Below are 57,671 nucleotides of genomic sequence, written 5' to 3'. Positions count from 1 at the left end.
GTTCACCTTAGACGAAACGGAAAATTTCGGCGACATTATTTTAAAAGTCAACGTGCCGGATACCACACTCCAGTACTTGGTCCAGGTGACCAATGAAAAAATGGACTTTGTTTACCGCAGCGTTGCAATCAGAGGACCGTCAGACATTCCCTTTCGCCAGATGCCCGGTGGCAAGTATACCGTACGAATCGTTTACGACGAGAACTTCAATGGAAAATGGGATCCCGGCAACGTATATGAACGTAGACAACCCGAGCGGGTCTGGTACATTGGCAAAACGTTTATCATCCGTGCGAACTGGGAACAAGAAGAAACCATCAACGTTCCAAAATAGTCATAGATGGCTATTCCGCTGAGAACCACCCGGAGTACATCACATAGCGCAGCGGAAGTTCATCGAGCAACTTCCGCTGCTCGTCCGATATCGGCTTTATCTTCTTAGCGGGAACACCGGCATATAAATACCCGCTCTCGCACATCGTTCCTTCAAGTACCACGGCACCGGCTGCAACGATCACGTAATCTTCAACCACCGCATGGTCCATGACAATGGCTCCCATGCCGATAAGTACCCGATTTTTCAAGGTACATCCATGTACCATCGCCTGGTGTCCGATATTGACATAATCACCGATTACCGTCGGCGCGGTCAGATAGGTACAATGAATCACTACACCATCCTGAATATTGGTGCACTGGCCTATCCGGATACTATTCACATCGCCGCGAACCACCGCGTTGAACCACACCGAACAACGCTCGCCAAGCACCACATCCCCAACAACAGTAGCGTTCGCCGCTATAAAACAATCCGACCCGATACTTGGGTAAACGCCTTTAACAGGAATAATCAATGCCATATCATACGTATTAAAAAATCGTATCCACCAATACCTCCGACCTCTCAGGGTAATCAGTTGTATAATGCAGCCCCCGGCTTTCCTTCCTCGCCATGGCTGACTTGATTACCAAATACGCTACCTGGATAACATTTCTCAGTTCGCAAAGCTTCACCGAAAGTTTCGTATTTTTATAAAATTGCTCGGTCTCATCATATAGCAACCCTAACCGGCGCATCGCCCGTTCCAACCTAAAATCCGAACGAACGATACCTACATAATCGCTCATCACTTTCTGCGTTTCCCGTAGATTATGGGTCACCAAAATATCCTCATTGGACAACGCCGTGTCCGAATCGTCCCAATCCGGTATATCCGTTGGCACTTCAATAGTTCCCACCTTTTTGATGGCATCCTCATAGATGCGATGAGCAAACACCGTAGCCTCAAGCAAAGAATTAGAAGCCAATCGGTTAGCACCGTGTAATCCCGTAGATGCACACTCACCACACGCATAAAGGCGTTGAATAAAAGAGCGGCCATGACCGTCAACCATAATGCCACCGCATAAATAATGGGCAGCCGGTGTTACAGGGATATAGTCCCTTGACATATCAATGCCGATAGACAGGCACTTTGCATAGATATTCGGGAAATGCTTCAAAATCTCATCCTTGCTTCGATGGGTAATATCCAAAAAAACAAAATCGTCGCCCGATTTTTTCATTTCGGTATCGATTGCCCGCGCGACAATATCACGGGGTGCCAGGGAACCCCTTGCATCATATTCCTCCATGAAACGTTCGCCGTTTTTCCTGCGCAGCACTCCGCCATATCCCCTTACCGCTTCCGAAATCAAAAAAGAAGGATACTCACCCGGATTGTATAATGCTGTGGGATGAAACTGGATAAACTCCATATTCCGCACCTTTCCTTTGGCCCGGTATACCATTGCTATCCCATCTCCGGTAGCAATCACAGGGTTTGTCGTACTCGAATAGATATGGCCCGCCCCGCCAGAAGCCATCACTGTAACCTTACTCAAAATCTTTTCCACCCTGTTGTCAACCGTGTTCAACGCGTACACGCCATAGCACGTGATGTCCGGCGTACTTTTATCCACAAATACGCCAAGATGATGCTGAGTAATCAAATCTACCGCAAAATAATGCGTAAGAACCTCTATATTAGGATTCTCATGAACCTTCTCCAGCAACACCCGTTCGATCTCAAATCCGGTGATGTCCTTGTAATGCAATACCCGGTGTTCGGAGTGTCCGCCTTCCTTCGCCAGGTCATATACGCCACCCGCGGTCTTATCGAAGTGCGTCCCGTAATCAATAATCTCCTGTATCCGCCTGGGTCCTTCTTTCACCACGTTTTCCACAACATTCACATCGCATAAACCATCGCCAGCTATCAGTGTATCAGCGATATGCTTTTCAAACGAGTCAGACTTATCCACAACCACTGCTACGCCCCCCTGTGCGTATTTGGTATTCGACTCGTCTTCGTTCGATTTGGTGATAATCAATACTTTACCATGACTGGCTGCCTTCAATGCGAAACTCAATCCGGCAATACCCGAACCAATAACTAAAAAATCAACAGTATGCATAAAATAACCTAAGCGGCAAAGCCGTATTTGTTATTGGCGGAGACCGAAAATTGTGGACAACATGTAAACAACGCGTTGAATAAAAAATAGAAACTCATCAAGTCTCCGAAAAACCATTATTTTTACACAGCGCCCTCAAGAAAATCCCCATCAACAGCTCACAATATTAACAAATCTCAGCCAATAATTAGTATACATGCTGCTATGGAAAACAATTTCGGGTAAAACAAAACTAACTGAAAACCAGTGCCAAAAGATTAAGACAATGTTAATAACCTGTTAAAAAAAAGATCCAAATCAAAAAACAAAATAAAAACCGCCCAGATTTCTCACAAAACCAACAGCCTAACAAACAATAAGATCATTTATATTAAAAATCAATTATTACTTATTGTCCCTGTGGGAATGATGAAAAGCATATCAAATTGTTTAGCTACCTTTGTATATCATGATTACTTATCTAACTGAACTGGATACAAAAGGCTATATCGACGAACCAATCGATCCGACGCTGGATTTGGTTGAAGAGATAAACAAGCTGAAAAAGGAAAAAAATGCTGTACTCTTAGCGCATTATTACCAGGAGCCGGAGATACAGGATATCGCTGATTACATCGGCGATAGTTTAGGCCTTTCGCAGCAAGCTGCCAAGACGCAGGCCGATGTGATTGTCTTCGCCGGTGTGCACTTTATGGCCGAAACGGCTAAAATACTTTCACCGCAGAAGAAAGTATTGCTTCCAGATCTGAAAGCGGGCTGTTCGCTCTCCGATAGTTGCCCGCCTCATCTTTTTGCCAAATTCAAGGAGCAATATCCTGATCATATCGCCATTACGTACGTGAATTGCACCGCCGAATTGAAGGCGCTCAGTGACATCGTCTGTACGTCGAGCAATGCCGTTCAGATTGTGGACAGTCTTCCGCCCGACCAGAAAATTATCTTCGGGCCGGATAAGAACTTGGGTGATTACGTGCGGCGGAAAACAGGTCGCGATTTGGTCCTGTGGAATGGCGCCTGTATGGTCCATGAGTTGTTTTCGCAGGAGCGTATCCAACACTTGCGTAGGCAATTTCCACACGCCAAATTCATCGCACATCCGGAATGCGAAAAAGAATTACTGGATGCCGCAGATTACATCGGTTCGACATCAGGATTGCTTAAGTATACGCAAGAGAGCGACTCGGATACGTTTATCGTTGCCACGGAAAGCGGCATCATCCACCAAATGGAGAAAGCAAGCCCGGGCAAAACGTTTATACCTGCGCCTCCGAACAACGCCTGTGCATGCAACGACTGTCCCTATATGAAGCTCAACACCCTGGAAAAGGTATATAACTGCATGAAGTTCGATCTTCCCGAAGTTGATTTGCCGGCCGGCATCATTGCCCGCGCAAAACGGCCTATCGAGCGGATGCTGGAGATATCCGAGCGTCTGGGACTTTAAAGTAGACATTAACGAACAAGCGTAAGGATAAAAGCATAAAAAAGTGTGCGGCCATCATTATTTTTTGAATCGATACCCTTTAATCATAATAGGAAGATGTTTGACAACAAGGAAAAGACCAATCTGGAACGACTGGGTGAGTTTGGTTTGATAGCCCATATCACAAAAGCGATAGTTCTTACTGAAAATTCCACCCTCAAGGGAATCGGTGACGATGCTGCAGTATTGGATTTTTCGGGCAAAAAAACGCTGGTGTCCACTGATTTGCTGCTGGAAGGCGTTCATTTCGATTTGCGTTATGTGCCACTTAAGCATTTAGGATACAAAGCTGTACAGGTAAATCTCAGCGATATCTACGCCATGAACGGTATAGCGTCGCAGATTACCTTTTCCATCGGTCTGTCAAGCCGGTTTCCCCTCGAAGCGGTAGAGGAATTGTATGCGGGCGCGCTTTTAGCCTGCAAAAGCTATAACGTCGATTTAGTAGGTGGCGATACGTCCACATCCGTCCAGGGGTTGGTCATTAGCGTCACCAGCATAGGCTACGCCCAGGAGGCGGATATCGTTTATCGCGACGGTGCGCAGGAGGGTGATCTCGTCTGTGTGTCGGGCGATTTAGGCGGCGCCTATGTGGGCTTGCAACTCCTGGAGCGCGAAAAGCGTATCTTTTTGGAAAACCCATCCATACAGCCCGATTTAGAAGGAAAGGATTACATCGTTGAGCGTCAGCTCAAGCCCGAAGCCCGAAAGGACATTGTACAGTTACTTGCCACCATAGGCGTAAAACCAACGGCAATGATAGATATCTCTGATGGGTTAGCTTCCGAAATCCTGCACATCTGCGAATCCTCCGCCAAGGGGTGTAAATTATATGAGGAGAAAATACCGATTGATCCCATGACGTATGACACGGCACGGGAGTTTGGGCTCGACCCCACGGTTTGTGCATTAAGCGGCGGAGAAGACTACGAGTTGCTTTTTACTATCAGCCAGTCCGACTACGACAAGGTAAAAAACCAACCGGATATCAGTGTCATCGGCCACATTACCGAGAAAACGGCCGGTTGCGAATTAATTTCCAAATCCGGACATGTGCATCCCATCACCGCACAGGGATGGAATGCATTCAAGTCTGCCCAGTAAAAATGGCGTTACTGGACGTTGGGTTGTTTCAGGAATCCTCGCAAGACGTAATGCAGGATTCCGCCATGACGGTAATACTCAATTTCAATAGCCGAATCAAACCGAGCCTTTGATTGGAAGGTGATGGTCTCGCCGTTGCTTTTCGTGGCCTTCACTTCGAGCAGTTTATGTGGGCGTAAGTCCGTTGAGATACCGGTGATCTCAAACGTTTCCGTGCCGTCAAGTCCCAATGATTCGGCATTTTCTCCTGCTGGGAATTCCATAGGTATGACACCCATTCCAACGAGGTTGCTGCGGTGGATGCGTTCGAAACTCTCTGCGATAACGGCTTTTACCCCCAGTAAATTGGTGCCTTTGGCCGCCCAGTCGCGCGAAGATCCGCTACCATATTCTTTACCCGCAAGGATAACGAGCGGCGTATTATCCGCCTGGTATTTCATGGCCGCGTCGAATACGGACAATGTCTCCCCGGTAGGGAAGTAGGTCGTATAGCCGCCTTCTTTGGTCGTTATCTTATTGCGGATGCGTACGTTGGCAAATGTACCCCGCATCATTACCTCGTGGTTTCCGCGCCGTGAGCCGTACGAATTGAAATCCTTATGTTCTACTCCTTTGGCAAGCAAATATTGTCCCGCGGCTGATTCGGGCTTGAAGGAACCGGCCGGAGAGATGTGGTCCGTCGTCACGGAGTCGCCGAGGTATAACAATACCTTTGCCTGGCTGATATCCGCTGTGTCGTGGGGCTCACTGCTTATATTCTTGAAGAAAGGAGCCTCCTGCACATAAGTGGAATTTTCGTTCCAGCTGAAGTTTTTCCCCTGTGGGGCCATCAACTGTTTCCAATCATCACCGCCGTCGAAAATGACATCATATACATTTTTGAAGTCTTCCACCCGTACGCAAGCATTGATGGTATCCACAATTTCCTGCTGGGTGGGCCATATGTCACGTAAGTAAACCGGATTACCATTCGGATCATAATCCAGCGGGTCATTAATCAAATCGATATCTACTCGGCCGACGAGGGCATAGGCCACCACGAGCATGGGCGACATCAGGAAATTCATCTTTACCTGCGGGTGTACACGGGCTTCAAAGTTGCGATTTCCGGAAAGCACGGAAGCAACCACCAGATCACCCTTGTCTACCGCTTCCGCAATGTGCGGAGGCAAGGGACCGCTGTTTCCGATACAAGATGTGCATCCATAGCCCACCGTGTGAAAGCGGAGTGCTTCCAAGTCTTCCAGTAGATTAGCACGTTGCAAGTATTCCGTGACTACTTTCGAACCCGGTGCCAAGCTGGTTTTTACCCACGACTTGGTGCGCAGACCTCGCGCTACCGCTTTTCGCGCTACCAATCCCGCACCTACCATGACCGCCGGGTTGGAGGTGTTGGTACAGCTTGTGATGGCGGCGATTACGATACTGCCATCACTGAGGACGTACTCTTGATTTTTAATCGTTATCCGTACCGATCGGATATCTTCTGTCTCCACTTCCACTCCCGAGCCTTTTTGGCGATCTTCGTAGACAAACTGACTTCCTGATCCGCCTTCGGAAAGCCAAGCCTGCTCTTGCCTGCTCTTGACAGGGAGGTAGTTCCGCTGATATTCCTTCTTCAGGAGGTTCGAAAATTGTTGAGAAAGGTCTTTTACCAATATCTTATCCTGAGGGCGTTTTGGTCCGGATACGGTAGGTTCCAATGTATCAAGGTCAAGCTCAAGTACGTGCGAATAGACGATTTCTTCGTTGCCTGTACGCCACAGCAGATTTTCTTTGCAATATTCTTCTACCAAGCTGACTTGTTCTTCCGAACGATTGGTCCGCCGCATGTATTCCAGCGTTTGTCCGTCTATGGGAAAATAAGTGACGGTACAGCCAAATTCGGGCGACATATTGGATATGGTCGCTCTGTCGGTAACACTCAGGTTGTCCAACGCATCACCAAAAACTTCAACGAATTTACCTACCACGCCATAGTCGCGCAGCAATTTGGTGATGGTGAGCACCATGTCGGTAGCCGTGCAGCCGGTAGGTATCTTTCCGGTCAATTTCAGTCCGATCACCTGCGGGCAAGTGAAATAGATGGGTTGCCCGAGCATAGCTGCCTCTGCCTCTATACCACCTACGCCCCACGCGATGACACCGATACCGTTTACCATAGGCGTATGCGAATCGGTACCGACCAGCGTATCCGGAAAAGCCCATCCATCACGTGCGATAACACCCTTCGCCAGGTATTCCAAATTGACCTGGTGACAGATGCCCATGCCCGGTGGGACCACGGTAAAATTATTCAATGCCTGTTGTCCCCATTTAAGCAATTCATAACGTTCGGCGTTGCGTTCGTATTCCAGCGCCACATTATGCTGGTACGCGTAATTTGTGCCGAAATAATCGACCTGTACGGAATGGTCGATGACCAAATCAACCGGGATGGCCGGGTTGATTTTACTTCCATCTCCACCTTTTCGGATGACTTCGGCCCGTATGGAGGCCATATCGACCACGGCAGGTACACCCGTGAAATCCTGCATCAATACGCGGGCAGGTTTAAAAGGTATTTCTTTGTCCGTACCGCCCGGTTCCCAATTGATTAAGGTATCCAAATGTTCATCGGTAACGGCAAAATTGTCGTGGTTGCGCAGGACATTTTCAAGCAGTATACGGATGGAAAATGGTAATTTACTTACATTCTTGCCTTCATCTTCCAATTTTTTCAATGATGCTATCTGATACTTCATGATGTTTAGTTAGCGTTTATATTTAATAATACAGATTTCCTACTGATTGTTTACATTTTGGATAATAATCTTACAGTAAACCGATTAAAGCCATAAAAGCGCTCCACAATAAGTAAATAAACAAGCACGTCAACAGCAGAAAGACACCAAGAATGAGCATAAGGATATCATTGCCTTTGCCCTGATGTTTTCCCTGATAATGATATTGCTGAAGTAAAATAAGATTTTTCCGGTTTGCCTTGAAGACAAAGTCAAATACGTGTCCAATAACCGGTATTGCGCCAAGTGTTAAATCGATAATCACGTTAATGAGCATAAGCATGATCAATTTCCGACTGGCGCCGTGACGCCAAATGACAAGCACGATAAAACAAGCGACAACAAACCCGATGATAGTACCCAGAAATGGGATCATGTTGATAACGGGATCAAGGCCAAAGCGGAAACGCGTTCCACCGATTCGGAACTTGTCGTCCATCAACCAAGCCATACGCGCTACCCATACCAAATCGTTGCGTAGTCGGCCAGCTTTATCTTGATGCGCTCGCATGTTGCTCGATGTGCTAAAATAGCGAAAAATGATCGATTTATAAAACCGTGAGCAACAAAAGATAGGCCATTAATTTCAAATTATTTTGAACTGATTTACAAATAATTATATACCTTTGATTTTTATTATTTTTTAATTTTCAATACAATGGCAGAAGGAGTAGTTAAATTCTTCAATGAAACCAAGGGTTTTGGTTTCATCGTTCCAAATTCCGGTGACAGCGACATTTTCGTTCATTCATCGGGCCTTATCGACAAAATCCGTGAAAAGGACAACGTATCGTACGACGTCGAAAGAGGCAAAAAAGGTTTAAATGCGGTAAATGTTAAAGTAATCTAAGGATTACTTATTAAATATATTTATTGTATTTGGCCGGCTATCACCTGATAGCCGGCTTTTTTTCGGCCTTCGATTTGGCATCTCGATCGCCGATAAGGGTGCCGAACGGTTTCAGTGATTCCACATGGTCGAAGATGACTTTAGTGACCCCGAGGAACGGCACGAACAGGATCATGCCAGCCACGCCCCATACCAAGTTACCCAGTAAAAGCGCCATCAGCGTCGCGAGCGCATTCAGTGCTATTTTGCCGCCCGTGATTTTCGGTGTCAGGATATAACTGTCTATTTGCTGCATGACTATAAAAAACAATGCAACGATTATCGGGGTAACCAGGGTATCGCGGGTGATGAAGGTATATAAAATGACTATTGAGCTACCGGCAACGGAGCCGATGTAAGGGATGATGTTAATAAAAGCGACCATCATCCCGAAAAACAACGCATTTTCGATGCCGATAATGGCAAGTCCAATCGTATTGATGACCGAAAAAATCAGGGCTACCATACACACTCCTGCCAGATAGGCACTGGCCACATCAGTGGTTTTACGGACAACATCATGCGCTTCATCGAGACTGGTTCTACCGGCATACCGGCGCACCAAGTCTAACACGAAATTTTTTATTCGGCGTCTGTAAATCAACAATAACGCCGTGTATGCGAAGATGATTAGCAGGTGGACCAAAAGTGAAAGCAATGATCGGAAAATATCCCCCACAAACTTGCCCGCCAGATTCGTAAGGCCCGTGATCTGGTTTTGCAAATACGCCTTTTGTTGGTCCACCGGCAACTGAAAGTGTTCGGAGATGTAATCGTGCCCCGAATTGAGCATTTCATTTAATTTTGCACCAATCATTGGTAAATCTTTTCCCAATGCAACGACCTGGTTGATCAGCAGGTAGCAAACCCCCAATAACAGTAGCAGCAGCAGCAATACACAGATGATAGCCGAAAATCCACGTGGAATCTTCCACTTTTCAAGGCGGCGGCATAGCGGTACCAGTAGCATGGCCATCATACCTCCGATAGCAACAGGAATGAGAAATGATTTGGCGACATAAAGTATACCGAAGACCAAAACAAGGAAGAACAAGACTTCATTGAATCGGGCGACGGGATTGCTCTTCGGCGGCATTACAGTAACTTATCTATCGACTCGGCAAGCTTTCTGTCCTTTTCAGTGACGGTGTTGCCTGCGTCGTGCGTGGATAGCCAGATTTCCACGCTGTTCCACGTATTCGTCCATGTTGGATGGTGATTTTGTTGCTCGGCCAATAAAGCGACTCGAAGCATAAAAGCAAAAGCTTCCGAAAAATCGCCGAACTCAAACGATCGGTAAAGTGTGTTGTCTTTTTCCTGCCACATCACCGAAATAAACAATCGAGGATTCGTTTTGTTTGGCTATCCGAGTACTTCTTCAAGCACTTCGCGTGACTTGATGTCACCCATATGGTCTACATGCAACCGGTAAAAATCAATGATTTTGTCGAGCAGAAAACGCCTATCCGCCAAAGGGATGCGTAAAGCGGATAACTTTTCAAAAGAGCAATTCAGCAGCGCCGCGAATTGGGCCGTATGGGGGTGCTGCAACACCAGGCGATGCGCGGGCAGGGTGTCACAGAAAATACCGTCTTTTAGATCAAAATAGGTCTGGCCAGCTTTCGGTGGTGCCGGATTAAAACCAAGAAAGCGGGAGAGTTTGATCAGAAAAAGAAGATGAAAATTCGGCGGCATTTTTTCCAGTGTGTCCAACCAAGAGATAGCGTTGAACAGGTAGCCGAACAGCGGTTCGTCCGGAGACTGCTGGCGAAGGCTTTTATAAAGCATTTCATTTAAGAAGAGCACGACGGTGCTCTTGACGATATCGTAAGGAATCGTTTGGAAATGCGGCATTTGCCGGGCTTCGGATATCCGTTGTAAGGATGTATTTTCCCGGTGGTAAACCACCATTTCAAGCAAATGCAAAGGTTGCAGGAGCGTGATGCTGATTTTCGCTTTCGGTTTTCGGGCCCCATTGACAAGGTACGACTGAAGCCCGAATTTTTCCGTGAATACCTGAGCCACCACGCTACTTTCGGAATAATTAGTCGTTTTTAATACGATACCTCTGGTTTTATGCAGCATAGTAGAAATGGGGAAGGGGGTTATATCACAAAATGGCGCCAGAGTTTAGGAAGAAAAATTATCCCCCCTACAACCAATGAAAAAACGGCAGCGATGAGCACGGCTCCTGCGGCAGCGTCTTTGGCTTTTTTGGCCAGCGGATGATAGGCTGGTGATACCAGGTTTACGACGGATTCGATGGCGGTGTTTATCAATTCTGCCACGAATACCAAGGCGATGCATAATGTGATCCAGCACCAGTCCGACGCCGACAGGTGCATGCCGATACCCAAGGCAATGGCCGCGAGGGAGAACGTCAGGTGGATTTTAAAATTTCGTTCCGTACGGTAGGTTGCGGTAATACCATTCCATGCATGGGCGAAGGGTCTCAAGCCATTTTTACTCATTTTCGTTTTGCCGTTCTTTGCGTTCTTCAAGAATACTCTGCCGCTCTATTTTTCGGATAAAGCTATAGAAAACAGTTAGAAATCCGATACCAAAAATAATAACGCCGATGGCCATCATCCATTTATACAGCCGGATTTCCAACCCCATCAGGTAATAGCCCAACGCGCAAAACGTTAAGCCGGCAATCGTATACAGCAACCCACTGCGTAAGTACTTGTTCATAGTTTCGATTTTAAAACGATGACAATTAGACAAAGATAAGGTTTAGCATTTGATGTATTTACACAGAGAATGCCTATCTTTAGCTACTATTTTGTGTGATGGCCACGATGACCTTACGGGATATTGCTAAAGCGTTGGATTTGTCGGTGTCTACAGTATCCAAGGCACTCCGCGACAGTTACGAAATCGGCGAAGACACCAAAAAGCGGGTGGCTGCCTATGCCCGGGCGAATCATTACTTGCCCAATAGGATGGCAAAAAGCTTGAAAGAAGGCAAGAGCGGATCCATCGGGGTCGTAATTTGCTCCATCGACAACAGTTTTGTCTCTCGTATGCTCGATGGGATAGACAGCACCTGTACGCAGGCCGGATATGACATCATCATCATGCAGAATAAGGAGTCCCTAGCCCAGGAGAAGGCCTGCCTAAACCAATTGGAAGCCAGGGGTGTGGAAGGGATACTGATATCTCCGTCGGCAGAAACGGTCAATTTCGAACACCTTGCCGCGCTGAAGGACACGGGTATGCCCATTGTCCTGTTTGATCGGATTAGTGAGCAATTCGAATCTTATCAAGTAGGAATAGACAATCGACGCGGTGCTTTTCAGGCGACGCAACACCTGATAGCAAACGGCTATCGGCGCATAGCGCTGCTTACGCTCAGTCCGGACGTTCCCTTTGCCGCGCAACGCCGTGAGGGATATGCCAACGCCTTAAAGCAACATCACATTCCCTACCGGCCAGCATTTGTGCGCACCGTACAGGCGCATGGACGGGAGGCGTTGAAAGACAGCGTACGTGCGCATATCCGCGCATTGCTGGATTTACCTGAGCCGCCGGAGGCCTTATTTGCCGCAACCGATCAATTATCTACGCAGAGCCTTGCTGCGCTCCATCAGCTGGGTTGCCAAATTCCCGGGGATATGGCGCTGATCGGCTTCAGCAACACCGAGCTGGCCGATATGCTCACGCCGCCGCTTTCCACGGTTTACCAACCGGCATTCCAAATCGGCCAATTGGCCGCCGAAAAACTGATTGAGCTCATTACGGGGAAGGATCGGTCGCCCGATTATGAAACGGTAAGGCTACCCATCAGGCTGGACCTCCGGGATTCGAGCCGGCCGAGGTTTCAAGCAACGGTATAATACGGGCACAGATATCCCGCGCGACGTCTTGCTTAGGTTTAAGTCCAAAAGCCTCCATGCTTCCGTTACGGTCGATGATAGTGATTTTATTGGTATCGTTGGCAAACCCGGCTCCTTCGTCACGGGCGGAGTTCAGCACAATAAAATCGAGGTTTTTCTTTTGCAGTTTTTCTTTGGCGTGGTCAAGCTCGTCATGGGTCTCCAAGGCAAAACCCACCAGCACTTGCCCTTTCTGTTTCCGTTGCCCAAGTGTCGCAAGGATGTCCGTTGTTCTGGTCAGTTCGATGATCATCCCCGCATCGTCCCCCTTCTTGATTTTCCTATCGGCAACGGTCGTGGGTGTATAGTCCGCTACCGCAGCGCTCATTACGGTAATCGCCGATTGGGCAAAGTGGGTCAAACAGGCGTCCAGCATTTCGCCTGCAGAGGTGACGGCGATGTACGTCACGCCGGCAGGAGGCTTTAGGTGGGTTGGGCCGCTTACCAAGGTCACGTCTGCCCCCAACAGGGACAGCCGGGCCGCCAGTGCATAGCCCATTTTGCCACTGGAATGGTTGCCGATATAGCGAACGGGGTCGATGGCCTCGTAGGTCGGGCCCGCAGTGACCAGCGCCTTCTTTCCAGCCAACGGCTGTGTTTCGCCGAAGTAAGCTTCCAGTGTGGCCAGTATGTCTTCGGGCTCGGCGAGCCGCCCTTCGCCTTCCAGTCCGCTCGCCAATTCGCCCTGGCCCGGAGGGATGATCCGGTTGCCGTAAGACCGAAGCCGGGCGATGTTAGCCTGTGTACTGCCGTGCGCCCACATATCCAAGTCCATCGCAGGAGCAATAAAAACGGGGCTTTTGGCAGAAAGGTACACCGCACACAGCAGGTTGTCACACAGGCCTTGCGCAAATTTGGCCAATGTATTGGCACTTGCCGGAGCCACAACAATGGCATCGGCAGCAAGCGCCAAATGCACATGATTGTTCCATGTACCGGTGGCGGCATCGAAATAATCAACCAATACCGGCTTGCCTGAAAGCGTTGCGAGTGTAAGCGGCGTAATGAACTGCGTCGCATCGGGAGTCATGACCACCTGTACGTGGGCTCCGGATTTGACGAATAGGCGAACGAGGAAAGCAGCTTTATATGCGGCAATGCTGCCGCAGACACCCAAAAGGATATGCTTTCCGCGTATACTCACTATTCATCTTCTTTTTCCCTTGCCGGGTTTCTGAAGTACACTTTGTCGTTCAGGAAATCATCGACGGCTACCAAAGTAGGCTTGGGTAAGCGCTCGTAGTGTTTGGAGATTTCGATTTGCTCACGGTTTTCGAACACCTCTTCAAGGTTGTCGTTGGTTGTTGCAAATTCAGCCAGCTTGCTGTTCAGTTCCTCCTTCATGTCTACAGCAATCTGGTTTGCACGCTTGCTGATGATCACGATGGATTCATAAAGGTTGTCTGTCTTTTTATCCAAATCCCTTAAATCCCGGGTGACAGTGGTGTTAGGAACGGTTTTACTTATTTGCGTACTCATATCTTTTTTCTGTGTAAGTTATTTTTGGGGCATGCCCGCGGGAGGCATATTGTTCGTCGTCTCGTCGTCCGCCAACTTCTCCGATGAAGCCGTTGCGGTGGCTGCAGCTACCCGGGCCATATAGCTTCTTGCTTGTTCCATTCCTTTTTCGGCGTCTTGTTTTAGCTCGTCTGCGTCCTTGCGGAACTTGCTTTCCGGATAGGCCGATACGAAGCGGTCATAAAGATCCAACGCCTCACTGAAGCGCTCTTCCTGCCTGTGCGGCCGGCTTTGGTTGGCATACAGGTATTGAGCCTTGATGCTCAGGAACTCCATCTCTTCGGCATATTTTGTATCCGGAAATTCGCGCAGTACATTGTCGAAAGCGATCACTGCAGCCCGGTAATCGTCCTGAAGGCCCATGTCGAGGTAAAGCTTGGCATTGGCAAATGCTTTAGCTTCCAGTTTATCCCGCAGTTGCTGGATAAGATCCGCGGCTTCCTTGGAACGTTCGCTATTTGGATACAGGTTGATGAACAGCTGTAAAGCTTCTATCGCACGGTAAGTATATTCTTGATCGAGCCCCACCTTGGGCGATTCGAGGAAATAGCAGTAGGCACCCATGTAGCGGCATTCCTCGGCACGGCCACTATTCGGGTATGTATCGGTAAACTGCTTGAAATGAAATCGCGCGGATGTATAATCGCGCAGGTAATAATTGGTATATGCCGTATAATAGTAGAGATCCTCAGCCTCAGCCTGACCGCGATATTTCGTCATCAGGTCATCAAATAAGGTGAGGGCCTTGGTATATTTTTTACTATTGTAATATTTTATAGCCTCCTGGTACTTCAGGGCGATGTTATTGCTGGCGCGCAGCTTTTCAAACTTGCTCTTACATCCGGCAGCCATCACGACCAAAAACACCACGGCGGCCCACGCCACTATTCGCCTGTTTATAAACATCCTGCAAAGATAAGTGAATTTAAAATACCTGTCAATTAAATTTTTAGGGGGCAAGATAGGGCGAAAACAGGAAACGGACAAGCGATTTAACAGAGTTTAACAGATCGCCCATCGGTCGGGATAATAATTTTTCGGTTACAGCGCTTACCAATCGCGTTATTTTAATTATTTTGCCGCGATCAAATCCGCAAACATGAACATACGATTACCGCTCCCGCTTAGTCGAGCCTTGTTGATTACACTGAGTTTTTGCACCCTATGCCTTACTGCTGTCTTTGCCCAGACCCAATCGCCCAAGGAGTTTCTTGGATACGAGTTGGGTACACGGTTCACGCCCCATCACCGGGTGGTTGCTTATTTTGAGCACGTCGCCGCAACCCATGGTGATGTTAAGCTTGTCCATTACGGAACCTCACACGAGCAGCGGCCGCTTGTTGCGGCATTTATTTCGTCGTCGGCGAATATGGCCAATCTGGAAACCATCCGCAAAGACAACCTCAAGCGCGTTGGTATCGAATCGGGCGAAGCGACGACCCGCATTCCGATTATCTGGCTAAGTTATAATGTCCACGGCAACGAAGCTGTGTCCTCCGAAACGGCGATGAAGACGCTATGGGAGCTCGTAAGCCCAACGAATGCCAATGCAAAAAAGTGGCTGGACAACACGGTGGTGGTCATAGACCCCTGCCTCAATCCCGATGGGCAGGAGCGCTATGTCAACTGGTACAACCAGAAAGCGCACCGCAGGCTACAACCGGACCCGCAATCCGTGGAGCATATTGAGCCCTGGCCCGGAGGCCGGCCCAACCATTACCTTTTCGATCTTAACCGTGACTGGGCATGGCAGGTACAGCGGGAGACACAGGCCCGTATCAGCCTATACAACCAATGGATGCCACAGGTACATGTCGATTTTCACGAACAGGGCATCAACGCGCCGTACTACTTTGCCCCCGCCGCCGAACCGGTACATGCGTTTGTTTCTGACTTTCAGAAATCTTTTCAAGAAACGGTAGGCCGCAACAACGCGCGGTATTTTGATGAAAACGCATGGCTCTATTTCACCCGCGAGGTATTCGATTTATTTTATCCCAGTTATGGCGACAGCTGGCCGATGTTCAACGGTGCGGTGGGCATGACCTATGAGCAGGGCGGCTCGGGCAGGGCCGGCTTGGGCGTTTTGACTGCACTGGGCGATACGCTTACGCTCACCGAACGGATACTGCATCACTTTACTTCGGGGATGGCCACCATTGAAACCGTTTCGAATAATGCGGAAAAGCTGGTGGATGAATATGCAAATTATTTCCGCGAAGGCCGTTCGAACCCGAAAGGCCAGTACAAGGCTTATGTCATCAAGCCCGGGAACAGCCCGGAGCGGCTTACAGCGCTTAAAGAGCTGCTTGACCGCAACGGCATCCAATACGGCGAGGCATCCAGCCGTTCGGGACTGAAAGGCTTTGACTACTTCACGGGGAAGACCGCTTCGTTTGCGCTTGAGTCCGGCGACCTGGTCGTGAGTGCATACCAACCCAAATCTGTGCTGACGCAGACACTTTTTGAGCCCAACCCTGCACTGTCTGATAGCCTTACCTATGACATCACCAGCTGGGCACTTCCTTATGCATACGGGCTTCAGGCCTATGCGCTGGAGACCCGCATCGAGGTGACTGCTGCTGCACAAAGTGCCCCATTCGAGGCCAATCGTGTGGCGGGAACGCCACTGGCCTATGTTGCCCCCTGGACATCGGTAGCACACGCCCGGTTTGTTTCCGCGTTGCTCGATGAAGGCATCCGCGTCCGTTATGCCGATCGTACCTTCACCGTCGGCGGAAAAACATACCCCGCGGGGTCATTGATTATTGGGCGCGCCGGCAATGAAAAGCGACCGGATTTTTCCAGCCGGGTGGTGCAGCTTGCCAATGATCACGAGATTCGCCTCGACGCGGTGACGACAGGCTATGTCGATACCGGAAAGGATTTCGGTTCGGGCGAAGTGCGGGCTATGCAGGCCCCCAAAGTGGCATTAATTGCAGGCAATGGCACATCATCGCTCAATGCGGGCGAAGTGTGGCATTTTTTTGAGCAGGAACTCGACTATCCCCTTTCCATTTTGGAGCCGCAGCAGCTCGGCTCGGCAGACCTGAGCGCCTACAATACGATCATTCTTCCTTCCGGCAATTACAACATGTGGAGCGATGGGGTTACCAAAAAGCTGGAAGCTTGGATAAGCGCCGGCGGCAAGGTTATCGCGATAGAGGGTGCCGTTGGCTTTTTCTCGGGCAAAGACGGCTTCGGCATCTCCTCGTTTCTGAATGACGATGAGCGGAAGGCAGCAGAAAAAAAACGGGAGCAGGAAGCTGCGGAAGAGCGTATCGCCGACTTCCAGTCGCGTGAGCGAGCAGCAATTGCCAACGCTGTATCAGGGGCCGTGTACGAAGTGAAGATCGATGCTACGTATCCCCTGGGCTTCGGCACCGGCGGAACGTACTATACCCTCAAGAACAGCGGGCGGCGGTACGCATACTTAAAAGATGGCATCAATGCAGGCATCATCCCCGACGAAACCTACTACCGGACAGGATTTGTGGGCGCGAAAGCCAAAGCCGGGATAAGCGCATCATTGGTATTCGGTGTGGAGCACAAGGGACGGGGCCAAGTGGTTTACCTGATCGACAATCCGTTGTTCCGGGGCTTCTGGGAAAGCGGGAAGCTGATCTTCGCAAACGCCCTGTTTATGGTAGGGCAATAATTGAGAAAATATCCGTACCTTTACACTTTTAATAATCATAAAGGTTATGGAACTAAGGGAAAGAGTAGAACAGGCCTTGGACTCCATCCGGCCATATCTTGAGACGGACGGGGGCAATGTGAGTATCGATGAGATTACGGCAGAAAACGTAGTTAAACTGAAGCTTTTGGGATCCTGTGCTTCATGTGCCATGAGCATCATGACGTTCAAGGCCGGCTTGGAGCAGGCAATTAAGAAAGCCGTTCCGGAGATTACTGCCGTGGAGGCTATCAATATCACCGACATGGATGATCCAAATGCCACGATGCCGATTCCGAAGGTCAACGGATAGTTTCGGGCGGGCATTTAACATTATTTAACGGAAAATAAAACTTACAAATGCGTAGCTTTGTTAGCTAATTATGAGGTTATTCCGTAATATATTTGTGATTTTGCTGGTCATGGGAATGGCCGTGTCCTCCTTTGCCCAGCAGAAAAAGCTTGTACAATTCAGCGGTGTTATCCACAATGCAGACACCAACGTGGTGGTACCTTATGTCACGGTCATCAACCAATCGTTCAACAGCCAGACGTTTACGGCGAACCACCAGGGATACTTTTCATTCGTAGCCCACGAGGGGGATACCATCCTGTTCCGTTCGGTGGGTTACCGCGCTGCGCAGGTTGTGATTCCGAAAGTTCCGGACGATAAGTATACGGCAATGGTGCATATGACGGCAGAAATCAAAGAACTGCCCGTGGTGACGCCCTATCCCTGGGCTAGTATTGATGAATTCAATATGGCATTCATGTCGCTCGAAATCGCAGACGACGACATTGTTGTGGCCAAGAAGAACCTTTCTCCTGAATCCATAGCGGCCTTGGCGGCAGTGACGCCGCGCAGTGCGGAAGAGATCCAAAACTTCAGTGCCATGCAAAACCATATCCGGCTGTCCAATCAGGCTGTCAACCAACGTATGGCCAACCCACTGTTGAGCCCTTTTGCTTGGGGTAACCTGATTCGCCAGATTGCAGAAGGAAATAAGAGCCGCAGCCGCGGTAATAACCAGTAACGGGCAACCAGCAACAGGAAGCCGTTGGACGTGAACGGCGCTCCACGCGGACGTCAATCAGGATAGCCGTACCGTTTGTTTAACGCTCAGCTGCGAAGACACCGATGAAATCACGGCTGAGACGACAAAGACTGTCAGAAACACGAGCAGAAAATCGCCCGCCCGCATCGCTACGGGATAGACGTCCGTCACCAGGTTTTCTCCCTCGCCGAAGCGGATCCAACCAAAGGCCTGTTGCGATATGCAAAACAGGAACCCCAACAGCAATCCAGCCACGCAGCCCATGAGCGAGATAAGCAGCCCTTCATAAAAGAAAATGCGCCGTATCAGCGTGTGGTTGGCACCCATGCCCATCAACACGGAGATATCTTTCTTTTTGTCGATGACGAGCATCGTGAGCGAACCCACAATATTGAAGATAGCGATCATGCCTGTAAAAGCAATGATGAGGAATACGGCCCATTTCTCCGTGCGGACGATCTTATACAGCGTTGGGTTTTGTTGTTCGCGGTCTTTAACGACATAGCCGTCGCCCAGCGCTGCTGCCAGTGCCCGCTGCACGTTGGCCAGATCCATCTCTTGCGCCACATTGATTTCGATGGCCGAAACCTGTTCGGCCTCGCCCAGCAATTCCCGGGCAAAATCCATGGGCACAATCAGCAGATCATCAAACTCCTGCTGATACTGCAACACGCCCGCCGGCCGTATTGTCCGCATCGTAAATTCTTCTGCCGGATTAAGGCTATTCACTACGCCTTTCCGGGGGGAAAACACTTCTATGCGGCGCAGCTCATCCTGCAGGGAGACGCCCAGTGTGCCTTGTACGCGGGCACCCATGATGGCGTAGGAATCCTCGCCGTGTTTCAGCACAAAATGCCCGTCGTCGAGCAGCGTATCCATAGCCGGTACCGAATCGTCTACGGTCATCCCCTTTAGGGTGCCGATATACTGGGCATCGCCATAGCGAAGCAGTACGCGTTCCTGCAGCACTTCGCTATACGTCGCTACGCCGGGCTGCTTTTTTATCGAGGTTGTCGTTTGCGGATCCAGGGCGAATCCTTTTCCTTTGGTCGCTTCAATGCGGAGGTCAGGCGTGAAGGCACTGTACATGGAAAAAATCAGGTTTTCCAGGCCATTGTAAAACGATAAAATGACGATGAGCGATGCACTGCTCACCAGTACCCCCACGACGCTGATGCCCGAGATGATGTTGATGGCATTGACCGTTTTCTTGGAAAACAGGTAGCGTTTGGCAAAGTACAATGCGAGATTCATGGCTGCTACCCCCGGATAAATGGATTGGTTTTCTTTTCGTATCCAATGGTGGTTTCGGGGCCATGCCCCGGATATACTACCGTATCTTCGGGTAGCGTATACAGACCATGAGTGATGCTATCCAGCAACTGCTGGTGGTTGCCACCGGGGAGATCTGTGCGGCCGATGCTGTTCCTGAAGAGTACGTCGCCGCCGATGAGAAAGCCGTCTGCCGCGCTATAGAAGCACAGATGAGCAGGCGAATGGCCAGGCGCAAAAATAAGCGCTAACGTGTTTTCGCCGAAGGTCACGGTGCCCGATGCCGGAAGAAACGTCTCCCCGATGGGCGATAGGTCGTATCGGATGCCCATCTGCGGGGCGTAGTTCTGTACTTCCATCAGCAAGGGAAGCTCCCCTTCATGAAACTGCGGGAACAAGCCATACGTTTCATGGATAAACCGGTTGCCCAGCACATGGTCGACGTGGCAGTGGGTATTGAGCAATAGCTCCGGCCGCAGCCCTTCGGCATCGATGAAGTTTTTCACCTGCTGTTCTTCGTTGCTGCCATACATCCCCGGATCAATGATTGCCGCTACACCCGTGTCATCATAGAGCAGGTACGTATTTTCCTGGTACGGGTTGCATACGAAAGATTTGATATGGATCATAAGGACAAAGGTAGGGCTTTTTTTGACTCATTTCCAGCGCAGTGTCTGAATGAGCGTATCGATATCGGCCCGGATAAAGTCCAATACCGGCTGTATGGAGTCCAGCCGTGGTTTTTCATGAAAGTAAAGTGCTCCGCGCAGGTAATGATCGGTACTGTCCGTCAGAAAAAACTGGATGCTTGAGGCAGCATTTCCCTTGATTTCATATTTCAGGCCATATACGCCCGCATCGGGGCGACTGATGCGCTGCTGGTCGATGGCGGTGGCTTTAACCGTATGGTTGAAGGCAAACGTCCGGGCATCTTCCACCAGCTCGTTAAAGGTTTCCCGGTTGGTCACCGGCACGTAGCTCAGGTGTATGCGAGCATTGAATTGCGGAAATCGTACATCTACCCAGCATGGCTGGGCATCGGCCGTCCGGTCCGGCTCGATGGTGGCGTAGTCGGGCATGTCGAACGCATAGGGGCAATCGGGGGAAAAGTGGTGGTAAGCTCTTTCCGGAAACTCGATACGGAAATATCCCCGTGGCTTGGGAGAATAATCCGCCGAGGTACAAGCCGCCCATGCACTGGCGGCAAAGCCCAAGATCAACAGGTGGCCGAGGTACTTTCGCATCAGGTCATGTTCCAGATGTCCCAATTCCGTTCAGCTTGCCGTTCCAGCATTTCGAGCCCGTTTTTCGTGGCTGCTCCCTGAGCTCTTCCCCGTTTCAGAAATTCCGTTTCAGCGGGATTATAAATAAGGTCATAGAGCAGATGCCCCGGGCCGAGGCATGCATAAGGAATGTCCGGGTAGTTTCCCGTTGCCGGATAGGTGCCTAACGGCGTGGTATTGATGATCAGCGGATGGTCGGCCAAGACAGCAGCATCCAGCTGGGCATACGTATATTGCCCCGGTAGCGGGGAACGGGACACGATCGAATAGCTTATCCCCAGCTGGGCGAGCGCATAGACAACGGCCTTTGCGGCGCCGCCGTTGCCCAGTACCAATGCGCGGTCGTGACCAGGCTGGAGCAGCGGCTTCAGCGATTCCATGAAACCATAGACATCCGTGTTGTAGCCCGTGAGCAGCGGCTTGCCTTCCTCCGGCCGTTCGATGCGGATGCAGTTGACCGCGGCGATGGCTTCGGCCTCGGCCGACAGCCGATCAACATAATCCATTACGGCGATTTTATACGGGATCGTTACGTTGATGCCCATAAGCATCGGCTCATCCCTAAGCAGTCGCGGAAACGCTTCAATGGACGAGATGGGATACAGCTCATAGCCTACACCCGCAAGCTGCTCCCGCGCGATCTTGGCGTCGTAATATTTTTTTGAAAACGAATGCGACAGGGGGAATCCGATCAACCCGAATTTTTTCATTCGAATAAATTGTTTTTTTTTTAAGGCAATGAATCTTGCACAAATTATGCTTAACCTTCTGTTGGTATTTATGCAGGTTTCATCAAATGAAATTATGAAACGTGTCACCCCGGAGCCCGAGGCGGGTGGTCTCCAATGCAATGATTTCGTTGGTGCTGATGTTGCCCAGGTTCACGTTTGGACCGAGGAGATGGATGAAGTACACCTGCTGTGACTTCAGCGGGGCTTCCCAAATAATTTTTTCGTTGGGTATCTCATTCAGGATCTCATCTACCAGGCCTTGCCGCACCTCACCGGACTCCCGGTACAGGCCCACGTTGCCACTTTCGCGCGATTCCGCAATCAGGCGCCATGTACCCGCTTCAAGCTCTGCCTTCATTAAGGAAATCCATTTATATGGGGCCATGATTTTGGTATTGTCCTTTGACCCGATTTCCGAGATTACCGTGGCGTGCTGCGCCACCTTGGCGATGTATTCGCATTTTTCCTCGTGGGGCATCGTGATGGAGCCGTCCGATATTTCGGCATAGCCCAACTGGTATTTTTCCAACAGGCGTAGGAAATCGTCAAACTGGTTGCGGATGATAAACGCTTCAAACAATGTGCCGCCGAAATAGGGTGCTACGCCCGCGTCGCGGTATACGGCAAGTTTTTCCTCCAATTTAGGGGTGATATAGGCGGTTGTCCACCCCAGTTTGACAAAGTCAATGTAGGCTGCGCCTACGGCCACAAGGTCTTCGGCCTGCCGGACGCTCAGTCCTTTATCCATGACCATGGTCAAACCATTCTTCCGGGGTTTCTGCGTTCGTAAAGGAACGTTGTTCAGCTGAAAATTCATTGATGTGCTACTTGTTGCTGTTGTCGGCTAATGGCATATGCATGAAAAACCATGCATATGCCCGAAAGTTACTGCATATATAAACGTTGCCTTCGCACGTCTGGTATAATCCATGCGGTCAGGACATGTATTTTTTAATGACTTCGGCTATCGCTTTATTATCCCGCAGTTGAGGCAGGTATTCAAACAACACGACATGTTTCTGCGGATCGGCGGCCAAGCCAAGTTCGAGATAGTTCAAGGCCTCGTTATACCGGCCAGCGGCGATGAGGTACGCCACCATGCGGTAGTAGAGTTCTGCCCCGTCCGGATTATTTTTGATGGCCTCTGCGATGGTTTCGATGGCCCTATCCAGTTTATTGCGCTCGTACAGGATCGATGAAAAATCGAGCCAGGCCTCCACATCTACCGGATTGAGTTCGACCACTTTCTCGTAAGCCTGCTCGGCCTCGTCCAGTTGCTTCAGTTTATACCGTGCGTCGGCGATGGCAAACCAGTAATCCGGATTATCCTGCTCAATGTCGAGCGCCTTTTTGTAGAAGTGCAGCGACTCAAAATACCGCTCTTCATAGTCGAGCGTGACGCCGATTCCAAACCAAGCATCCGCCAGGTTGGCATCCAGTTTGACGGCTTTCTTGTAATACGACCGGGCGTCATCCATCTGTTCCAGCTTTTCATAGCATTCGCCGATGGCGCAATACGTTTCAGCGCCCGGTGGCTCGTATTCGAAGGTCTGCTTGTATACCTCAATGGCTTCACTGTATTTATCGAGGTTTACCAATGCGTTCCCCTTGTTGAAATAGGCCGAGGCAAAATTGTCTTTGATGAGGATGGCGTAGTCATATGCATCAATAGCCTCCTCATACCGGCCTAATTTGTGGTACGCGTTGCCCAGGTTGTACCAGCCCGCATACGAGTACGGATCATTATCAATGTATTGTTTGTAAAAGCCAATGCTCTCTTCCTGCTTATCCAGCACATCATAACAAAATGCCAGCTCATACAGCGCATCCTGGTTTTCCATATTCTGCTGCAAGCTGCGCTTGAGGTAGTGGATGGCTTTTTCATAGTCGCCCTTATTCTGATACAACAAGGCTATCTGCAAGTAAATATCATCGGTGTTTTCTGCCAGATCCAATGCCTTGTTGAGACTTCGGAAAGCTTCATCATAGCGCTCCAGGTTGCCCAGGATACCCCCTTTTATTAAGTAGATATCGCCCTCTGAAGGTTCAAGCGTCTCGGCTTTGTCCAGTGACTCCAGAGCTCGGGAAAATTGGCTGGTAACGGCAAAAAGCTGGGCCTGTTTGAGGTAAAAAACAGCGGCAAAGGGGTGCTGGCTTACAGCATACTCCACCACTTGCAAGGCTTTGATGGGATCATTCTTATCCATATAGTAGTCAATAATCCCTTCAAAAGCCTGTGTGTCAAAAAAGTACTGATCCTTATTGCGAATCATTTCTTCATAACGTGCTACCGAAAATTTAGGATCTTCGGCAGGCCCATATTCGAAATCTTCTTCCATCTATACTCCTAATTTTAAGAACTAATGCGGGGCTTTCTCCCCCTGATGTCAGTCACAGTTTGATGATTACAAAATAGGAATTTGTTGGCTGATGTTGTCAACACAAGTTTTCAACAATTCGGTATACATCGGTATAAACCACACAAAATCATTCAATTATCCGGTTGGTATTTGTCTATAACCTGATTGGGGTTTAAGCTGTTCCTATCCGTCGTTTGTTCGTTTCCCACCATGACTGCTTCTAATATTAATACAAAGATACACATAAAGAAGCGAAAAACGTACCAATGAAACATGGTTGTTGCGTAAGGCATAAGGGGAAAGCGCGGTTGACGCAGGCAAAAAATTGAGCAACCGTTTGCGTGTGGGCTGCGCTTGGCAGATTGGATTTCTTTTGTTAGCATTGCGATAGTTATACGCACCAATTGTAAAACGACAAATCAACATTGAGGATACACGTTGATGGTTTGCCAGCGGCTGTAGGGGACTTTGGCACCGGATAGGAAGCATCGGTGCCGGACTGGGGAATCGTATCAAAACGAACAAGCGCATGGAGCAAAACGAACTTCTGCACCGGATCAGTAACGATGATGAGGTAGCATTTGCCTGTCTTTACCGGACATACCAGCCCGGCATGCGGTTTTTTTTCATGCGGTATGTCCATGCAGAAGCATTGGCCGAAGATCTTTGCCAAGAGCTGTTCATCAAACTGTGGAACAACCGGAAGCAGCTTGCTGACGTACGCGAATTCAGGCCCTACCTCCATGTACTTGCGCGAAACCTGGCCGTCAACGCGCTAAAGCGGATTTCCGTCTCCCAGCGGGCTTTAGGCGAATTGCTTATCCACTATAGCGGCCGCCAGGACGCCGCCGATCGCAGGCTGGTTGATCGTGAGTACGACATGCTGCTTGAAGAGGTCCTATCCCGGTTGCCCCAACGATCGCGTGAAGTATTCAACCTGTGCCGGGAGCAAAGCAAGAGCTATGATGAAGCGGCAAAAGCCCTCGGCGTTTCCAGAAATGCCATCAAAAACCATATGGTCAGCACCCTCAAAGTCCTGCGGGCTTTCGCCGAAAAGCAATTAGGCGTTACCTTGGGCCTCATTGCCAGCCTGTTGGCAATATTTTTCGCTGGACACTAAAAAAAATCGATTTTCTGCTACCCTATCTGTCCGGCAACCTGTCCTTGTATTAAACAGGGCGAAGACGAATGCATGATGGATAAAACCGATTTTTACCGGGAGCTTATCCGGCGGTACAAGAACAAGACAGCCACAGACGACGAGCTGGAGGTATTTTTCCAGCTGGTCCGTGAAGGGAAGCTGGATGCTTTGCTGGCCGACGAGATGGATCACGACCTGGGCGATGACAGGCACCATGTGCCGATTGTCCGGCGCAGGCGTCGCCATTATATCATGGCGGCGGTATTGCTGCTCGGTCTCGGCATTGCCTATACGTTTTACAGCCGCCCGCTTCGCTCGCCGGTTCACCCGTTGCCTTTACTTGTCGCCGAGGATGTCCCCGCGGGGGGCAACCGGGCTACACTTACCTTGCCAGATGGCTCCCGCATAGCGTTGGACGATGCCCGGATCGGCGCAGTGGCCGAGACAGCCGGCGTACGTATTGACAAAACCAAAGATGGGCAGCTGGTATACCATGTGGGCCAAGCTGCGTCCCCGGGCCATTCAACTGGCGGGCAGCCCCTGCACGCGATCAGCACGCCGCGCGGTGGGCAATACCAAGTGGTGCTGCCCGACGGTAGTGACGTTTGGCTCAATGCCGATTCCAGGCTACGGTTTCCGCCGGTCTTTACGGCCGGCAGACGGGAGGTATACCTCGAGGGCGAAGGCTTGTTCGACGTAGCGCACGCCGATCAGCCCTTTATCGTTCACACGGCCGGACAGCAGGTGCAGGTCTTGGGCACGGCATTCAATATCCGGGCATACGCTGGCGAGCCGATTATCCAGACCACGCTATTGCGGGGCAGTGTGGCCATCAGCCCGTTGCAGGGAAGCAGCGGTCCGCTGCGGCTTAAACCCAACCAACAAGCAGTGCTGAACCGGCAGACCCTAGCCGTGGCGGTGGCGAATGTCAACGCCCAGGAATATGCCTCATGGAAAAACGGTTATTTCACATTTGCCAATACGGCGCTCGCTACGGTCATGCAAGACATCGCCCGGTGGTACGACGTTACGATTGACGTTGACCACATGCCCAACAAGAAACTATATGCCGTGCTTCCGCGGGATGTTTCGCTGGCAACGCTGTTGGAGATGATCGATATGACCAGCGAAATCAAGTTTGAGCTAAAAGAAAGGAGGGTACGTTTGGTTAAGTAATCTACTACAAGCCAAAAAAACCGGAAGTGCTGCAACACCCCCGGTGCAATTAGGCAATCCCTGTCAATTCAATAGCGATCATTAACAATTTAACCACCTAATTCACAAATGTATGAAATTTAGCAAACATGCATGTAGCATTTTCCTTGCCATGAAATTGACCGTTTTCTTTACGCTTTGCTTCAGCCTATGTGTCGGTGCCGAAGCATTATCGCAGGAAGTCAGTCTGCGGGTAAAAAACGCTTCCTTGGAAGAAGTGCTCCGGGAGATAAAAAGCAAAACCGGCTATACGTTTATTTATGATGCCGAATACTTACGGGAAGCCGCACCCATCACGGTTGATCTTCAGAAAGGCTCCGTCGAGCAGGCGCTGAAAGCCGTCTTTGCCGGACAGCCGTTCCGTTATGTGGTGAGGGAAAAAACCATCATCGTCGTACGCAAAAAGGAGGATCTATCGCCACAGCAAGAGGAGTTCGTCGTCCGCGGCACGGTCAGGAATGGCCTCGGCGAACCGATAGATGGGGCGAGTGTGCTGGAAAAAGGCACGGCAAACGGCACTTCCACGAATGAAGCCGGGACCTTTTCCTTGCGGCTGCGCGCAAAGGGTGCGATACTCGTCATCCAGTCTATCGGCTACAAACCGCAGGAAGTGCCTGCCGCTGAAGCCAATCTCACGATTGTCTTGGAGGAGGAGCAGTCTTTGCTGGATGAGGTCGTCGTCAGCGTGGGGTATAGCCAGGTGAAGGCCGAGGAGCTTACCAGTGCCGTCAGCGTTGTCAAAGCGGACAAGCTAATGGATGTCACGGCGAACAACGTCGGCACGATGTTGCAGGGCAAGATTCCGGGTTTGCAGATCATCAACAGCTCCGGACAGCCCGGCGCTGCACCCGAGATACGCCTACGTGGCGTGTCTTCCATCAATGCTTCGCAGCAGCCGCTGGTCGTGGTCGATGGGATTATCGGGGGCAATTACGACCCCAACGATGTGGAAAGTATCACCGTATTGAAAGACGCGGGAGCCACCGCCATGTACGGTTCGCAGGCCAATGCCGGCGTACTGATCGTGACGACTAAAACAGCCACGCAGGACAAAAATACGTTCGAGGCGCGCCTGACGACCGGCATCAAAACGGCCGATTTCGGCACCATGCAGATGATGAGCGGGGCCGAACTCTACGAACACCATAAGCAGTTTTACCGGGACTACATCATCGGAGAGCAAAACAATACCTACAAGATTGACCTGTTGAAGTTTTACAATGAACGCCCGCTCACACTGCGCGATCAGGACTATAACTGGTTGAAAGAATCCTTCAGCTCAGCGCCAACCACCAATGCCTATTTTTCCGTCCGGGGCAAGACGGATAAAAACAGCTATTATGCGGCCGTTTCATACTATGATGAAGTCGGTAGTTTCCTCAATACCGATTATAAGCGCCTCAACCTGCGCGCCAATACCGAGTATCGCTTTTCCGAGCGGCTCAAGGTGCGCAACAACTTGAACCTGAGCGCCAGCATGGGCAGGAGTTATGACTATATGGATATGTATTACACCTTTTTAAACCTGCCCTGGGACAATCCGTATGACGAAAACGGTGCTCCGCGCTATGTGGATGGTAATGTGCCGTTCAGGTGGTGGTCGCGAGACAAGATCAATCCGGTGCATACGATCGAAAATTCCGATCATCCTTACAAAGGGTTTGATGCCAACTACGATTTCACGCTGGACTACACGATCACGCCATGGCTTACCTTTTCATCGTCCAACCGTTTATCCGCAGGCTACAACAAGGGCACCAATTACTTTTCGCCCGTCGTTGCCGGACAATACCACGGCACTGGTTACCTGGATGAGTCCAATTCGCTATTTTATGGCGGTATTTCGACCAACCTCCTGCGCGTAAATACCGATTTTGGCAAGCACCACATCAATGGGCTGGCCGGCGTTGCTTTCGAAGGTGGACGCAGCGAATATTCCGGCGGCTCCGGCCGTGGTTTGCCCGAGGGCCTGCGAGTGCTCAATGTGGTGTCAAACAACCAGATGGTAAACGGGTATTTCGACCGGTCGGCATTACAATCGTTCATTTCGCAGGTCAACTATAATTACGACAGCCGGTATTTCCTTACGGCATCCTACCGTATAGACGGCTCGTCGGCATTCCCCAAGGGCAACCAGTACGCTGGCTTCCCCGCCATATCCGGAGCCTGGTTTGTCAGCAATGAGCCGTTCCTGCACGATCATGCCGTTATCAGTTCGCTCAAACTGCGGGCCAGCTATGGGGTCACGGGCACGCAGGATATCGGCAGCACCCGTTTTCTTGGTCTTTTTGCGCTTTCCAGCCAGTACAACTCAAATGTGGCTGCTATTCCTTACCAGCTGGCCAACCCCGGCCTCACCTGGGAGGGCAAGCACCAGTATAACGTAGGCGTTGATCTGTCCCTGTTCAGGCGTGTCAACCTTACGGTAGACGCCTATCGAAACATCACCAAAGACCTGTTGCTGCAAGTGTCGCAGCCACCGTCCATCGGCTTTGAAGTGCGGTGGGAAAATGCCGGCAATGTGGTAAACAAGGGCTTGGAGATCGGGCTGGATGCGCAGCCCGTGCAGTCGACCCACTGGGATTGGAATACAGGCGTGGTCGTCAGTTTCAACAGCAACACGCTGTCGGGCTTACCCAGCGAGATCATCCGTACCACGTCGCGCAGCGTCTCCCAGATCTATCGCAATGGCGGCCGCCTTTACGAATTTTACATGCCCAAATGGGCCGGTGTAGATTCGCAGACCGGCGCACCGCTGTGGGAGAAGCTGATCTACGATGCCGAGGGATCCGCAGTGGCAAGGGAGCTGACCTCCAATTATGCCGAAGCTACCCATCAGGAGGTCGGATCTGCGTTGCCCCGCTATCAGGGCGGGTTCAACAACGCGCTGCGTTACCGCAATATCACGTTGCAGGTCAATACCGCCTTCAGCTACGGCAACAAGGTGTTCAGCAACGACCTGCGCTACGTATTCAACGACGGGCATGAACCCTATTACAATCAGGTCAAGCGCCCGGAGGGCACGGTCATCTGGACCAAGCCCGGAGATATCGCCACGGAGCCCAGTCCACAGAATGCGGCCAATTCGGCAGAGCCATCCTCCCGTTTCCTCATGGATGCAAGCTATTTCCGCATCCGCAACATTGCGTTGTCGTATGACCTGCCCTCCGCGTTCGTCAGCAAGCTGCGGCTTTCGGGGTTGACGGTGGCGCTGACGGCAGACAACGTCTATACGTTTACCAACTTCCTGGGGCAGGATCCGCAAACCACCATCGTTTCGGAAAGCTGGACCATGCCGGGGGTCGCTGACTTCAAGTACCCGAACAACAGGCAATTTTTAATTAACATCAGTTGTAGGTTTTAAACGATTAAGAAACATGAGCATCCGTATATTTTTCATCATCATACTCGGAGGATTATTCAGCACCAGTTGCAACCTGGTTGTCGAACCTTCCGATTCGCTTACTACCGGCACGCTGGTCACGACGAGCGACGGCCTCCGGAACGCCCTGAACGGCGCATATTCACTATACAAAGACCATGTCGAATTCAATGGTGTCGTCAGTTCGAACAACATGTACCTGCGGCAGTATTTCCAGCTGGCCGATTTTGCCAGTGACGACATCGTCTGCGGGCAGGTCACAACCGATCCGCTCTGGTACAGCTTTACGCAGGATCACACACCTACGCAGGCCAATACCCGATTTTTCTGGTATATCTCTTATAAGATCATCAACACGGTTAATACAGTTATCGAGGCCGTCGAGCAACAGGGCGGCACCGATGCAGCCACCGAGCAATTGCTCGGCGAGTGTTACTTCCTGAGGGCGTTCACCCATTTCAATTTGGTGCGGCTTTTTGCCAAGCCGTACACCCATGATCCAAACGCTCCGGGCGTCATCCTGCGGCTGGCGCTTGACGAGCCCGCAGCCAAGGAGCGCGCCACCGTGGCGGAGGTCTACCAGGCCATCATTGCTGATGCCGAGCGGGGTGCCTCGTTGATGAACAATCCCCGTGGGGCGCAGTATGCATCTAAAGAAGCTGCCTGGGCATTGCTGTCGCGCGTGTACTTATACATGGAAAACCACGAGGAGACTATCCGCTATGCGGACCAGGTGATCAATTCCGGGCGGTTTACGCTGACGACACCCAGCACTTACCCGTCGTTATTTCCCAATGCCGTGTCGGCCAGTGAAACCATTTTCTGTGTCGCATTCACCAGCGTTGATGATTACGGCCGGGGCTCTATCGCGTCGATGGTGTATTCCGATGGCAATTCCGGGTGGGGGGAAGAATTTGCCTCCGCCTCGCTGCGCGCCCTGATGGAGGATCATCCCGAAGACGTGCGCTGGCAATACATCGAGGCGCTGAAAGACGAGTCCGGGCAAGTGAGGCGCCTGAATGGCATTCCCATTTATTACATCAAGAAGTTTTCCTATCAGGATGGCAACCCCAACCTCAGTTCGCCCATCATGTTCAGGCTAGCCGAATTGTACCTAAACCGTGCGGAAGCCAAGGCAAAGAGCAACCGCGCGGCGGAAGCTTTGGATGATCTGGACATCATCCGCAGCAACCGCGGACTGGCAGCCCACCGCTATGACGGGCAACCGCCCGCCGGGCTTACCGCATTGGAAGCCGTCTGGAACGAACGCCGTATCGAGCTGGCCTTCGAGGGGCATCGTATGTTTGACGTATACCGGAATAAGCAAGATCTGGTGCGCGATTATTGGGGCTACCACCTGGTGGGCCTGCGTGAGTCTGACATCGACCACTCGCGCCGGCCCGCAGGTTTTGCCAACATCCGGCTGGACTGGCAGCACCCTCGCAGCATCTACCATATTCCCATCGATGAAGTATTAAGTAACCCATTAGTCACCCAAAATCCCTAATGCGACCAAGATGAACAAACTCCGCTATCTAATCACCGCAGTGGCCATCGGGTTGATGGCCGGCGGTTGCACCAAATTCCAGACCACACCCACTCCGGAAGTGGATATCCTGTTTGCGCTGGAAATAACGGGCAATGAGGTCCTATTCATCAACAAGACGGAGGGCGCCCAAAGCTTCCGCTGGGATTTCGGAGACGGCAACGAGTCGACCAGCGAAAGCCCGGTGCATCAATATCCCGGCAAAGGCAAGTACGTGGCCACGCTTTATGCTACGCTTCCCAACGGCAACACCTATGAAGGCTCCACCGTTATCAACATTGCCAAGACCTCGCCCGTGCGGATTGACGACAACACGCTATCCGATTGGGAGGCCGTGACACAGCATGTCATTGATCCCGGTTCTGCGGGAGGTATTGTCAACGAAGTCAAGCTGGACTATGACGGAAACTACCTCTACCTGTACGTCGATCTGGACAGCCAGCCCCAGGCGGGCGATATTTTTGATTTTTACTTGGATAGCGACAACAATCCGGGCACGGGTCTGCTTACGGGCACGTTTTCCGGGGGTGGCTACGATATTCTGTTGGAAGGCCCCTTGCTTGCCGGCAGTATGGACGTATTTTACCATGAAGGCCCGCAATCGGGATTTACTTTTGCCCAGCAGTCCATCCCTGACTATTACACCCTGGGTACGGTGGTAACCGCAGGCGGCCGTACACAATTCGAGCTGCGTATAGAGCGCGGCAAGCTCAAGGGGCTCACCGGTGGCGGCTTGCGGTTGGGTATGACCGTCACGAAGAGCGACTGGTCAGCGCAGCTTGGGCGCGCCCCCGGTGAAGGGCAGCCCGCCTACCTATTACCTATGGACGAATAACCCCATACAACATGGAACAGACCCAGACAACCTCATCGCCCGCGCGCGTCCTTTCGCTGGATGTGATGCGCGGTTTGATCATGATTCTGCTGGCTGCCGAGGCCTGTGGGCTTTATGAAGCCCTTGCCCATGCCGCCCCGGGCGGGTTGGCACACGCCGTGGTAGGCCAGTTTTTCCACCACGAATGGCATGGTCTCTATGCATGGGACCTCGTGCAGCCCGGCTTTATGCTTATTGCCGGTACATCCCTTTACATCTCATGGACGCGCAAAACCCACCAGGGTATCAGTTGGTCCGCCAATTTCAAGGCTGTCGCCTGGCGGTCGCTGAAGCTGTTTGCTTGCGGGGTAGCCCTGCACTGTGTGTATTCCGGCAGGCTGGTGTGGGAGCTTTGGAATGTGCTTACCCAGCTCGCCGCCACGACGCTGATTGCTTATCTAATTATCCGGTGGCCGGCGATGTGGCAGTTTGTGTTTAGCTTGGGTTTGCTGGTACTTACGGAGTGCCTGTACCGCTGGGTTGCCGTACCGGGCTATGACCGGCCGTTCGTCAAGGGCGAAAACTTCGGTGCCTACTTCGATCACCTGATCATGGGCAAGCACAATGCCGGCGGCTGGGCCGCCATCAACTTCATTCCCACGGCTGCCCATACCATCTGGGGCGTGCTGGCCGGTAAGCTGTTGATGAGCAATGCATCGCCTGCCGCTCAGATACGGAAGCTGGTTGCCGTAGGTGTGGCTGGCCTCGCTGCAGGCTATCTGCTCGACTGGACATCCGTGACACCTGTCATCAAGCGCATCAGCACCTCGTCTTTTGTGCTTGTATCCGCAGGCTACATTCTGCTGTTTATGGCCGTTTTACGGTGGCTGGTAGACGTGCAGCGGTACGATCGCTATGCATGGGTGTTTGTCGTAGTGGGTATGAATCCCATTTTTATTTACCTGTTTTTTGAAACGGTGGGCAAGCAATGGTTCAATGGCACCGTCGGCATTTTTGTCGGCGGTGCATTAGCACCGTTGGCCGTGCCCGCCAGCGTCGTTGCCATCGCCGTGGCACTGGCTGCGCTGTTTCTGGAGTGGCTGCTGTGTTACTGGCTATACCAAAAGCGAATCTTTTTCAAGCTATGATTACGATGAATCTTATCACAAAAACCTCTATCGCCATGGTGGGCGCGGCCTTGCTTGCTTCCCTGCTCATTTATGCCTGTACGCAGGCGGCGGGCGATCTACCCCTGGTACAGGGGGTGCATATCACGTTTAGGGAGAGCGATGCCGATTTCCCCAACCCCGAGCGCGGGTTCTACCGCTATTCGGAGACCCGAACCAGCAATTTCACCCCGCTGGACGCCGAAACGCTGCGAAGCTACCGCGACCCGCAGCTTATCGGCTCGGCCAACTACAGCGTGGTCAGCACGCTGGTATTTCGCTATTATATCTTGGATAATTTTCGAGACGGTCCGATTTCGGCGGCTATTCTCGACGCCCTGGATGCCGAAATGGATGCGGTACGGGCCGCCGGCGTCAAGATCATCCCCCGGTTTGTCTATACGGTGACGTCCACCGGCGGCGACTGCCCTGAAGGGTTCATCTGTCCGCCATACGGCGATGCGCCCAAAGCGGTGGTGCTGCAACACATTGAGCAGCTTACGCCGTACTTCAGGCAGCATGCCGATGTCATTGCCTGCGTACAGATGGGATTCATCGGCACGTGGGGCGAGCAGTATTATTCGGACTATTTTGGCGATCCGTCGGGCAATGGCGGGCAGGGCTATCGCCTTACCGATGCCAACTGGCGGGATCGGCTGGACGTATTGCAGGCGCTATTGGCCGCCGTACCGGAAGACCGGATGGTGCAGGTGCGCTACCCGCAGTTCAAGCAGCGATACGTATATGGTATTGATGCACCTGTCGATGCCGCGCCCCTGTCTGCAGACGAAGCCTTCACCGGCACGGACAAGGCACGCATCGGCGTGCACAACGACTGCTTTCTGTCCGGGCCGAACGACATCGGCACGTATGAAGACTATGGCAATGACAGCAGCCCGCGCCTGTCTGACGCCGCCGTGGTAAACGCCCTCCGCAACTACATGAAAGCGGAAGGCCAGTATGTAGTCGTCGGCGGCGAAACATGCAGCGATGACTATAGCCCGCAGAACGATTGTGAACCGGCCGGAATTGCCCAGCAGGAGTTTGCAGCCATGCATTACAGCTACTTAAATGCACATTACAACCACGCAGTAAACAATGATTGGCAGGATGGCGGCTGTATGGACGCCATCAAGCGCAACCTTGGGTACCGGTTGGTATTGAAGGAAGCAACCTTGCCCGACCAAGCCTTCCGTGGTGCGCAGACGACGTTGTCCATCACGTTGGAAAACAAGGGGTATGCGCCGCCGTTCAACCGCAGGTTGCCGATCCTTGTTCTACGGCACGTATCAGAAGGTGAAGAGGTGGCTATCCCGATAGCGCACGATGTGCGGACGTGGAAAACAGGGGTTATTCAGCTGAATGCGCAGGTCAGCATCCCCCAAGATATGGCGGCGGGCGAGTATGAGCTGTTGCTCCACCTGCCCGATGCTTATGATACCCTTGCACACCGCCCGGAATACAGCATCCGGCTGGCCAATGAAGAGGTTTGGGAGGCCGCTACGGGCTACAACCGGCTGCATCATACCGTGCAGGTCAAGTAGTGCTGCTGCTCAGGTAAGACGACTTCTGTTTGTTTCCAGCTGTTGGGTTTTTGGCCTAGGAGCGTGAACAGCGTGAGCGTTCCAGTCAAAAACCCAACAGCTGGAAACATGGAAAATTTTCAACACCTAAAAATTGCCATGCATCCTTCCAACGCTGAGGTACCACAAAATTTCGTAGCTTTGGCTGAATGCATAAGCCTATGTCGCGTATATTGCTATGCCTCCTGGTTGTGGGCGGATTGTCATTACCCCTGCTTGGGGAAGCGCAGCCCATCCAATTCCAGCAGTTGAGTGTAGAAGACGGGTTGCCGCACAATCATGTGACAGCCATCGTGAAAGACAAGCAGGGGTTCCTATGGTTCGGCACGCCCGCCGGCCTTAGCCGGTATGATGGCCATGAGGTGAAGGTTTTCCGGCATGTGGCCCAACAGCCTCACAGCATCGTTGATAATGATATCCTGGGATTGTTTATCGGCCCCCACGAGCAGCTGTGGGTGAAGACCAAATTGGGCATGAATATTTACGATGGCCGTGGGCAGCGGTTTATTCGCAATGTCGATAGTGTCTTGCAGTCAATGGGCCTGCCGGTTGCGGAGATACTGGATATCCGCCGCTCACCCCGCGGCGAATGTTGGTTTTTGCAAATTGGGGGCATGGTGTCCAGCTATGCCGAGCAGCAGGGAGCGGTTGTTTTATATCCCTGGCCAGATCCCACCGTACCGGTTACCGGAATCGCATTGGATAGTGCTGGAGACGCCTGGGCAGTCGACCAAAAAGGTACGGTCCATCAAATGAAGGGCGGTTCGCCTGTCAGTTTCCGTCTTCAGGACAAGGCCGCGGAAGCACAGCGTAGCGCTGAATTCAGGCTATTTATCGACCGTAAGGGGCAACCGTGGGTATACGCTCCGGCCATAGGCGTATATTGGTGGCCGGAAAAACAGGCCTTGCCGGTGCACATGACTGTCGCGTCTGCCATGCGATTGAGCAATCCCATCATTTTCGGTATCGCCGAAGATCCCGAGGGAAACATCTGGGTTGCCACGGATCACGGCGGCGTGAATGTAATAAATCCACAAACCCGCCGGGTTTCCTACTTGTTGCATGACCCCTACAACGACCGAACCATCGGCCAGAACAGCATTATGTCGATTTATTGCGACCGGGACGGGATCATGTGGGCCGGCACCTTCAAGCGGGGCGTGAGCTATTACCATTCCAGTCAGATCCAGTTTGCGCTGCACCAGCGGCAGGGAGATACAAATGATGCCACGCTGCCTTTTGATGACATCAATCAGTTTATCGAAGACGAGCGGGGGAACGTGTGGATCGGTACGAATGGCGGCGGATTGATTTATTTCGACCGGCAGACCAACCGGTTTACGACCTACCGGCATGATCCGAAGGATCCGCATAGCCTCGGCAGTGATGTCATCGTCAACTTGTGCCTGGACCGCGACGGCGTGCTGTGGATTGGCACCTACCATGGCGGGCTCAATCGCTTCGACGGGAAGCGGTTTGTGCGCTACATGCGTGACCCCGGTGATCCGGCATCCATTCCTGACAACAGCGTGTGGGAAATTTATGAAGACAGCCAGGGGCGGTTTTGGGTGGGTACACTTTCCGCCGGGTTGGCCCAGCTGGATCGGCGGACCGGCCGCTTCACCCCGCTCGGGTATGGTGAGCAAGGGTTCACACTATCGGCATACATTTCGGCCATCACCGAAGATAAGGAAGGGGGGTTGTGGTTTGGTACCGCTTCAGGCATCGAACTGCTCACACCGCAAGGCGAATTCAAGCGATTCTCCTATGCAGAGAGCACATCGGGAGGGCTTAGCCATGATCATGTAAACGCGATTGTTAGAGACAGCCGCGACCGCATTTGGGTGGCCACACGTGATGGCCTCAACCTGTATGAGGCGTCAACCGGCACATTTAAGGTTTTCCGCACAGCAGACGGCTTACCGGACAACACGGTGCTGGGTATCGTCGAGGACCAAGCGGGGACGATTTGGGTCAGCACAACCCGGGGTATTTCAGCGGTACGTGAAGAGGAAGGCAGTCCGGGACAATGGCGCTTCTGGAGCTACGACCGCCGTGACGGTCTGCAAGCCAATGCCTTCAATGAAGACGCCGTTTGCCGGATGTCGACAGGTGAGCTGTTTTTCGGTGGTCCGTCAGGATTCAATATCATAGACCCTGCACGGGTGCAGTCGCCTCCATCCACCCTGGCGCGGCCCGTGCTTACCGATTTCCAGCTGTTCAACAGCAGCGTGGACGCATCACTGTGGCAAGACGACAGGCCGCTGAAGCTTTCGCACGATCAAAACGTCTTGGGGTTTGTTGTCGCGTCGCTGTATTTCTTCAACAAAGACCGCGCTCACTTCCGGTACAAATTAGCGGGCTTTGATAAGCGCTGGCTGCCGATGGACCAGCACACCCGTAAGGTTACATTTACCAACCTCGATCCGGGCAACTACCGGTTTGACGTCATGGTCTCGGCTGATGGCAAGACATGGAGTGAACCCTATACGCTGGCACACATTACCATCCGGCCACCCTTTTGGCAGACCGCGTGGGCATACATGGCCTACGGCCTACTCTTCGTGGCCGGCATGCTGCTTATCCGTTATATCGAGCGCACGCGTGAGAAAACACGGTTTGCGCTGCTACAAGAGCGCCAGCAAGCGCGGCAATTGGCTGAGCTTGACAAGCTGAAAACACGGTTTTTTACCAACGTGAGCCACGAGTTCAGGAGCCCTATCAACGTCATCTTGGCCGCGATAGACAAGCTTCATCAGGAAACGCGTTCGTTGCCCGGCAGCCGCCATTTGGGCGTCATCGAACGGAACGCCCGCCGGTTGCTTCATTTGGTTAACCAATTGCTTGATTTCCGGAAGGCCGACACGCAGGAGCTCAGGCCCCATCTGGAATGGGGGGACCTGGCATATGCTGTTGTACAGCACGTGGAATCATTCAACGACATCGCTGAAAGCAAAAAGATCACCTACCACTATTCGCTCAGCGATGCTCGCTACGAAGCTTGGTTTGATGGCGAAAAAGTGGAGCGCATACTTTTTAATCTGCTATCAAACGCGTTCAAGTTTACGCCGGTTGGCGGTCGGGTGACGGTGACGGTCAATTTCGAAGACACGATGACGCTGGTCGTGCGCGATACCGGCATCGGCATACCGCAGGCGGCCAGAGCACGTATTTTTGACCGGTACTTCCAGTACGATACGCCGCCGGGGATGCTCAACCAGGGAAGCGGCATTGGCCTTGCCATCACGAAAGAATACGTCCAGTTGCTTGGCGGGCGTATCGAGGTAGACAGTGTTCCCGACCAAGGCAGTGTGTTTACGGTTATCTTGCCGCTTCGTCCGCCTCCCGGGCAAGCCGACCAAAGCCCGCCGCATGTTGCTAAGTCAGCAAGCAAGACGATGAAACGTGTCCTGTTGGTTGAAGACGATGAAGACTTCCGGTTTTACCTCAAGGACAACCTGCACCACAGCCTTTCGGTTTACGAGGCCGGCGATGCGGCGTCGGGATGGGCCAAGGTCCTTGCCGTCCACCCCGATATCATTGTGTCGGACGTTGCCATGCCAGGGGAAGATGGCATCGCATTGTGCCGGCGGTTGAAGAATGACGCCCGCACGCGGCATATCCCGGTCATCCTGCTTACGGCGATGGACGATGAGGCGATGCAACTGGCGGGCATCGAATCGGGGGCTACCGATTACATCACCAAGCCATTTAATTCTGAGCTGCTGCGCTCCAAGGTTAGCAGCATTCTCCGGCAGAAAGATTCGATGGAGCAGACCTACAAAAAGCGCATAGACGTGCAGCCCGCTGATACCAAAAAGGAATCTGCCGACGAGCTGTTTCTGCGGAAAGCCTTCGAAACCGTTGAGCGGCATATGGACAACGCCGGGTTTTCGGTAGAAACCCTTGCCAGTGAGATGAACATGAGCCGGGTGGGGCTTTACAAGCGGATATTGACGCTTACGGGCCATACCCCCTCCGAATTTATCCGCAATATCCGTCTCCGGCACGCCGCCCAGCTGTTGGAGCAATCGGGCGTTACCGTGGCTGAGGTGGCTTACCAGGTGGGTTTCGGTAGTCCCAAGCAATTCAGCAAGTATTTCAAGGCATTATATGGTGTAGCGCCGTCCGCTTACCGGAAATAGCCCGATACAGTAGGCCGCCGGTTAACCAAAGTACCCCCATTTGTTAACATAAAAACCCCATGCCCTATGACGGGCAGGTGTATCTTTGGCCCGATAACCAATGCAGTAATCCATTACCATTATTGCCTTTTATGATAACATTCAGACGCTTATTTACCATCGGTTTCCATTCTTTGTTTGTCGTATGCCTGCTTCTCGGCCCCATCGTGCCAACGTTGGCCAGCCAAGGTGAAGGACCCGCCATCAGCCGGCGCGAAAGCGGTGTTACCATTACCTATCAGGGTATGGCCACGGCAGTCGATCACGAGCTGGCGCTGGATGTCATTACCGATCGGATTATCCACGTCGTTGCCCGTCCATTAGGCAATACGGTACAGCCGAGCCATTCGTTGATGGTTGTCGATTCGCTTCGTCGCACGGCCGGCCCGTGGCAGTTGGAAGAGACCGGCGATCAGGTCCTGCTGAAAACCCCGGTATTGACGGCGCAGGTCGCTAAGGCCACCGGTGCAGTCACGTTCCTTGACAAACAAGGGCAACCCTTACTTGCCGAACACCCGCGGGATGCCCGTACTTTTACCGCCGATGCATACGATGGCGATGCCTTTTACCGGGTCAGGCAGCACTTCACCATTTCAGACAACGAGGGGCTATATGGCTTGGGCCAGCACCAAAACGGCGTCATGAACTACCGGGGCAGGCAGGTGACCCTGTTGCAATACAATACGATGATTGGCGTTCCCTTTCTGCTATCCACCAACAACTACGGGCTCCTCTGGCACAACTATTCGATCACCAAAGCCGGCGATATCCGGCCCTTGCTGCCGCTATCAGCATTCCGGTTATATTCGAAAGAAGGGCAGCCCGGATGGCTCACGGCCACCTACCGCGACAAAGATCATCCCGAATCGGTATGGCTATCGAGGCCCGAGTCGGAAATCGCTTACCTATACCTCGATGATCAGTCCCGGCTTCCGGACTCCATAGACCTGGTCCGCAGCCAGGTCACCTACGAAGGCGCGCTGGAGTCGCCCTACAGCGGGCTGCACCGCCTGCATATCAATTATTCCGGGTACCTCAAGGTCTGGATAGACGGGCAGTTGCAGGAAGACCGTTGGCGCGAATCTTGGAACGCCGGGTCTTTCGAGGTTCCCTTAGCCATGGAGGCGGGCAAGCGCTACGCCATCCGGATGGAATGGCTCCCCGATGGCGGACAGTCCTATTTCGGCGTCCAATGGCAGCGCCCCCTAAGTAATTCCGACCAGACACGCTTCTCCTTTGATTCCGAGGCGGGCGACGGCGTGGATTACTATTTTATTGCCGGCGAAGATATGGACGAGGTCATCGGCGGCTACCGCCACCTTACCGGCCGCGCGCCCATTATGCCGCGCTGGGCTTTTGGCTATTGGCAGAGCCGCGAGCGGTATAAGACGCAGCAGGAGCTGGAAGACGTTGCCCGCGAATTCCGCCGTCGCCGGATACCCATTGACAATATGGTGCAGGACTGGTCCTATTGGCCCGAGCACGACTGGGGAAGCCACGCCTTTGATTCCACGCGGTTTCCCGACCCTGAGGGGATGATCAAACGGCTTCATGATCAGCATTACCGGCTGATGATTTCCGTATGGCCCAAGATCAATGAAGAATCGAGCGTCTACCCGCTTTTTCGAGACAATGGATGGCTCTATATGCGCAATATATACGACGGCCGGCGAGACTGGATTGGCAAGGGCTACACCTCCACGTTTTACGATCCCTTTAATGCCGGAGCGCGGCAGGGTTTCTGGAACCTGTTGAATGAAAAGCTTTACCAGAAAGGCGTAGACGCCTGGTGGATGGATGCCAGCGAGCCCGATATCCACTCCAACATCAACATCGAGGAACGGAAGTCGGTCATGCAGCCCGCCATTGGCTCATCGGCGCGGTATTACAATGCGTTTCCCCTCCTTAATGCCAAGGGTATCTACGAGGGGCAGCGCCATACCGACCCCAACAACCGGGTCTTTATTCTCACGCGATCGTTTTTCGCTGGCCAGCAGCGCTACGCCGCCGCCGCTTGGAGCGGCGATATCTCTTCACGGTGGCATGACATGAAAGATCAAATCGCCGCAGGGGTCAATTTTTCCATGTCGGGTGCGCCATACTGGACGATGGACGCCGGTGGCTTTTTGGTCGAAAAGCGGTTCCATCAGCCCAATGCCGCCGATCTGGAAGAATGGCGTGAGCTCAACGCACGGTGGTACCAGTATGGTGCGTTTCTTCCGTTGTTTCGCGCGCATGGGCAGTTTCCTTACCGCGAGCCGTTCAATATCGCACCGGAGGGCCATCCGGCATACAACAGCATGCGCTATTCCATCGAGCTGCGCTACCGGCTGCTACCTTACATCTACTCGCTTGCCGGAAGCACCCACCTGCATCACTACACGATGCTCCGGGGATTGGCCATGGATTTCCCCCGCGATGCGCGTGCTTTGGGCATCAACGACCAGTTCCTATTCGGCCCCTCACTATTGGTGAGTCCCGTGACCGAACGCGGTGCCACATCGCGCGCCCTTTACCTGCCCGAAGGAACGGGATGGTATGATTTTTACAGCGGCACATACCATCGTGGCGGACAAACGCTGGAAGCATCGGCGCCTTATGAGCGCATGCCTGTATTCGCCAAAGCAGGCAGCATCGTGCCGCTGGGGCCAGCGGTGCAGTATACCGATGAAAAACCCGCTGACGAAATCACGCTGTGGGTATACGGCGGCGCAGACGCCACATTCACACTTTATGAAGACGAAGGAACCAATTATAATTACGAAACGGGAAAATACAGCACGATTACATTTGCCTATCACGAAGGAACCAAGGAGCTGCACATCGGCAGTCGCCAAGGCACCTTCCCGGGAATGTTGGCGCGCCGGAAATTCCATGTTGTCTATGTACAGCCGGATCAGCCGCACGGCATTGACACGGCTTCGCGCATCACCAAGACGATTACCTATAGCGGAAAGGAGGAACGGATAATGCTCAATAAAACGAACAAATGAACCAACAAAAATGAAATGGGCGTGGCCATGGGCCACCGCCCGGCGCCGTGTTAAATCTTTCAATTATAAACAAAAAACCATGCGATCTATTTTTTACAAACAGTACACGCGAAGGCTGCTGCATCTCACTGTAGGATGCTTAGCCTTAAACGTTTCGGTGCCGCCGCGCGCCGCTTTTGCACACGGAGACCCTGGCCTGATATCGGTACCAGCGTACGCCCGGCAAGAAACGGTCAGTGGCCAGGTCACCGATGAATCCGGCATACCCATGGCGGGCGTCACCGTTGCCGAACGCGGCACGAGCACGTCCACAAGGACCGATACCGACGGCCGTTATCAGCTCACGGTATCATCTGCCGAGGCTATACTGGTGTTTTCGTCGATAGGCTATGCGCCGCAGGAAATCGTTGCCGGCGGTCGGCAAACGCTTAATGTCACGTTGCAATCCGAGGTCAATATGCTCGAGGAACTGGTGGTGATCGGGTATGGTACACAGAAAAAGAGCTTGACCACTGGTGCTTCGGTGCAAGTGAAAGGGGAGGACATCGCGAAGCTCAGTACCACCAATGTGGTCAATGCCCTGCAAAGCCAGTCGCCGGGTGTACAAATCACGCAGCAATCTGGTATGCCCGGGCAGGGATTTAAAGTTAATATCCGCGGTATTGGCACCATCGGCAATTCGCAGCCCCTTTACGTCATTGACAACGTGATTGGCGGCGACATCAACAGCCTCAACCCGTCAGACATCGAGTCTATCGATATCCTGAAAGACGCCGCTTCGGCAGCGATCTATGGGTCGCGGGCGGCCAACGGTGTCGTGCTTGTTACGACCAAGCAAGGCAAAGCCGGCAAAATGACGCTCAACTACGATGCCTTCGTCGGTTGGCAAAACGCGTATAAATTACCCTCGCTGCTCAACGCCAAAGAATACATGGCCATCCAGGATGAGCGCCGCTTTAACGAAGGATTGGCTCCGTATGATTGGGCGAGTCTAATCCCCAATCAGTATCAGCAGATTCAGGATGGTACCTGGAACGGTACCAACTGGCTGAAGGAAATCCATCAAGACAATGCGCTCACGCAAAACCACGCCTTCAACCTCACCGGCGGCACCGACCGGTCGACGTTTGCCTTGGGCTATTCCGTTGCGTCACAAGACGGTATCTTTGGCAAACCGGTGGCTCCCGAGTTCAATCGGCACACCGTGCGGCTCAATTCCACACATGTTATTCTGAAAAACGACGATTTCGATATCGTCAAGTTTGGCGAAAACCTTACCTACACGTACCGCACCAATTCCGGCATCGGCATTGGCAACATTTACTGGAACGACATCAATAACATGCTGAAAGGCAACCCGCTGATGCCCGTTTACAACAGCGAAGGCGGTTATTACGACCATGCGAGCAAAGTGGCCGATGGCTGGGCATTTGACGGTGCCACGGCCAACCCCATCGCCGATATGGTGTACCGGCGGGGCATGAACATGAGCAAGAACCATTCGATTATGGCCAACGCTTTTTTGGAAGTACAACCCATCAAAGATTTGCGTTTCCGCAGCAACTTCGGTTACCGGATGAACGCGTCGTCGTACCGGTCCTATACACCGGCCTTCCATTTGTCTACCACCTCCATCAATGACATTGATGATATTTCCCAAAATAAATCGCAGGGATACAGCTGGACATTGGAAAATACGCTGGCCTATCAACGTACCTTCGATGCTGGGCACCACGTCGACGCTGTCATCGGCCAATCCATCGAAAAATGGGGGATAGGTGAAAATTTGAGCGTCACCACCTCCAATTCGACGTTCCCCGGCAGCTGGCAGCATGCCTACGTGGGCAATTGGATGGCCTTCCCGGGGTTTATGCCGACCATCGGCGGCGGCCACGATATTGAAAACAATTTTGCCTCCTTTTTCGGACGGGTCAACTACAATTACAACGAAACCTACATGGCCAGTGTCATCCTGCGGGCGGACGGGTCGTCCAATTTTGGCCCGAACCACCGCTGGGGTTATTTTCCATCAGTTTCGGCGGGCTGGAACGTCTCCAATGAGTCGTTTATGGAATCGGTCGATTGGCTCAATTTCTTAAAGCTGCGCGCAAGCTGGGGCCAAAACGGGAACGCCAGCATCGATCCGTTCCAATACCTGGCCACCATCGCCATCGACAGCCATAACGGCTATTATTTCGGCAACGACAAAAACACGCTGCGCAACGGAGCTTACCCGGATGTCCTGCCCAATCCGTATGTTTCCTGGGAAACATCCGAGCAGGTCAATATCGGGCTTGATGCACGCCTGGCGCAAGATCGGCTGGGCATCGTCTTTGATTGGTACCGCAAGTCAACAATCGACTGGCTGCTCCAAGCACCGGTTTTGGCGATCTTCGGAACGAATGCGCCATTTATCAACGGCGGTGATATCGAAAACCGGGGATTTGAGCTCGGCCTCAACTGGAATGACAGGCGGGGCGACTTTAGCTATGGCATAAGCCTCAACGGATCATACAACCGCAACCGCGTGGTGCGGATTGCCAATAATGAGCAGCTCATCGAAGGGCAGGCCAATGTGTTGAGCCAGGGCACGTTGCCGATGTATCGTGCACAGGTAGGCTTTCCCATCGGCTATTTCTATGGCTATAAGACCGATGGCATCTTCCAGAACGCGGAGCAAATCGCCGACTACCGTTCGCGCGGCCATGGTGTATTGGCCAACGCACAGCCCGGTGACGTCATCTTTGTCGATACCAATGGCGATGGCGCCATCACCGATGCAGACAAAGTGCAAATCGGTAACCCGCATCCCGATTTTACCGCAGGGTTCAACCTATCGCTCGGCTACAAGGGCATCGATCTCAACGTCACCGCTTTCGGTGCGTTCGGCCATCAGATAGCCAAGTCCTACCGCTCATTTGCCGACGCGCCACTGCAAAACTACACCACCGAGGTGTTCCAGCGCTGGCACGGTGAGGGCACTTCCAACCGCTATCCGCGGCTGACCAACGGTAGCCATACGAACAACCAGTACATTTCAGACATTTACATCGAAAATGCCGATTTCGTGAAAATCCAAAACGTCACGCTTGGCTACAGCTTCAAGTCGTTGTTTCCGAATCTGCCGCTGGGGCAGGCCCGTATTTACGTGTCGGCACAAAACCTGTACACATTTACCGGTTATTCAGGCATGGACCCTGAAATCGGTTACGGCGATGAACAGGGCTGGGTATCGGGTATTGATCTCGGATTTTATCCGAGCCCACGGAATATCATCATTGGATTGAATGTCAACTTCTAACACATACGAACATGAAACGGATTATCGCGATAACATTAGCTGTCATCACCCTATCCAGTTGCGAGAGCTTCCTGGATACGACGAGCTATGACAAAAAGAATACGGGCAACTTCCCGATGAATGTGGCCGATGCCGAGCAAATGATCACAGGCATCTATTCGACATTCAGCCGGGCTATTTCCGATGCCGCACACACCCATTTCTATGCTGCCGAGCTTGCCTCCGACGACCGGTTCGGCGGTGGGGGGGAAAACGATCGGGACATGCACGGCCTTGATCACCTGATGAATACACAGCCCAACCGCTTCCTGCCTTTCTGGCGGGCCCGCTACCAGGGCGTCTTCCGGGCCAATACAGCCATTGCCACGATGGACAATGTGACCGGCTGGGCCAGCGAGTCGCAGCGCGACCAGCTGTTGGGCGAGGCTCATTTCCTTCGGGCGCTATTTTACTTTGAGCTCTCCCAGATGTTCGGTGAAGTGCCGCTCATTACGACACCCGAAGCCGAAAACGTACCCAAGTCGCCTGCCACGGAGACCTACGCACAGATCGGTTATGATCTCCAGCAGGCCATCACACTGTTGCCAACGGTGCCTTACACCGCTGTCTCAGCCGGACATGCGACGAAGTGGGCGGCCCAGGCACTGGCTGCGCGGGTGTTTCTGTTTTATACGGGCTATTATCAGCAGAGCGCGCTACCCGTAGCCGGTGGCGGCGAAATCAGCAAGGCTCAAGTAATCAGCTGGCTGGATGAGTGCATCGCTAACAGTGGTCATGGCTTGGTGGCTGACTTCCGCAACTTGTGGCCCTACACCAACGAACACACCGCTGAAGATTACGATTACGTGAAAGAAAACGGACTGTCCTGGGTAGGCGATGGAAACCAAGAAACGGTGTTTGCCGTCAAGTTCGGTACATTGGTAGACTGGGGCGATAACTACACCCTTGGTTATTCCAATCAATATGTGCTGCATTTTGGCATGCGGTCCAACAACGGCCAAGCCAACACCTTCCCCTTTGGGCAGGGGTGGGGCGCGGGCCCGGTCAATACCCGGCTATGGAATCAGTGGCGCCAAGCCGAACCAACGGACATCCGGCGGACGGCTTCCATAATCGACGTAGAAAATGATCTGGAAGATTACATCTACGGGGCAGATTCTCAGATGGAAGAAACCGGGTTTTGGCAGAAAAAGTATATCCCGGTCACGGCATATCGGGACGGCACGTTGCTGCCCTCATATGCAATCCTGAGCGACGGCGCGCCAACCGACATGCAGCTGGCCCATACGCAAGATTTGGTTTTGATCCGATTTGCCGATGTGCTGTTGATGCATTCGGAGCTCACCGAAGACGCAGCCGGACTCAACCGCGTGCGCGCACGCGTCAACCTGGGGCCTGTGGCTTATTCGCTGGAGGCGTTGAAGCGCGAACGGCGTTGGGAGCTGGCCTTCGAAGGCGTTCGCTACTTTGACCTGATGCGTTGGCACGATGCCGCTGATGCGCTTGCCGCACAGGAAGGTACACCCATCAAAAACAAAGGCATAGACACGCAGATGCGGGGCTTCGGCGGTGGGTACCGTGCGCGCTACGAGGCCACCGGCGGTTTCTGGCCGATCCCACAAAACGAGATCGCCCTTTCGGGTGGGGTATTGACGCAGAATGCCGGATGGGGTACGCCCGCCGATGAATTTCCGGGATGGTAAACACTAAATCAGAAGACAAATGAAGACATATAGCAAATACAGTTTGTGGGCCATGTTGGCAGCGCTGCTATTTTCGGCCTGCGAACCCATCGAAGATCGCATGGATATGGGCGGTGCAATCACCGCCGAGCAACTGGACGTTACCGCCACCCCCATCGTTGTCGATGGCAAGAATTCCAATCGGGTCGCCCTGGACAACCGGAGCCCGGTACTGTCGTCGTGGGACTACGGCTCCGGCGTCACCCAACGGAAGACGGATACCGTCCTGATGGTCGCCACAGGCCAGCAGGAGATCATTTTCACCGGACGCAACGCAAACGGGACGGAGATCACCAAGACGCTGCCAGTCCAGATCGACGAGCTGACGTATGACGTGCCGCTTGAATGGGGCTACCTCACCGGCGGGTCGGAGAGGACCTGGGTGTGGGACGACTCCCAGCCCGCAGTGTGGGGCAATGGCGGCTACCTGGGTAGCAGCAAGCCCGAGTGGTGGATGCTGTCTGTTGCGCAAATCGACGAGCAGGCGCCCGGCGAAGGCGAAGGAGCTGAGATGGTGTTTTCCCTGCGCGGTGCCCGGCTTACGAAAGTCAAAGCCAATGGACAAACGGAGACCGGTGGCTTCTCGTTTGACATGACGCAGATTACCCTGGCGGAAAATGGCGACGTCTGGGCAAGAGGCAAGCTGACAACCCGCGGCGTCACCGTATTGTGCGGTAAATCGCCGGATGAAGGCAACATACCCGTCTACGAATACGATATCCTGGTGGTCAATGACAACCAGCTGATACTGAGCTATGCCCCTCCCGGTGCCAACCCCTGGGACGCTGCTTATTTCTGGGTATTCCGGGCGGAAGACTAAACGCAAGGCTGCAAACATGATTTCCGGGGCGAGCAATCGCCCCTTTTTTTTGATAATCAATGCAATTTAGTTGCAATCTTGAAAATAATAGTATCTTTGGGTATTCAATGTTTATCCACTATCAATGTTTATCCAATGAAATCGATAACTACAAAGCGCATCGGCGATTCGGTGCATGGCTTCCTAAACCGGCCCACGTTCGTTCTCTTATTACTTGTGGTCATGGCTGGCTGTGGCCGGCAGGAAGCCGGTGTTTCCAAGCTGCGCATCGGAGCTGACGGCAATGCGGAGGCCTTTGTCGGCCAATCGTTTCCCGTTGAAGCCCACGTGGCGGCTACGACGACGATAAGCGAAGCTGAAATTAACATCCGGCCCGTTTCAGGCGACGGGTGGGTGTTCAACGGGCCGTTTAGCGAAGGTATCGCAGGCAAGAAAGACGCGACTTTCGCCGCACGTATTGACGTTCCGGCAGACACCGAGCCCGGCAACTATACGCTGACCCTACGGGTCATAGACGCCGATGGGTCGGTCAGCGAAAGCACGGGGGACTTCCGGATCGGTATTGATAGTACGGTGCCGATAGCCGGCGATCTGGATGTGGGCATCAATGCCGCAGGCAATGACCTTCACCTCGAAACCGAATTAACGGTGCCCGGCAAGATTGATCAGGTGACCGTCGAAATCAAAGGCGATGCCTGGAGCGACGAAGTCACGTTCGCCGGAGACCGGTTAGTGGGGCAGCTTGCCCACCATTTTCATGAACATATAGCGGTGGCCGAAGCGCCCAAGGGAGACTACCGGGTTATCCTTACGGTGGCCGATCAGCGTGGTCGGCGTGCCCAGGCTGAAGGCACATTTACCAAGAAATAGCCCGGCAACCCCTTAGGCAGTACCGCTGGCCAGCATGGGCAGCATGCGCAAGGGTGCTGATCATCATGTAGTTGGTATTTAGTAATGCACCAAAGTTGCAAAAATCAAACGCAAAAGGGTTTGGTTTTGAAAAATTAAATGCATCTTTGTGGCGTTAATAACCTTACATGTTTTCGCTATGGCTACACATCTCGTCAAGCCCAATTTTGATAAACTCGGCATCGTCACGTCGATTGCCTGTGCCATTCACTGCACCGTGCTTCCGTTACTGGTTGCGGTGTTGCCGATGCTGGACATCCCTGGCTTGGAGCATCCCGCGCTGGAATGGTCATTTATCGTACTCGCACTTCTTTTCGGCACCTTGTCCATGATGCATGGCTATCGCCGGCATCATGGCCGGTTGTTGCCGTTTTCCTTGTTTTCGGTGGGCTTTGTACTCTTGTTGCTTAATCAGCTATCTGACGAAGCTTATGTCTATGCGCTGATCCCCGCATCGGCCGGTTTTATTATTTCAGGGCATGTGCTGAACATGATTTATAGCAGAAGGCAGTCTCATGGCAAATAAACACCGCGGTTGTAAATGACTCATTACGTACATCGGTCCGGATTCATCATGCGTATGTTGGCTATGTGCATGGTCATTGCGGTTGTCGGCGTTCCGCTGACATTCGCCATGCACACGCATTTGCATGATCAGGGCCTCTGCGGAGATCATGATCACCACGAACATTCTTCCCATCAAAGCGATGCCCAGGAATGCAATCTCTGCACATTTTACGCCCACTATGTCCCAAAAGTAACCTATTCCGGCCCTTCGTTTATATGCTGCGCGCCGGTTGTTCTATGGCGTGTACTCCCTGCGCGGCCGCTGGATTGCGGTGTGCTGTGTAAAGGGCTGGGGGCAGTATACATCAATAAAGGGCCTCCCGCTTCACTCATCGCTGCATAGCTTTCCGGATGGGCCGGTGTGCCCATCCGTCGCCTACGGGTATATCTCCGTTTGCCTGTTGCGGCATTCGACGGCAGATGTTTCATTTTTCAACATTCATTTTTTTACTGGTTGTCATCCAACGCAATGAAGATCACCATCGGTATGCTTACCGGGTTGCTTTATTTCAATATCGCTTACGGGCAGAGTTACCGGCTGTCGGGCCGCATCACCGACGGGACCGATAACCCTATCGCCGGTGCGCGTGTGACGCTTCGGGAAACCGGCGCGCAACAGGTTACCGATCGGCAGGGATCGTTTACCTTCACGGGCCTGCGGCCCGGTGTTTACCACATTGATGTGGCCAAAATGGGGTACGAGCACGGGCAGGAAACGGTTGCCCTGGCGCAGGACAATCAGGGGGTGACCATACCGCTCAAGGGAGCCATGCATGTGCTTGACGAGGTGCTTGTCATAGACAATCATGTGGCACGGCGGAAGCAGGAAGAGTCACTGAATGTGGAGGTCGTGGGTCGGGATTTCATCCACCGGAACCTCGGTGGCAGCCTGATGCAGACGCTGGAGCGGCTACCAGGCATTCAGACCATCGGCATCGGCGCCGGGCAGTCCAAACCGCTCATCCGTGGTCTTGGTTTCAACCGGGTGGTCACGGTAGACAAAGGCATCAAGCATGAAGGCCAGCAGTGGGGGGCCGACCATGGGTTGGAGCTGGATCAATTTGCCGCCGGCGAAGTGGAAATCGTCAAAGGGGCCGCTTCCTTCGTTTACGGTTCGGATGCCATCGGCGGTGCCATTGACGTCAAGCCCGAATCCCCGCCGGCGCCGCATACGGCTATCGCCTCGGTCGATCTGGTGGGCAGGAGCAACAACGGAGGATATGGCACGTCGGTGCGTCTCGGCGGCCGGGGCAGCCGATGGTTTGCCGATGGGCGCGCCACCTACCTGCGCTATGGCGATTACCGGGTGCCCACCGATACCGTATATGTCTACGATTATGGCGTAGCGCTCCACCGGCAGCGCCTGCGGAATACCGCAGGACGGGAGACAAACCTCCACGTCAATGCAGGTTACCTTGGTGAGCGGTTCAATACCATCCTGTATGTCAGTAACACGTTCCATGAGGCGGGGTTTTTTGCCAATGCCCATGGGCTGGAGCCGCGCCGCGTAGATGCCGGCATGCACGACCGGTCGGCGAGGGATATCCTGATGCCCCGCCAGCAGGTCAACCATTTTAAAGCCATCAGCCGGAATGCCTTGCATTGGGGCGCGCACCACCTACAGGCCGAATTCGGTTTCCAGCATAATTTCAGGCAGGAGTACAGCCAATACGTCAATCATGGTTACATGCCACCGATTTTCCCCAATACACTGGGCATCCCCCAGGGGCTGGAGCGCGAATTTGACAAGCTCGTGTATTCGCTGAATGTGAGGGACTACTGGAAAGCCGGCCGGCACGAGCTGACGTTCGGCCTGGGTAGCGAGTACCAGGACAACACCATCCGCGGCTGGACGTTCCTCGTTCCAGCCTTCGGCCAGCTGACCGCCGGTGCTTTTGTGTATGACAAATACCGGTTGAGCGATCAGGCGCTGCTCCATGCGGCCGTACGCTACGACCATGGCAGCCTGCGCATGTCTGAATACCGGGACTGGTTTCCTTCGGCAGTTGATGATCACGGCTCGCAGGAGTACCTGCTCCGGGCGGCAAACCTGCACCGGCGTTTCAACAGCCTGGTCTGGTCCGTAGGGCTCAACTACCATCCGGTCGGCACGTTTTCGCTGAAAGCTAATGTGGGCAAGAGCTTCCGCATGCCGATAGCCAAAGAGCTTTCGGCCAACGGGGTAAACTACCACTATTTCAGCTATGAGCAGGGCAACCCGGCGCTGTCAGCAGAGCAATCGTACCAAGCAGACCTATCGGTGGAATGGAGCCCTGCCGGATGGCGTATCCAGGTAAGCCCATTTTACAACTACTTTCCCAACTACATCTACCTGAATCCCACGTCGTCTTTCGACCATTATTACGGAGCGGGCAATCAGGTGTTCCGGTATGAGGAGAGCCGGGTGATGCGCTATGGGGGCGAATTGCAGGTATCCCGGCGGATCAGCCGATCACTGACGGCTGAGGTGCTCGCAGAATACCTGTTCTCCAAGCAACTGTCGGGTGCGAAGCGTGGGTTTTCGCTTCCGTTTGCCCCGCCTCCCTCCTTGTTGGTCAACCTCTCCTGGGCGCCCGGGCGGGCCGGGAATCCGTTTATGTCCGTTGATTACAGGTTGGTGGCCAGGCAGGATCGCATTGTGCCGCCAGAGAAGAAGACCGATGGCTACGGGGTGGCCGCTATCCAGGCTGGTTATACGGTATCCGTAGCGCATCATCCCGTGCACCTGAACCTGCAGGTGCAAAACCTGCTGGACACCAAGTACATGAATCATACCAGCTTCTACCGGCTGATTGAACTGCCGGAGATGGGCCGCAACGTTGTCTTATCGGTGCGTATCCCCGTCGCGGTGGCCCGGGGCGAGGCCGCAAAGCAAGTAACTAAGAAACCAAAACAATAACGAATAGCTATGAACACACCCAACACAAAACTTATCATCGGATTCATCGGGCTCGGGGCCCTGGCTTTTTCGTCCTGTAAGAAAGACTCCCAGCCCAAGCCAGCCATGCCGGTGATCGAGCACGTTGAGGTCGGTTTGGGCGACAACGGCATCGGTGTCGTCGGCGAGGACTTCCACCTGGAAATGGATGTTGTCGCCGGTGAGCGGATCGATGTTGTCCAAGTCCGGATCGAGCAGCGCGCAGGCGAAACCTATGCCTGGCAATGGCACCACGAGATTACCTGGGAGCAGTATAGAGGCGCCAGGAATACCAATGTACATCGGCATTTCGACATCCCCGAGGATGCGCCGGAAGGGACATACGACTTTGTGATCGTGGTGCAGGATCAGAACGGCGCCAGGCTGGAAGAAAAGCGGACATTGCGCATTTACCTGCGGGAGAATCTTCCCGTTGACCCGACGTTAACCATCTTTAACATCCATAATAACAATGAAATCTTTTACCGGAACGGTGAATTCGCCGGGGCGGATGTATTCCGCGGTGGCGATATCATCCGATCGCAGGTCACCATCGGGGGGCTGAAGGGCGACGGTGCCATGTACATCCTGCTGATTGACAAGCAGCTGAACCATCGGCCTGAAACCGTCGACGGTATTGACTTTTCCAAGGCCATCGTTTACGATGTTTATCAGCACGAAGGTTGGGAGACGGTGGGCGATTTTTCCAATTTCGTATTCGATCTGGAGACATTCATGACGGTGCGTGCGTTGCCGCGGTTCACTATCGGAGCCGATCAGGACAACAATTCCCCGCAGCCAAACCCTATCAGCGGCGATAAGACCTGGAAGTCCGGCGACTACCTTTTTGGAGTGGTTTACACCAATACCACGCACAACATGAGCTTTTACCATTACATCGACCTGAAGGTCGCGCTCAATTAGTCGATCATAAATTGCAGATCATGAAAAGAATAGTCAACGTCTTTGTCCTCCTATCCGTGCTGCTGTCGTGCAGTAAGGATTCAGAAACAACCGACACCGAGTACCCCGAGATCGATATGGCGTATGCAGAAGCCTTTCCGGTACAATGCAGCACCATCCGGCGGGGGGAAACATTCGTGTTCCGTGCGTTATTCAGCGACAATGTGGCCCTGGGTTCTTTCAGCCTTGACGTCCACCACAATTTTGACCACCATACCCATAGCACGGAAGTCAATGACTGCGGGTTGGACCCGGTGAAAACGCCTGAGACACCCTTTGTCTACATCCGGTCTTTCGACATCCCCGGTGGGCCGCAGACCTACGAAGCGCGCATGGAGATCGCCGTACCTGCCGATGTGGATCCCGGAGACTACCATTTCATGATCCGGGTGACCGATCGCGAAGGGTGGCAGACCATGAAGGGGCTGAGCATCAAGATCCAATAGTTACTTAATCAATAAATACAAATAATCACAATCAAATGCTAATGACAATGAAAAAGCAAAACAAATTCGCAGCACTGGCCCTTGTGGGCTTTACCGTCTTTTCCCTGGCATCCTGCGACAAGGATGATGACAATGAACCAATACGGGAAGGCATCGAACGGGCGGAGCTTATCCTTACCGAGGTCAGTGGAGAAGGCGTGGAGGCACATGGCGACCATTTCCATGGCCTGGGGAATGCCGTAGAAGGCGAATCCATCGTTATCACTTTCGACGAAAACGGCATCGCCACTTCCAACGGCCACCTGCACCTGGAGGCCGAAGCGGTGTACAAAATCGAGTTGAAAGCGTGGGACTACACCGGCAAGGAAGTGCAGAACGATTTCATCGCGGACAAGGCCACCGCCGACCATTACAAGGCGTTCCTTATCGGCGGTGATTTCATCCTGAACCCCGATTCGGATGACGAGAGCGGCGCTATTTTCCAACCGCGCGAGCAGACGTACGCCGATGGATCGGCGGTGAACGGGCAATACGAAACCACGGGCATCTTGAGCTACTTTACCATCGGCCATGACAACGAGGGGCCAACAAAGGAAGTGACTTACGTGCTGCGTAGATTGAATGCAGGCGTGAAGGAAACCATTACACGTCTCGATTGGAACCGCAGCGATTATGCCAGTGCTTTTGCCGGCGAAAATGTGCTGGAGCTGACGTTCGAGATCCATGCCGAGCACGGGCATCATCATTAAGACGCTATTGTTGTGTTTGTGAAGCGGGGGAGCCAAGAGGTTTCTCCGCTTTTTAGTTGCAACCATGTTGCTTTTGTGGTTTTTTGTTTATAGCTTTGGCGTAATGAACGGTTGGCGTGCTGCCGTTACGGCGTACACACGGTATTCGCCGTCCTTGCCGGTGCGGCTTACCGCCAAGCATGGGCTGAGCGGCCACTGACGTTCATCCGGGGGCGTGATAGCTCCAATAAAAAAACACGTGATGCAAAATATACCCGAACAACTGCTGGACGATCTGGGCGACGCCCATGTGATGACATCCATTGAGACACCGCTGCGTCCGGATGCTTTCGACAAGACCGATGGAGAGAAAATCGCAACCATCGCGCGTCATTTTGCCGCGATCATGGAAGCGCTTGGCCTTGACCTCACGGATGACAGCCTGAAGGGCACACCCCGGCGGGTGGCGAAGATGTACGTCAAGGAACTTTTCCGGGGGCTCAACCCCGCAAACAAGCCGGATCTTTCCGTGTTCGACAACAAGTACGGCTACGGGAGGATGCTTGTCGAAAAGGACATCGACGTTTCATCTGCCTGCGAGCACCATTTCCTGCCGATGATCGGCAGGGCCCATGTGGGTTACATCGCTGACAAGCAGGTGATCGGTTTGTCCAAGATCAACCGCATCGTGGAGTACTATGCCCGTCGGCCGCAGGTTCAGGAACGGCTGACGCTCCAGGTATTCAATGAGCTGAAGCAGGCGTTGGGCACCGAAAGCGTCATCGTTGTCATCAATGCCGAGCACCTGTGCGTTTCGGCCCGCGGCGTGCGCGACCGCGGCAGCAGGACGACCACGCTGGAATACGGCGGAGCCTTTTCAGACAAGGAGTTGCGGGAGGAGTTTCTTCGCATGACATAACCCTTGGCCCAAATCAATAAAAAAGTCACCTATGGTGAAATCCACAAGCACATCAAATTGCTTGTCGATATGGCCAAAGGCGAATTCCATTGTAAGCGGGTCTTCCTGCTGGGCGGGATCATCATCAATACCAGCCCGGGCTACAACGATGCGGTGGAAATCTACAACTTCGAGGTGGTCGATGTCGGTGCTACGGCCGGGTCGGACGAAGATGAATCGCATTCGATCATGCACTCGGAGGTTTTTAAAAACCCGTGAGTGCCTTTAGCTGGCCGTTACCCGGCTCGTGCGCCCGGCGTTTGCTTGTTGGTGATAACGCGCCGAAAACCGTACCTTTGGCTTATCCACAAAAAACCAACATACATGGCGAATACCACAGACATCGCGGCGATACTCGGACGGCTTGCCGTTGCGCCCATCAATCCGGCATGGAGTACAGGTAACATCAGCGGCCCGTCAGAAGGCGGGCCGCTGATAGCGTGTTTTTCACCCGTAGACGGCGCGCATATTGCCGCCGTGGGAGAGGCTTCGGCCGCCGACTACCACGCCGTGGTGGCGAAGGCCACGGAAGCCTTTGCCACTTGGCGCGAAGTTCCCGCGCCGCGGCGCGGCGAGATTGTCCGGCAGTTCGGCGAGGCGTTGCGCCGCCACAAGGACGATCTGGGCGCGCTGGTTTCCTACGAGATGGGCAAGAGTTTGCAGGAAGGCTTGGGCGAAGTGCAGGAGATGATTGACATCTGTGACTTTGCCACCGGCCTGAGCCGCCAGCTCTATGGGCTCACCATCGCCTCGGAGCGTCCGGGCCACCGCATGTATGAGCAATGGCACCCGCTGGGCGTGGTGGGCATCATCTCCGCGTTTAACTTTCCCGTGGCTGTCTGGAGCTGGAATGCCGCCATCGCCTGGGTGTGTGGCAACGTGTGTGTATGGAAGCCCTCCGAGAAAACACCGCTTTCGGCCGCGGCCTGCCAGGCCATCATCGCCGGGGTGCTGGCCCGCCATGGTTTGCCCGAAGGCATTTCCTGCCTGGTGCAGGGCGGCAGGGCACTGGGTGAGCTATTGGCGGGCGATCCACGTATCGCCCTTGTCTCTGCCACCGGCTCCACGCGCATGGGCAAGGCTGTCGCTGCGGCGGTGGCGGCGCGGCTCGGCAAGAGCATCCTGGAGCTGGGCGGCAACAACGCCATGATCATTACCGCACATGCCGATCTGGATATTGCGCTGCCCGCGGCCGTATTCGGTGCGGTAGGTACCGCGGGGCAGCGGTGTACGAGCACACGGCGGCTCATCATCCACGCTTCGGTATACGACGCGTTCAAAGCACGGCTGGTGCGCGCCTATGGGCAGCTGCGCATCGGCAACCCATTGGATGAGGCCAACCATGTGGGGCCGCTGATAGACCGTGCCGCCGTGGGCAGTTACCTGGCTGCCATTGCGGCCTGCGAGGAGCAGGGTGGCCATTTCCTGGTGAAGGGCGAGGTGCTGTCGGGCGAGGGCTACGCCTCCGGCTGCTACGTGCGGCCTTGCATTGCCGAGGTGTCGCCGGACATGCCCATTGTGCAGGCGGAGACTTTTGCCCCCATCCTGTACCTCATGAAATACGAGATTTTGGATGAAGCCATCCGCATCCAAAACGAGGTGCCGCAGGGCCTGTCGTCGGCCATCATGACCCTCAACTTACGGGAGGCCGAGCGGTTCCTTTCGGCGGGCGGCTCGGACTGCGGTATTGCCAACGTCAATATCGGCACATCCGGCGCCGAAATCGGCGGCGCTTTCGGCGGCGAAAAAGAAACCGGTGGCGGGCGGGAGTCCGGCTCGGATGCATGGAAGGCCTACATGCGCCGGC

48 protein-coding genes (2 of these 48 cut by a window edge) are annotated in these 57,671 nt (G+C 53.0%); 30 read left to right on the top strand and 18 right to left on the bottom strand.

Annotated elements, in window-relative coordinates; genetic code table 11:
* On the top strand, positions 1-334 hold the end of the coding sequence (locus B5X72_RS11845) for an Ig-like domain-containing domain (protein ID WP_079717113.1). 1,331 nt of this gene lie to the left of the window's left edge; 334 of the gene's 1,665 nt are visible here — the last part of the coding sequence; the start codon falls outside the window, past its left edge; it ends in the stop codon at positions 332-334.
* Positions 335-344: 10 nt separating this feature from the next.
* On the opposite strand, the gene B5X72_RS11840 is transcribed toward B5X72_RS11845, so the two are convergent.
* Both B5X72_RS11840 and nadB read right to left on the bottom strand, forming a co-directional pair.
* Positions 345-860 (bottom strand): gamma carbonic anhydrase family protein, encoded by a 516-nt coding sequence (locus B5X72_RS11840; protein WP_079717112.1) that lies wholly within the window; start codon positions 858-860, stop codon positions 345-347.
* A 10-nt stretch (positions 861-870) separates the two neighbouring features.
* A complete protein-coding gene (gene nadB / locus B5X72_RS11835) occupies positions 871-2,457 on the bottom strand; it encodes an L-aspartate oxidase (protein WP_079717111.1) in 1,587 nt (528 codons plus the stop codon).
* 448 nt (positions 2,458-2,905) lie between these two features.
* On the opposite strand from nadB, the gene nadA reads away from it, so the two are divergent.
* Both nadA and thiL read left to right on the top strand, forming a co-directional pair.
* A complete protein-coding gene (nadA, locus tag B5X72_RS11830) occupies positions 2,906-3,901 on the top strand; it encodes a quinolinate synthase NadA (protein WP_176146186.1) in 996 nt (331 codons plus the stop codon).
* 96 nt (positions 3,902-3,997) lie between these two features.
* Positions 3,998-5,044 (top strand): thiamine-phosphate kinase, encoded by a 1,047-nt coding sequence (thiL, locus tag B5X72_RS11825; RefSeq protein ID WP_079717110.1) that lies wholly within the window; start codon positions 3,998-4,000, stop codon positions 5,042-5,044.
* A gap of 8 nt (positions 5,045-5,052) precedes the next feature.
* Here thiL and acnA read toward each other — a convergent pair whose 3' ends face one another.
* The gene (gene acnA, locus B5X72_RS11820; RefSeq protein WP_079717109.1) at positions 5,053-7,788 is read right to left on the bottom strand and encodes an aconitate hydratase AcnA; all 2,736 of its coding nucleotides are present in this window, start codon (positions 7,786-7,788) and stop codon (positions 5,053-5,055) included.
* A gap of 70 nt (positions 7,789-7,858) precedes the next feature.
* Entirely contained in the window at positions 7,859-8,338 is a 480-nt protein-coding gene (locus tag B5X72_RS11815) for a DUF4112 domain-containing protein (RefSeq protein WP_079717108.1), read from the bottom strand.
* Positions 8,339-8,485: 147 nt separating this feature from the next.
* Here B5X72_RS11815 and B5X72_RS11810 point away from each other — a divergent pair, with 147 nt between their 5' ends.
* Entirely contained in the window at positions 8,486-8,677 is a 192-nt protein-coding gene (locus B5X72_RS11810) for a cold-shock protein (protein ID WP_079717107.1), read from the top strand.
* 40 nt (positions 8,678-8,717) lie between these two features.
* Here B5X72_RS11810 and B5X72_RS11805 read toward each other — a convergent pair whose 3' ends face one another.
* Genes B5X72_RS11805 through B5X72_RS11785 form a run of 5 tightly spaced genes read right to left on the bottom strand, consistent with a single transcriptional unit; the run spans position 8,718 to position 11,410 of the window.
* Complete coding sequence (locus tag B5X72_RS11805) at positions 8,718-9,812, bottom strand: AI-2E family transporter (RefSeq protein ID WP_079717106.1); 1,095 nt, start codon at positions 9,810-9,812, stop codon at positions 8,718-8,720.
* Positions 9,812-10,057 carry a 4a-hydroxytetrahydrobiopterin dehydratase gene (locus B5X72_RS11800; RefSeq protein ID WP_245826930.1) on the bottom strand — a complete coding sequence of 82 codons (246 nt, stop codon included), beginning with the start codon at positions 10,055-10,057 and terminating at the stop codon, positions 9,812-9,814. Before B5X72_RS11800 ends, B5X72_RS11805 begins: the two co-directional genes overlap by 1 nt.
* Before the next feature lie 21 nt (positions 10,058-10,078).
* Entirely contained in the window at positions 10,079-10,801 is a 723-nt protein-coding gene (gene recO, locus B5X72_RS11795; protein WP_079717104.1) for a DNA repair protein RecO, read from the bottom strand.
* Positions 10,802-10,821: 20 nt separating this feature from the next.
* Positions 10,822-11,187 (bottom strand): diacylglycerol kinase family protein, encoded by a 366-nt coding sequence (locus B5X72_RS11790; protein ID WP_079717103.1) that lies wholly within the window; start codon positions 11,185-11,187, stop codon positions 10,822-10,824.
* Positions 11,180-11,410 (bottom strand): signal peptidase, encoded by a 231-nt coding sequence (locus tag B5X72_RS11785; RefSeq protein ID WP_079717102.1) that lies wholly within the window; start codon positions 11,408-11,410, stop codon positions 11,180-11,182. Before B5X72_RS11785 ends, B5X72_RS11790 begins: the two co-directional genes overlap by 8 nt.
* A gap of 98 nt (positions 11,411-11,508) precedes the next feature.
* Between B5X72_RS11785 and B5X72_RS11780 the strand changes: the two genes are divergently transcribed.
* Positions 11,509-12,555 carry a LacI family DNA-binding transcriptional regulator gene (locus B5X72_RS11780; protein WP_233632611.1) on the top strand — a complete coding sequence of 349 codons (1,047 nt, stop codon included), beginning with the start codon at positions 11,509-11,511 and terminating at the stop codon, positions 12,553-12,555.
* Here B5X72_RS11780 and coaBC read toward each other — a convergent pair.
* Genes coaBC through B5X72_RS11765 form a run of 3 tightly spaced genes read right to left on the bottom strand, consistent with a single transcriptional unit; the run spans position 12,503 to position 15,018 of the window.
* The gene (gene coaBC / locus B5X72_RS11775) at positions 12,503-13,738 is read right to left on the bottom strand and encodes a bifunctional phosphopantothenoylcysteine decarboxylase/phosphopantothenate--cysteine ligase CoaBC (RefSeq protein WP_079717101.1); all 1,236 of its coding nucleotides are present in this window, start codon (positions 13,736-13,738) and stop codon (positions 12,503-12,505) included. The two genes, B5X72_RS11780 and coaBC, sit on opposite strands and share 53 nt — an antisense overlap.
* Entirely contained in the window at positions 13,738-14,073 is a 336-nt protein-coding gene (locus B5X72_RS11770; protein ID WP_079717100.1) for a DNA-directed RNA polymerase subunit omega, read from the bottom strand. Before B5X72_RS11770 ends, coaBC begins: the two co-directional genes overlap by 1 nt.
* A gap of 18 nt (positions 14,074-14,091) precedes the next feature.
* A complete protein-coding gene (locus tag B5X72_RS11765; protein ID WP_079717099.1) occupies positions 14,092-15,018 on the bottom strand; it encodes an outer membrane protein assembly factor BamD in 927 nt (308 codons plus the stop codon).
* Positions 15,019-15,211: 193 nt separating this feature from the next.
* Here B5X72_RS11765 and B5X72_RS11760 point away from each other — a divergent pair, with 193 nt between their 5' ends.
* From B5X72_RS11760 to B5X72_RS11750, 3 genes are all read left to right on the top strand, one after another.
* A complete protein-coding gene (locus B5X72_RS11760; protein ID WP_079717098.1) occupies positions 15,212-17,770 on the top strand; it encodes a M14 family metallopeptidase in 2,559 nt (852 codons plus the stop codon).
* Between the two features lie 46 nt (positions 17,771-17,816).
* On the top strand, positions 17,817-18,101 hold the full coding sequence (locus tag B5X72_RS11755) for a NifU family protein (protein WP_079717097.1): 285 nt from the start codon (positions 17,817-17,819) through the stop codon (positions 18,099-18,101).
* A gap of 70 nt (positions 18,102-18,171) precedes the next feature.
* Positions 18,172-18,822, top strand: coding sequence for a hypothetical protein (locus B5X72_RS11750; RefSeq protein ID WP_079717096.1), 651 nt, complete (start codon positions 18,172-18,174; stop codon positions 18,820-18,822).
* Between the two features lie 57 nt (positions 18,823-18,879).
* Here B5X72_RS11750 and B5X72_RS11745 read toward each other — a convergent pair whose 3' ends face one another.
* The 6 genes from B5X72_RS11745 to B5X72_RS11720 form a co-directional block, all read right to left on the bottom strand.
* On the bottom strand, positions 18,880-20,097 hold the full coding sequence (locus B5X72_RS11745) for an FtsX-like permease family protein (protein WP_079717095.1): 1,218 nt from the start codon (positions 20,095-20,097) through the stop codon (positions 18,880-18,882).
* Between the two features lie 5 nt (positions 20,098-20,102).
* On the bottom strand, positions 20,103-20,744 hold the full coding sequence (locus B5X72_RS11740; RefSeq protein ID WP_079717094.1) for an MBL fold metallo-hydrolase: 642 nt from the start codon (positions 20,742-20,744) through the stop codon (positions 20,103-20,105).
* Positions 20,745-20,771: 27 nt separating this feature from the next.
* Positions 20,772-21,359 (bottom strand): gliding motility lipoprotein GldD, encoded by a 588-nt coding sequence (gldD, locus tag B5X72_RS11735; protein WP_079717093.1) that lies wholly within the window; start codon positions 21,357-21,359, stop codon positions 20,772-20,774.
* The gene (locus B5X72_RS11730; RefSeq protein WP_079717092.1) at positions 21,359-22,108 is read right to left on the bottom strand and encodes a shikimate dehydrogenase family protein; all 750 of its coding nucleotides are present in this window, start codon (positions 22,106-22,108) and stop codon (positions 21,359-21,361) included. The genes gldD and B5X72_RS11730 overlap by 1 nt, the downstream gene beginning before the upstream one ends.
* An 82-nt stretch (positions 22,109-22,190) precedes the next feature.
* On the bottom strand, positions 22,191-22,946 hold the full coding sequence (locus B5X72_RS11725) for a phosphosulfolactate synthase (protein ID WP_079717091.1): 756 nt from the start codon (positions 22,944-22,946) through the stop codon (positions 22,191-22,193).
* A 118-nt stretch (positions 22,947-23,064) separates the two neighbouring features.
* Positions 23,065-24,468 (bottom strand): tetratricopeptide repeat protein, encoded by a 1,404-nt coding sequence (locus B5X72_RS11720; protein ID WP_079717090.1) that lies wholly within the window; start codon positions 24,466-24,468, stop codon positions 23,065-23,067.
* Positions 24,469-25,018: 550 nt separating this feature from the next.
* On the opposite strand from B5X72_RS11720, the gene B5X72_RS11715 reads away from it, so the two are divergent.
* The 22 genes from B5X72_RS11715 to amaB form a co-directional block, all read left to right on the top strand.
* Entirely contained in the window at positions 25,019-25,609 is a 591-nt protein-coding gene (locus B5X72_RS11715) for an RNA polymerase sigma factor (protein ID WP_079717089.1), read from the top strand.
* Between the two features lie 72 nt (positions 25,610-25,681).
* Complete coding sequence (locus B5X72_RS11710; protein WP_079717088.1) at positions 25,682-26,806, top strand: FecR family protein; 1,125 nt, start codon at positions 25,682-25,684, stop codon at positions 26,804-26,806.
* Positions 26,807-26,918: 112 nt separating this feature from the next.
* Entirely contained in the window at positions 26,919-30,209 is a 3,291-nt protein-coding gene (locus tag B5X72_RS11705) for a SusC/RagA family TonB-linked outer membrane protein (protein ID WP_233632612.1), read from the top strand.
* Between the two features lie 13 nt (positions 30,210-30,222).
* Positions 30,223-31,734 carry a RagB/SusD family nutrient uptake outer membrane protein gene (locus tag B5X72_RS11700; RefSeq protein WP_079717087.1) on the top strand — a complete coding sequence of 504 codons (1,512 nt, stop codon included), beginning with the start codon at positions 30,223-30,225 and terminating at the stop codon, positions 31,732-31,734.
* A 10-nt stretch (positions 31,735-31,744) separates the two neighbouring features.
* A complete protein-coding gene (locus B5X72_RS11695; protein WP_079717086.1) occupies positions 31,745-32,608 on the top strand; it encodes a PKD domain-containing protein in 864 nt (287 codons plus the stop codon).
* 11 nt (positions 32,609-32,619) lie between these two features.
* Entirely contained in the window at positions 32,620-33,735 is a 1,116-nt protein-coding gene (locus B5X72_RS11690) for an acyltransferase family protein (RefSeq protein ID WP_079717085.1), read from the top strand.
* A gap of 5 nt (positions 33,736-33,740) precedes the next feature.
* On the top strand, positions 33,741-35,297 hold the full coding sequence (locus B5X72_RS11685) for a DUF4832 domain-containing protein (protein WP_245826927.1): 1,557 nt from the start codon (positions 33,741-33,743) through the stop codon (positions 35,295-35,297).
* Positions 35,298-35,497: 200 nt separating this feature from the next.
* Positions 35,498-39,481 carry a hybrid sensor histidine kinase/response regulator transcription factor gene (locus tag B5X72_RS11680; RefSeq protein WP_176146185.1) on the top strand — a complete coding sequence of 1,328 codons (3,984 nt, stop codon included), beginning with the start codon at positions 35,498-35,500 and terminating at the stop codon, positions 39,479-39,481.
* 131 nt (positions 39,482-39,612) lie between these two features.
* On the top strand, positions 39,613-42,513 hold the full coding sequence (locus tag B5X72_RS11675) for a TIM-barrel domain-containing protein (RefSeq protein ID WP_079717257.1): 2,901 nt from the start codon (positions 39,613-39,615) through the stop codon (positions 42,511-42,513).
* A 79-nt stretch (positions 42,514-42,592) separates the two neighbouring features.
* A complete protein-coding gene (locus tag B5X72_RS11670) occupies positions 42,593-45,814 on the top strand; it encodes a SusC/RagA family TonB-linked outer membrane protein (RefSeq protein WP_079717256.1) in 3,222 nt (1,073 codons plus the stop codon).
* Between the two features lie 11 nt (positions 45,815-45,825).
* Positions 45,826-47,517 carry a RagB/SusD family nutrient uptake outer membrane protein gene (locus tag B5X72_RS11665; RefSeq protein WP_079717083.1) on the top strand — a complete coding sequence of 564 codons (1,692 nt, stop codon included), beginning with the start codon at positions 45,826-45,828 and terminating at the stop codon, positions 47,515-47,517.
* Between the two features lie 19 nt (positions 47,518-47,536).
* Positions 47,537-48,376 carry a hypothetical protein gene (locus B5X72_RS11660; RefSeq protein WP_079717082.1) on the top strand — a complete coding sequence of 280 codons (840 nt, stop codon included), beginning with the start codon at positions 47,537-47,539 and terminating at the stop codon, positions 48,374-48,376.
* Between the two features lie 135 nt (positions 48,377-48,511).
* A complete protein-coding gene (locus tag B5X72_RS11655; protein ID WP_079717081.1) occupies positions 48,512-49,246 on the top strand; it encodes a DUF4625 domain-containing protein in 735 nt (244 codons plus the stop codon).
* Positions 49,247-49,424: 178 nt separating this feature from the next.
* A complete protein-coding gene (locus tag B5X72_RS11650; RefSeq protein ID WP_079717080.1) occupies positions 49,425-49,811 on the top strand; it encodes a MerC domain-containing protein in 387 nt (128 codons plus the stop codon).
* Positions 49,812-49,826: 15 nt separating this feature from the next.
* Positions 49,827-50,195: a hypothetical protein gene (locus B5X72_RS20595; protein ID WP_139378668.1), complete on the top strand. Its 369-nt coding sequence runs from the start codon at positions 49,827-49,829 to the stop codon at positions 50,193-50,195.
* A 126-nt stretch (positions 50,196-50,321) separates the two neighbouring features.
* Positions 50,322-52,751, top strand: a complete 2,430-nt coding sequence (locus B5X72_RS11645) for a TonB-dependent receptor (protein WP_139378667.1) — start codon at positions 50,322-50,324, stop codon at positions 52,749-52,751.
* A 9-nt stretch (positions 52,752-52,760) separates the two neighbouring features.
* A complete protein-coding gene (locus B5X72_RS11640) occupies positions 52,761-53,693 on the top strand; it encodes a DUF4625 domain-containing protein (protein WP_079717079.1) in 933 nt (310 codons plus the stop codon).
* Between the two features lie 20 nt (positions 53,694-53,713).
* Positions 53,714-54,178 (top strand): DUF4625 domain-containing protein, encoded by a 465-nt coding sequence (locus tag B5X72_RS11635; protein ID WP_079717078.1) that lies wholly within the window; start codon positions 53,714-53,716, stop codon positions 54,176-54,178.
* 47 nt (positions 54,179-54,225) lie between these two features.
* Positions 54,226-54,927, top strand: coding sequence for a hypothetical protein (locus B5X72_RS11630; protein ID WP_079717254.1), 702 nt, complete (start codon positions 54,226-54,228; stop codon positions 54,925-54,927).
* A 241-nt stretch (positions 54,928-55,168) separates the two neighbouring features.
* A complete protein-coding gene (gene folE, locus B5X72_RS11625) occupies positions 55,169-55,825 on the top strand; it encodes a GTP cyclohydrolase I FolE (protein WP_079717077.1) in 657 nt (218 codons plus the stop codon).
* 3 nt (positions 55,826-55,828) lie between these two features.
* A complete protein-coding gene (locus tag B5X72_RS11620) occupies positions 55,829-56,083 on the top strand; it encodes a hypothetical protein (protein ID WP_079717076.1) in 255 nt (84 codons plus the stop codon).
* Between the two features lie 105 nt (positions 56,084-56,188).
* Positions 56,189-57,671 carry the 5' portion of an L-piperidine-6-carboxylate dehydrogenase gene (gene amaB / locus B5X72_RS11615; protein ID WP_079717075.1) on the top strand. 65 nt of this gene lie beyond the right edge of the window, so only the first 1,483 of its 1,548 coding nucleotides appear in the window; the start codon lies at positions 56,189-56,191; the stop codon falls past the right edge of the window.

This window comes from Parapedobacter luteus (assembly GCF_900168055.1).
Lineage (GTDB): Bacteria > Bacteroidota > Bacteroidia > Sphingobacteriales > Sphingobacteriaceae > Parapedobacter > Parapedobacter luteus.
This window is presented reverse-complemented; position numbering and strand designations above follow the sequence as displayed.

Coding starts and splice junctions, on each gene's coding strand:
- B5X72_RS11840 (WP_079717112.1), bottom strand. CDS start 860: ATGGCATTGATTATTCCTGTTAAAGGCGTTTACCCAAGTATCGGGTCG.
- nadB (WP_079717111.1), bottom strand. CDS start 2,457: ATGCATACTGTTGATTTTTTAGTTATTGGTTCGGGTATTGCCGGATTG.
- nadA (WP_176146186.1), top strand. CDS start 2,906: ATGATTACTTATCTAACTGAACTGGATACAAAAGGCTATATCGACGAA.
- thiL (WP_079717110.1), top strand. CDS start 3,998: ATGTTTGACAACAAGGAAAAGACCAATCTGGAACGACTGGGTGAGTTT.
- acnA (WP_079717109.1), bottom strand. CDS start 7,788: ATGAAGTATCAGATAGCATCATTGAAAAAATTGGAAGATGAAGGCAAG.
- B5X72_RS11815 (WP_079717108.1), bottom strand. CDS start 8,338: ATGCGAGCGCATCAAGATAAAGCTGGCCGACTACGCAACGATTTGGTA.
- B5X72_RS11810 (WP_079717107.1), top strand. CDS start 8,486: ATGGCAGAAGGAGTAGTTAAATTCTTCAATGAAACCAAGGGTTTTGGT.
- B5X72_RS11805 (WP_079717106.1), bottom strand. CDS start 9,812: ATGCCGCCGAAGAGCAATCCCGTCGCCCGATTCAATGAAGTCTTGTTC.
- recO (WP_079717104.1), bottom strand. CDS start 10,801: ATGCTGCATAAAACCAGAGGTATCGTATTAAAAACGACTAATTATTCC.
- B5X72_RS11790 (WP_079717103.1), bottom strand. CDS start 11,187: ATGAGTAAAAATGGCTTGAGACCCTTCGCCCATGCATGGAATGGTATT.
- B5X72_RS11785 (WP_079717102.1), bottom strand. CDS start 11,410: ATGAACAAGTACTTACGCAGTGGGTTGCTGTATACGATTGCCGGCTTA.
- B5X72_RS11780 (WP_233632611.1), top strand. CDS start 11,509: ATGGCCACGATGACCTTACGGGATATTGCTAAAGCGTTGGATTTGTCG.
- B5X72_RS11770 (WP_079717100.1), bottom strand. CDS start 14,073: ATGAGTACGCAAATAAGTAAAACCGTTCCTAACACCACTGTCACCCGG.
- B5X72_RS11765 (WP_079717099.1), bottom strand. CDS start 15,018: ATGTTTATAAACAGGCGAATAGTGGCGTGGGCCGCCGTGGTGTTTTTG.
- B5X72_RS11760 (WP_079717098.1), top strand. CDS start 15,212: ATGAACATACGATTACCGCTCCCGCTTAGTCGAGCCTTGTTGATTACA.
- B5X72_RS11755 (WP_079717097.1), top strand. CDS start 17,817: ATGGAACTAAGGGAAAGAGTAGAACAGGCCTTGGACTCCATCCGGCCA.
- B5X72_RS11750 (WP_079717096.1), top strand. CDS start 18,172: ATGAGGTTATTCCGTAATATATTTGTGATTTTGCTGGTCATGGGAATG.
- B5X72_RS11745 (WP_079717095.1), bottom strand. CDS start 20,097: ATGAATCTCGCATTGTACTTTGCCAAACGCTACCTGTTTTCCAAGAAA.
- B5X72_RS11740 (WP_079717094.1), bottom strand. CDS start 20,744: ATGATCCATATCAAATCTTTCGTATGCAACCCGTACCAGGAAAATACG.
- gldD (WP_079717093.1), bottom strand. CDS start 21,359: ATGCGAAAGTACCTCGGCCACCTGTTGATCTTGGGCTTTGCCGCCAGT.
- B5X72_RS11730 (WP_079717092.1), bottom strand. CDS start 22,108: ATGAAAAAATTCGGGTTGATCGGATTCCCCCTGTCGCATTCGTTTTCA.
- B5X72_RS11725 (WP_079717091.1), bottom strand. CDS start 22,946: ATGAATTTTCAGCTGAACAACGTTCCTTTACGAACGCAGAAACCCCGG.
- B5X72_RS11720 (WP_079717090.1), bottom strand. CDS start 24,468: ATGGAAGAAGATTTCGAATATGGGCCTGCCGAAGATCCTAAATTTTCG.
- B5X72_RS11715 (WP_079717089.1), top strand. CDS start 25,019: ATGGAGCAAAACGAACTTCTGCACCGGATCAGTAACGATGATGAGGTA.
- B5X72_RS11710 (WP_079717088.1), top strand. CDS start 25,682: ATGATGGATAAAACCGATTTTTACCGGGAGCTTATCCGGCGGTACAAG.
- B5X72_RS11705 (WP_233632612.1), top strand. CDS start 26,919: ATGAAATTTAGCAAACATGCATGTAGCATTTTCCTTGCCATGAAATTG.
- B5X72_RS11700 (WP_079717087.1), top strand. CDS start 30,223: ATGAGCATCCGTATATTTTTCATCATCATACTCGGAGGATTATTCAGC.
- B5X72_RS11695 (WP_079717086.1), top strand. CDS start 31,745: ATGAACAAACTCCGCTATCTAATCACCGCAGTGGCCATCGGGTTGATG.
- B5X72_RS11690 (WP_079717085.1), top strand. CDS start 32,620: ATGGAACAGACCCAGACAACCTCATCGCCCGCGCGCGTCCTTTCGCTG.
- B5X72_RS11685 (WP_245826927.1), top strand. CDS start 33,741: ATGAATCTTATCACAAAAACCTCTATCGCCATGGTGGGCGCGGCCTTG.
- B5X72_RS11680 (WP_176146185.1), top strand. CDS start 35,498: ATGTCGCGTATATTGCTATGCCTCCTGGTTGTGGGCGGATTGTCATTA.
- B5X72_RS11675 (WP_079717257.1), top strand. CDS start 39,613: ATGATAACATTCAGACGCTTATTTACCATCGGTTTCCATTCTTTGTTT.
- B5X72_RS11670 (WP_079717256.1), top strand. CDS start 42,593: ATGCGATCTATTTTTTACAAACAGTACACGCGAAGGCTGCTGCATCTC.
- B5X72_RS11665 (WP_079717083.1), top strand. CDS start 45,826: ATGAAACGGATTATCGCGATAACATTAGCTGTCATCACCCTATCCAGT.
- B5X72_RS11660 (WP_079717082.1), top strand. CDS start 47,537: ATGAAGACATATAGCAAATACAGTTTGTGGGCCATGTTGGCAGCGCTG.
- B5X72_RS11655 (WP_079717081.1), top strand. CDS start 48,512: ATGAAATCGATAACTACAAAGCGCATCGGCGATTCGGTGCATGGCTTC.
- B5X72_RS11650 (WP_079717080.1), top strand. CDS start 49,425: ATGGCTACACATCTCGTCAAGCCCAATTTTGATAAACTCGGCATCGTC.
- B5X72_RS20595 (WP_139378668.1), top strand. CDS start 49,827: ATGACTCATTACGTACATCGGTCCGGATTCATCATGCGTATGTTGGCT.
- B5X72_RS11645 (WP_139378667.1), top strand. CDS start 50,322: ATGAAGATCACCATCGGTATGCTTACCGGGTTGCTTTATTTCAATATC.
- B5X72_RS11640 (WP_079717079.1), top strand. CDS start 52,761: ATGAACACACCCAACACAAAACTTATCATCGGATTCATCGGGCTCGGG.
- B5X72_RS11635 (WP_079717078.1), top strand. CDS start 53,714: ATGAAAAGAATAGTCAACGTCTTTGTCCTCCTATCCGTGCTGCTGTCG.
- B5X72_RS11630 (WP_079717254.1), top strand. CDS start 54,226: ATGAAAAAGCAAAACAAATTCGCAGCACTGGCCCTTGTGGGCTTTACC.
- folE (WP_079717077.1), top strand. CDS start 55,169: ATGCAAAATATACCCGAACAACTGCTGGACGATCTGGGCGACGCCCAT.